The sequence below is a fragment of the Streptomyces canus genome (assembly GCF_030816965.1).
GTDB lineage: Bacteria > Actinomycetota > Actinomycetes > Streptomycetales > Streptomycetaceae > Streptomyces > Streptomyces canus_E.
Genome location: NZ_JAUSYQ010000002.1, coordinates 9,698,088 through 9,754,384, shown reverse-complemented (window position 1 = coordinate 9,754,384; position 56,297 = coordinate 9,698,088). Strand labels below are relative to the sequence as shown.

At 71.1% G+C, this 56,297-nt stretch carries 52 protein-coding genes and 1 pseudogene (2 of these 53 cut by a window edge); 26 read left to right on the top strand and 27 right to left on the bottom strand.

Annotated elements, in window-relative coordinates:
• Together QF027_RS45625 and gap are read right to left on the bottom strand one after the other, a co-directional pair.
• Window positions 1–133: the 5' portion of a haloacid dehalogenase type II gene (locus tag QF027_RS45625; protein ID WP_307081414.1), read on the bottom strand. 560 nt of this gene lie to the left of the window's left edge; only the first 133 of its 693 coding nucleotides appear in the window; its start codon is at window positions 131–133; the stop codon falls past the left edge of the window.
• Between the two features lie 108 nt (window positions 134–241).
• Complete coding sequence (gap, locus tag QF027_RS45620) at window positions 242–1,240, bottom strand: type I glyceraldehyde-3-phosphate dehydrogenase (protein ID WP_307081412.1); 999 nt, start codon at window positions 1,238–1,240, stop codon at window positions 242–244.
• 304 nt (window positions 1,241–1,544) lie between these two features.
• On the opposite strand from gap, the gene rox reads away from it, so the two are divergent.
• On the top strand, window positions 1,545–3,008 hold the full coding sequence (gene rox / locus QF027_RS45615) for a rifampin monooxygenase (protein ID WP_307081410.1): 1,464 nt from the start codon (window positions 1,545–1,547) through the stop codon (window positions 3,006–3,008).
• Between the two features lie 68 nt (window positions 3,009–3,076).
• Here the strand turns inward: rox and QF027_RS45610 are convergent, their stop codons facing one another.
• The 8 genes from QF027_RS45610 to QF027_RS45570 form a co-directional block, all read right to left on the bottom strand.
• Complete coding sequence (locus QF027_RS45610; RefSeq protein WP_306972965.1) at window positions 3,077–4,033, bottom strand: GlxA family transcriptional regulator; 957 nt, start codon at window positions 4,031–4,033, stop codon at window positions 3,077–3,079.
• Between the two features lie 20 nt (window positions 4,034–4,053).
• Window positions 4,054–4,482, bottom strand: a complete 429-nt coding sequence (locus QF027_RS45605; RefSeq protein ID WP_306972966.1) for an OsmC family protein — start codon at window positions 4,480–4,482, stop codon at window positions 4,054–4,056.
• A 244-nt stretch (window positions 4,483–4,726) separates the two neighbouring features.
• On the bottom strand, window positions 4,727–5,698 hold the full coding sequence (locus QF027_RS45595; protein WP_307081408.1) for a phosphotransferase enzyme family protein: 972 nt from the start codon (window positions 5,696–5,698) through the stop codon (window positions 4,727–4,729).
• Window positions 5,699–5,974: 276 nt separating this feature from the next.
• Window positions 5,975–7,327 (bottom strand): cytochrome P450, encoded by a 1,353-nt coding sequence (locus tag QF027_RS45590; protein WP_306972968.1) that lies wholly within the window; start codon window positions 7,325–7,327, stop codon window positions 5,975–5,977.
• A 52-nt stretch (window positions 7,328–7,379) separates the two neighbouring features.
• Window positions 7,380–7,988, bottom strand: a complete 609-nt coding sequence (locus QF027_RS45585) for a GTP-binding protein (protein ID WP_306972969.1) — start codon at window positions 7,986–7,988, stop codon at window positions 7,380–7,382.
• Complete coding sequence (locus QF027_RS45580; RefSeq protein ID WP_007386762.1) at window positions 7,960–8,337, bottom strand: DUF742 domain-containing protein; 378 nt, start codon at window positions 8,335–8,337, stop codon at window positions 7,960–7,962. The genes QF027_RS45585 and QF027_RS45580 overlap by 29 nt, the downstream gene beginning before the upstream one ends.
• Complete coding sequence (locus QF027_RS45575) at window positions 8,334–8,735, bottom strand: roadblock/LC7 domain-containing protein (protein WP_007386761.1); 402 nt, start codon at window positions 8,733–8,735, stop codon at window positions 8,334–8,336. The genes QF027_RS45580 and QF027_RS45575 overlap by 4 nt, the downstream gene beginning before the upstream one ends.
• The gene (locus QF027_RS45570; protein WP_306972970.1) at window positions 8,732–9,919 is read right to left on the bottom strand and encodes an ATP-binding protein; all 1,188 of its coding nucleotides are present in this window, start codon (window positions 9,917–9,919) and stop codon (window positions 8,732–8,734) included. The genes QF027_RS45575 and QF027_RS45570 overlap by 4 nt, the downstream gene beginning before the upstream one ends.
• 462 nt (window positions 9,920–10,381) lie before the next feature.
• Here QF027_RS45570 and QF027_RS45565 point away from each other — a divergent pair, with 462 nt between their 5' ends.
• On the top strand, window positions 10,382–11,308 hold the full coding sequence (locus QF027_RS45565) for a GNAT family N-acetyltransferase (RefSeq protein WP_307081406.1): 927 nt from the start codon (window positions 10,382–10,384) through the stop codon (window positions 11,306–11,308).
• Window positions 11,309–11,331: 23 nt separating this feature from the next.
• Here the strand turns inward: QF027_RS45565 and QF027_RS45560 are convergent, their stop codons facing one another.
• Window positions 11,332–12,522 carry a serine hydrolase domain-containing protein gene (locus QF027_RS45560; protein WP_373432480.1) on the bottom strand — a complete coding sequence of 397 codons (1,191 nt, stop codon included), beginning with the start codon at window positions 12,520–12,522 and terminating at the stop codon, window positions 11,332–11,334.
• Between the two features lie 1,100 nt (window positions 12,523–13,622).
• The gene (locus tag QF027_RS45555) at window positions 13,623–15,617 is read right to left on the bottom strand and encodes a DUF1996 domain-containing protein (RefSeq protein ID WP_307082722.1); all 1,995 of its coding nucleotides are present in this window, start codon (window positions 15,615–15,617) and stop codon (window positions 13,623–13,625) included.
• Window positions 15,618–15,882: 265 nt separating this feature from the next.
• On the opposite strand from QF027_RS45555, the gene QF027_RS45550 reads away from it, so the two are divergent.
• The 5 genes from QF027_RS45550 (at window position 15,883) to QF027_RS45530 (ending at window position 19,548) form a co-directional block, all read left to right on the top strand.
• On the top strand, window positions 15,883–16,452 hold the full coding sequence (locus QF027_RS45550; RefSeq protein WP_306972973.1) for a 3'-5' exonuclease: 570 nt from the start codon (window positions 15,883–15,885) through the stop codon (window positions 16,450–16,452).
• Window positions 16,449–16,871 (top strand): NUDIX hydrolase, encoded by a 423-nt coding sequence (locus QF027_RS45545; RefSeq protein ID WP_307081402.1) that lies wholly within the window; start codon window positions 16,449–16,451, stop codon window positions 16,869–16,871. Before QF027_RS45550 ends, QF027_RS45545 begins: the two co-directional genes overlap by 4 nt.
• A gap of 1,014 nt (window positions 16,872–17,885) precedes the next feature.
• Entirely contained in the window at window positions 17,886–18,557 is a 672-nt protein-coding gene (locus QF027_RS45540) for a nucleotidyltransferase family protein (protein WP_307081400.1), read from the top strand.
• Entirely contained in the window at window positions 18,554–18,826 is a 273-nt protein-coding gene (locus QF027_RS45535) for a BON domain-containing protein (RefSeq protein ID WP_306972976.1), read from the top strand. The genes QF027_RS45540 and QF027_RS45535 overlap by 4 nt, the downstream gene beginning before the upstream one ends.
• Window positions 18,823–19,548 carry a metallophosphoesterase family protein gene (locus QF027_RS45530; protein WP_306972977.1) on the top strand — a complete coding sequence of 242 codons (726 nt, stop codon included), beginning with the start codon at window positions 18,823–18,825 and terminating at the stop codon, window positions 19,546–19,548. The genes QF027_RS45535 and QF027_RS45530 overlap by 4 nt, the downstream gene beginning before the upstream one ends.
• A 33-nt stretch (window positions 19,549–19,581) precedes the next feature.
• Here QF027_RS45530 and QF027_RS45525 read toward each other — a convergent pair whose 3' ends face one another.
• Complete coding sequence (locus QF027_RS45525; protein WP_307081398.1) at window positions 19,582–20,772, bottom strand: amidohydrolase; 1,191 nt, start codon at window positions 20,770–20,772, stop codon at window positions 19,582–19,584.
• A 140-nt stretch (window positions 20,773–20,912) separates the two neighbouring features.
• On the opposite strand from QF027_RS45525, the gene QF027_RS45520 reads away from it, so the two are divergent.
• From QF027_RS45520 to QF027_RS45510, 3 genes are read left to right on the top strand one after another with little or no spacing between them, the layout of a single operon-like run.
• Window positions 20,913–23,378 carry a molybdopterin oxidoreductase family protein gene (locus QF027_RS45520; protein ID WP_307081396.1) on the top strand — a complete coding sequence of 822 codons (2,466 nt, stop codon included), beginning with the start codon at window positions 20,913–20,915 and terminating at the stop codon, window positions 23,376–23,378.
• Window positions 23,375–23,824, top strand: a complete 450-nt coding sequence (locus tag QF027_RS45515; protein WP_307081394.1) for a hypothetical protein — start codon at window positions 23,375–23,377, stop codon at window positions 23,822–23,824. The genes QF027_RS45520 and QF027_RS45515 overlap by 4 nt, the downstream gene beginning before the upstream one ends.
• Window positions 23,825–23,876: 52 nt before the next feature.
• The gene (locus tag QF027_RS45510; RefSeq protein ID WP_307081392.1) at window positions 23,877–24,440 is read left to right on the top strand and encodes a hemerythrin domain-containing protein; all 564 of its coding nucleotides are present in this window, start codon (window positions 23,877–23,879) and stop codon (window positions 24,438–24,440) included.
• A gap of 652 nt (window positions 24,441–25,092) precedes the next feature.
• Here QF027_RS45510 and QF027_RS45505 read toward each other — a convergent pair.
• Entirely contained in the window at window positions 25,093–25,620 is a 528-nt protein-coding gene (locus QF027_RS45505) for a hypothetical protein (RefSeq protein ID WP_306972982.1), read from the bottom strand.
• A gap of 127 nt (window positions 25,621–25,747) precedes the next feature.
• Window positions 25,748–26,560 (bottom strand): maleylpyruvate isomerase family mycothiol-dependent enzyme, encoded by an 813-nt coding sequence (locus tag QF027_RS45500; RefSeq protein WP_307081390.1) that lies wholly within the window; start codon window positions 26,558–26,560, stop codon window positions 25,748–25,750.
• A gap of 58 nt (window positions 26,561–26,618) precedes the next feature.
• Between QF027_RS45500 and QF027_RS45495 the strand changes: the two genes are divergently transcribed.
• Window positions 26,619–27,254 carry a lipoprotein gene (locus QF027_RS45495; protein WP_307081388.1) on the top strand — a complete coding sequence of 212 codons (636 nt, stop codon included), beginning with the start codon at window positions 26,619–26,621 and terminating at the stop codon, window positions 27,252–27,254.
• A 15-nt stretch (window positions 27,255–27,269) separates the two neighbouring features.
• On the opposite strand, the gene QF027_RS45490 is transcribed toward QF027_RS45495, so the two are convergent.
• From QF027_RS45490 to QF027_RS45465, 6 genes are all read right to left on the bottom strand, one after another.
• The gene (locus QF027_RS45490; protein WP_307081386.1) at window positions 27,270–27,908 is read right to left on the bottom strand and encodes an SRPBCC family protein; all 639 of its coding nucleotides are present in this window, start codon (window positions 27,906–27,908) and stop codon (window positions 27,270–27,272) included.
• Window positions 27,901–28,263, bottom strand: coding sequence for an ArsR/SmtB family transcription factor (locus QF027_RS45485; protein WP_306972986.1), 363 nt, complete (start codon window positions 28,261–28,263; stop codon window positions 27,901–27,903). Before QF027_RS45485 ends, QF027_RS45490 begins: the two co-directional genes overlap by 8 nt.
• A gap of 108 nt (window positions 28,264–28,371) precedes the next feature.
• Entirely contained in the window at window positions 28,372–30,174 is a 1,803-nt protein-coding gene (locus tag QF027_RS45480; protein WP_307081384.1) for an acyl-CoA dehydrogenase family protein, read from the bottom strand.
• 391 nt (window positions 30,175–30,565) lie between these two features.
• Entirely contained in the window at window positions 30,566–31,762 is a 1,197-nt protein-coding gene (locus tag QF027_RS45475) for a DSD1 family PLP-dependent enzyme (RefSeq protein WP_307081382.1), read from the bottom strand.
• Between the two features lie 14 nt (window positions 31,763–31,776).
• Window positions 31,777–32,751 carry an ornithine cyclodeaminase family protein gene (locus QF027_RS45470; protein ID WP_307081380.1) on the bottom strand — a complete coding sequence of 325 codons (975 nt, stop codon included), beginning with the start codon at window positions 32,749–32,751 and terminating at the stop codon, window positions 31,777–31,779.
• An 11-nt stretch (window positions 32,752–32,762) separates the two neighbouring features.
• Entirely contained in the window at window positions 32,763–33,428 is a 666-nt protein-coding gene (locus QF027_RS45465) for a helix-turn-helix transcriptional regulator (RefSeq protein ID WP_307081379.1), read from the bottom strand.
• A gap of 165 nt (window positions 33,429–33,593) precedes the next feature.
• On the opposite strand from QF027_RS45465, the gene QF027_RS45460 reads away from it, so the two are divergent.
• The 5 genes and pseudogenes from QF027_RS45460 (at window position 33,594) to QF027_RS45440 (ending at window position 41,279) form a co-directional block, all read left to right on the top strand.
• Window positions 33,594–36,242: a SpoIIE family protein phosphatase gene (locus QF027_RS45460; protein ID WP_307081377.1), complete on the top strand. Its 2,649-nt coding sequence runs from the start codon at window positions 33,594–33,596 to the stop codon at window positions 36,240–36,242.
• A gap of 76 nt (window positions 36,243–36,318) precedes the next feature.
• Entirely contained in the window at window positions 36,319–39,111 is a 2,793-nt protein-coding gene (locus tag QF027_RS45455) for a SpoIIE family protein phosphatase/ATP-binding protein (RefSeq protein WP_307081375.1), read from the top strand.
• Window positions 39,112–39,244: 133 nt separating this feature from the next.
• On the top strand, window positions 39,245–40,609 hold the full coding sequence (locus tag QF027_RS45450) for an FAD-dependent oxidoreductase (protein ID WP_307081373.1): 1,365 nt from the start codon (window positions 39,245–39,247) through the stop codon (window positions 40,607–40,609).
• A 144-nt stretch (window positions 40,610–40,753) separates the two neighbouring features.
• Window positions 40,754–40,858: pseudogene (locus QF027_RS45445) on the top strand (FAD-dependent oxidoreductase); the annotation flags it as partial.
• Window positions 40,851–41,279: a MarR family transcriptional regulator gene (locus tag QF027_RS45440; RefSeq protein WP_307082720.1), complete on the top strand. Its 429-nt coding sequence runs from the start codon at window positions 40,851–40,853 to the stop codon at window positions 41,277–41,279. The pseudogene QF027_RS45445 and the gene QF027_RS45440, both read left to right, overlap by 8 nt.
• A gap of 6 nt (window positions 41,280–41,285) precedes the next feature.
• On the opposite strand, the gene QF027_RS45435 is transcribed toward QF027_RS45440, so the two are convergent.
• Window positions 41,286–42,263, bottom strand: coding sequence for an ABC transporter substrate-binding protein (locus tag QF027_RS45435; RefSeq protein ID WP_306972993.1), 978 nt, complete (start codon window positions 42,261–42,263; stop codon window positions 41,286–41,288).
• A gap of 156 nt (window positions 42,264–42,419) precedes the next feature.
• Here QF027_RS45435 and QF027_RS45430 point away from each other — a divergent pair, with 156 nt between their 5' ends.
• On the top strand, window positions 42,420–43,889 hold the full coding sequence (locus QF027_RS45430; protein ID WP_307082719.1) for an alpha/beta hydrolase family protein: 1,470 nt from the start codon (window positions 42,420–42,422) through the stop codon (window positions 43,887–43,889).
• Here QF027_RS45430 and QF027_RS45425 read toward each other — a convergent pair.
• Window positions 43,820–44,725 (bottom strand): peptidoglycan-binding domain-containing protein, encoded by a 906-nt coding sequence (locus QF027_RS45425; RefSeq protein ID WP_307081371.1) that lies wholly within the window; start codon window positions 44,723–44,725, stop codon window positions 43,820–43,822. The genes QF027_RS45430 and QF027_RS45425 overlap by 70 nt on opposite strands.
• Window positions 44,726–45,010: 285 nt before the next feature.
• Between QF027_RS45425 and QF027_RS45420 the strand changes: the two genes are divergently transcribed.
• Entirely contained in the window at window positions 45,011–46,351 is a 1,341-nt protein-coding gene (locus QF027_RS45420; RefSeq protein ID WP_307081369.1) for a jacalin-like lectin, read from the top strand.
• Window positions 46,352–46,497: 146 nt separating this feature from the next.
• Complete coding sequence (locus tag QF027_RS45415) at window positions 46,498–46,989, top strand: lamin tail domain-containing protein (protein WP_307081367.1); 492 nt, start codon at window positions 46,498–46,500, stop codon at window positions 46,987–46,989.
• On the opposite strand, the gene QF027_RS45410 is transcribed toward QF027_RS45415, so the two are convergent.
• A complete protein-coding gene (locus tag QF027_RS45410; protein WP_306972997.1) occupies window positions 46,973–47,977 on the bottom strand; it encodes a hypothetical protein in 1,005 nt (334 codons plus the stop codon). The genes QF027_RS45415 and QF027_RS45410 overlap by 17 nt on opposite strands.
• On the bottom strand, window positions 47,974–48,354 hold the full coding sequence (locus QF027_RS45405; protein ID WP_307082717.1) for a PadR family transcriptional regulator: 381 nt from the start codon (window positions 48,352–48,354) through the stop codon (window positions 47,974–47,976). Before QF027_RS45405 ends, QF027_RS45410 begins: the two co-directional genes overlap by 4 nt.
• A 339-nt stretch (window positions 48,355–48,693) precedes the next feature.
• Here QF027_RS45405 and QF027_RS45400 point away from each other — a divergent pair, with 339 nt between their 5' ends.
• Entirely contained in the window at window positions 48,694–49,806 is a 1,113-nt protein-coding gene (locus QF027_RS45400) for a hypothetical protein (RefSeq protein WP_307081365.1), read from the top strand.
• 9 nt (window positions 49,807–49,815) lie between these two features.
• On the opposite strand, the gene QF027_RS45395 is transcribed toward QF027_RS45400, so the two are convergent.
• Window positions 49,816–50,475, bottom strand: a complete 660-nt coding sequence (locus tag QF027_RS45395; protein WP_307081363.1) for a maleylpyruvate isomerase N-terminal domain-containing protein — start codon at window positions 50,473–50,475, stop codon at window positions 49,816–49,818.
• A gap of 112 nt (window positions 50,476–50,587) precedes the next feature.
• Between QF027_RS45395 and QF027_RS45390 the strand changes: the two genes are divergently transcribed.
• The 3 genes from QF027_RS45390 to QF027_RS45380 are packed head-to-tail and all read left to right on the top strand — an operon-like array spanning window position 50,588 to window position 54,244.
• Window positions 50,588–51,127 (top strand): (2Fe-2S)-binding protein, encoded by a 540-nt coding sequence (locus QF027_RS45390; protein WP_307081361.1) that lies wholly within the window; start codon window positions 50,588–50,590, stop codon window positions 51,125–51,127.
• The gene (locus QF027_RS45385; protein ID WP_306973001.1) at window positions 51,124–52,116 is read left to right on the top strand and encodes an FAD binding domain-containing protein; all 993 of its coding nucleotides are present in this window, start codon (window positions 51,124–51,126) and stop codon (window positions 52,114–52,116) included. The genes QF027_RS45390 and QF027_RS45385 overlap by 4 nt, the downstream gene beginning before the upstream one ends.
• A gap of 10 nt (window positions 52,117–52,126) precedes the next feature.
• On the top strand, window positions 52,127–54,244 hold the full coding sequence (locus tag QF027_RS45380; RefSeq protein WP_307081359.1) for a xanthine dehydrogenase family protein molybdopterin-binding subunit: 2,118 nt from the start codon (window positions 52,127–52,129) through the stop codon (window positions 54,242–54,244).
• 106 nt (window positions 54,245–54,350) lie between these two features.
• On the opposite strand, the gene QF027_RS45375 is transcribed toward QF027_RS45380, so the two are convergent.
• Complete coding sequence (locus QF027_RS45375) at window positions 54,351–54,956, bottom strand: hypothetical protein (RefSeq protein WP_307081357.1); 606 nt, start codon at window positions 54,954–54,956, stop codon at window positions 54,351–54,353.
• A 253-nt stretch (window positions 54,957–55,209) separates the two neighbouring features.
• On the opposite strand from QF027_RS45375, the gene QF027_RS45370 reads away from it, so the two are divergent.
• The 3 genes from QF027_RS45370 to tgmB all read left to right on the top strand — a co-directional run.
• Entirely contained in the window at window positions 55,210–55,527 is a 318-nt protein-coding gene (locus QF027_RS45370) for a YkvA family protein (protein WP_306973004.1), read from the top strand.
• A gap of 131 nt (window positions 55,528–55,658) precedes the next feature.
• Entirely contained in the window at window positions 55,659–55,850 is a 192-nt protein-coding gene (gene tgmA, locus QF027_RS45365) for a putative ATP-grasp-modified RiPP (protein ID WP_031037338.1), read from the top strand.
• A gap of 17 nt (window positions 55,851–55,867) precedes the next feature.
• Window positions 55,868–56,297 carry the 5' portion of an ATP-grasp ribosomal peptide maturase gene (tgmB, locus tag QF027_RS45360; protein ID WP_307081354.1) on the top strand. The gene runs 545 nt beyond the window's last position, so only the first 430 of its 975 coding nucleotides appear in the window; the start codon lies at window positions 55,868–55,870; its stop codon lies off the right edge, out of view.

Genomic DNA, 56,297 nt, shown 5'->3' with positions numbered 1-56,297 from the left:
GCAGTTCGTCGACCTGCGCCTCGTCGGACGCGGGCACCGCTTCGCGGATCGCCGCTCGCAGCCCGCTCGGTTCGTCGACGAGGGTGCCGAGGACATCGAAGACGACGACCTCGACGTCGCGGATCACGGCCATGCGGACTCCCGTTCGCGCCGATGTCACCTGCTCGACCGGTGATGATTCTGCCACCCGGAATCATCACCGGTCAAGACGGTCACGCGGCTGGACGTGCCCCGGAGCCGGTCAGCCGTTGGCCAGGAGCTCCAGTGTGTCGATCACGCGGTTCGAGAAACCCCACTCGTTGTCGTACCAGGCGACGACCTTCACATGGCGGCCCTCCACGCGGGTCAGGGCCGAATCGAAGATCGACGAGGCGGGGTTGCCCGTGATGTCCGAGGAGACGAGCGGGTCCTCCGAGTACTCGAGGACGCCCGCGAGGGGCCCCTCGGCGGCGGAGCGGTAGGCCGCCAGTACGTCCTCGCGGGTCACGTCACGCGAGACGGTCGTGTTCAGCTCGACGAGGGAGCCGACGGGGACCGGGACGCGGATCGAGTCGCCGGACAACTTGCCGTCCAGGTTGGGCAGCACGAGGCCGATCGCCTTGGCGGCGCCGGTCGTCGTGGGCACGATGTTGACGCCGGCGGCACGGGCGCGACGGGCGTCGCGGTGCGGGCCGTCCTGGAGGTTCTGCTCCTGCGTGTAAGCGTGCACGGTCGTCATGAAGCCGTGCTCGATACCGGCGAGCTCGTCGAGCACCGAGGCGAGCGGTGCGAGCGCGTTGGTCGTGCACGAGGCGTTGGAGACGATCGTGTGCACGTCCGGGTCGTAGGCGTCGGTGTTGACCCCGTACGCCAGGGTGACGTCGGCGCCGTCCGAGGGTGCGCTGACGAGGACCTTCTTCGCGCCCGCGTCGAGGTGGGCGCGGGCGGCCTTGGCCGAGGTGAACCGCCCGGTGGCCTCCAGCACAATGTCGACGCCGAGTTCGGCCCACGGCAGCTGCGCCGGTTCACGCTCGGCGAGAACGGTGATGCGACGGCCGTCGACCACCAGGGTGTTCCCGTCGACGCTCACGGGACGGCCGAGTCGGCCGGCCGTGCTGTCGTAGGCGAGCAGCCTCGCGAGGGTGGCGGGCTCGGTGAGGTCGTTGACGGCGACGACCTCCAGGGCACTGTCGCGTTCGAGGAGCGCGCGCAGCACATTGCGTCCGATGCGGCCGAATCCGTTGATGGCGATGCGAGTCATGAATGGTGTCCCTTCCGTATGCCCACCAGGCTCGCGCGCGGCACCGACCACTGCCAGTGGCGCGATCGCCACGGTTCAAAAGGATCGCGCCACACCGACCGGGGAACGGGCCCCTCTGGGAAAGGATTGGACGGAGCAGTGCGTGGGCTTGTAGCTTGCAGCCGACCGCGACGCCGCCCGAGGAGGTGAGACCCATGAACGCTGTATCGATGTGGGTGCTCCCCCTTGCCGTCACGGTCGGGCGATTGACGTAGGTGTCGCCGGGAGCGCCTCCACAACAAGGCACTCCCGAAAGGCAACCTCTGTGCACTCTTCGCCATTCTCCGACGCCGGTCGCGCGCCCGTGTTCGACGTGATCATTGCCGGGTGCGGGCCGACCGGCGCGATGCTGGCCGCCGAACTTCGGCTGCACGACGTGCGGGTTCTCGTCCTGGAGAAGGAAACCGAGCCTGTGTCGTTCGTCCGCATCGTCGGTCTGCACATTCGCAGCCTTGAGCTGATGGCCATGCGCGGACTGCTGGACCGCATGCTCGAACACGGAAGGAAGCGCCCGGCGGCCGGATTCTTCGCCGCCATCGACAAACCCGCGCCCAAGGGCATGGATTCCGCGCACGCCTATCTGCTGGGCATCCCGCAGCCGGTGATCGAGCGTCTGCTCGAAGAGCATGCGACCCAACTGGGCGCGCAGGTCCGGCGCGGTTGTGCGGTGACCGGTTTCGAGCAGGACGCCGAGGGTGTGACCGTCGAGCTGGCCGACGGCGAACAGCTGCGTGCGCGCTGTCTCGTCGGCTGTGACGGCGGGCGCAGCACGGTGCGCAAACTGCTCGGCGTCGCCTTCCCCGGTGAGCCCTCGCGGACCGAGACGCTCATGGGCGAGATGGAAGTGGGCGTGCCGCAGGAGGAGATCGCCGCCAAGGTGAGCGAAATCGGCAGGACCAACAAGCGATTCTGGCTCCGCCCCTTCGGCGAAGGCGCATACAGCGTCGTAGTCCCCGCCGCGGGAGTCAGCGATCGCGCGGAACCGCCCACCCTCGAGGATTTCAGACAACAGCTGCGCGCTGTCGCCGGAACCGATTTCGGCGTGCACTCCCCGCGCTGGTTGTCCCGCTTCGGGGATGCCACCCGGCTGGCCGAACGCTATCGGGTGGGGCGGGTGCTGCTGGCCGGCGACGCGGCACACATCCATCCGCCCACCGGCGGGCAGGGTCTCAACCTGGGCGTTCAGGACGCCTTCAACCTCGGCTGGAAACTGGCCGCACAGATCCGCGGCTGGGCGCCGGAAACACTGCTGGACACCTACCAGGCCGAACGCCGTCCGGTCGCCGAGGACGTGCTGGACAACACCCGCGCCCAGATGGAACTGCACTCCACCGAACCGGGCCCGCAGGCCGTGCGCAGGCTGCTCACCGAACTGATGGACTTCGACGAGGTGAACCGCCATCTCATCGAGAAGATCACCGCGATCGGTATCCGCTACGACTTCGGCGAAGGCCCCGCCCTGCTCGGCCGCCGCCTGCCCGACACCGACGTGAAAGACGGCCGCCTCTACGGTCTGCTGCATCGCGGCCGCGGACTGCTGCTGGACCGCACCGCACGCCTGACCGTCGGCGGCTGGGCGGACCGGGTCGATCACCTCGCGGACCCCACTGCGGCACTGGATGTTCCCTGCGTCCTGTTGCGCCCCGACGGTCACGTCGCCTGGATCGGCGACGATCAGCAGGACCTGGACGCCCACCTCTCCCGCTGGTTCGGCAAGCCCGCCAAGTGATGTCGTCGGCCGGGTACAGGCGGCCGTGCGTTCGTCCACGGCCGCCTGTCGGACATCGGCGCTCAGGGCTACTCGCCCCGGGTGAAGGTGCGCCGGTACTCGCTCGGCGTCGTCCCCAGGATCCGCTGGAAGTGCATCCGCAGGTTCGCACCGGTGCCGAGCCCGACGTCGGTCGCGATCTGCTCGACACTGCGCTCCGAACGCTCCAGCAGCTCACGGGCCATGTCGATGCGGGCGCGCATGACCCACTGCATCGGCGTGTATCCGGTCTCCTCGACGAAGCGCCGCGAGAAGGTGCGCGGCGAGACCGCGGCCTGGCGCGCCAGGAGGTCGAGGGTGAGGGGTTCGTCGAGTCGGTGCAGGGCCCATTCCCGGGTGGCGGCGAAGCGCTCGCCGAGCGGCTCGGGCACGCTGCGCGGCACGTACTGCGCCTGACCGCCACTGCGGTAGGGGGCCGCCACCAGGCGTCGGGCCGCGTGGTTGGACGCGGCCACGCCGAGGTCGCCGCGCAGGATGTGCAGACACAGGTCGATGCCGGAGGCGGCGCCGGCCGACGTCAGCACCCTGCCCTCGTCGACGAACAGAACGTTCTCGTCGACCCGGACGAGCGGATGCTTCGCCGCGAGCGCCCTCGTGTAGTGCCAGTGCGTCGTGGCGCGTCTGCCGTCGAGCAGGCCGGTCGAGGCCAGCGCGAAGGCGCCGGTCGAGATGGCGGCCAGCCGCGTGCCCCGGCCGTGGGCGGCGACCAGCGCCTCGACGACGGCCGGCGGCGGGTCCTCGCGGTCCGGGAACCGGTAGCCGGGGATGAAGACGAGGTCCGCCCACGCGAGCGCCTCCAGGCCGTGGGCGACGTGGTACGACAGCCCGTCCCCACCGCTCACCAGCCCCGGGGCCGCCCCGCACAGCCGTACCTCGTACGGCATGCTCGCGCGGGTGGTGAACACCTGCGCGGGGATGCCCACGTCGAGTGGCTTGGCCCCTTCGAGGACGAGAACGGCGACACGGCGAAGGCGGGAAGCGGACACGGGGACAGGCTACGCAGAGGTCAGGCGTCCTCGATCGTCGCCGTGACGGGCGTGCCGATCTCGACCGTGCGGCTGACCGTGCACAGGCGGTCGTGGGAGGTCTTCACCGCCCGGGGCAGGATGGTGCGGGCCCGGTCCGCGCCCTCGCCGTCGGGGAAGGTGACGGTGAAGGTGACCGCGAGGTCTGTCAGCCGGTTGCCGAGCTCGTCGTTGATCTTGTTGCCGCTCACCTCTACGGAGAAGGTGGTGGGCTCGGCGTGGCGGCTGGTGGCGAGGTCGACGTCCACCGCCGTGCAGCCGCCGAGCGCCGCGAGGAGCAGTTCGACCGGGGTGAACTCGCTGTCGGAGCCGGTGCCGAAGCTGATCGTGCCGCCGCGGGTGTTGGTGGCGACGAAGTGGCCGGTACTGGTGCGCTCGACGGTGACGGACCGCGCGGTGTTTTCGCTCATGCCGAGGACATTAGTCCGGGCTGCCGAGCGGTGCCTGCGGGCCCGGCACCTTGCCACGTGATCGAGGCAGGCGCGGACCGCCCGTTGCACTTCCTCGGCCGTCCGTGGGCGCACGACCGCGGCGGGGCTGCCATGGGGTGCCCATTCGGCCTCGTCGCGCGCGTACCCGTCGGTGACGGCGGGGTCGGTGAGCACGCGCCCTTCGGGCAGGTCACGGTGCAGACGTGACGCGATCCGGGTGCGGTCACCACTCGGCCTCCAGCGCTTCCACCAGCCGGGAGACGGCGCTCAGGTCGGGCAGGCTGCGCAACTTGGCCACGGCCTCGCGGCTGCCGAACGCACGCTGCTCGGCCGTCATCGCCGGATCGGCCGCGCAATCGGCCTGTACGTACACGTAGTTGAGGTCTGTCGCGAAGAGCATCGAGAACGCGTCCAGGTTCTTGATCACCGCGCGGCCCCCGGCGTCCCGGTAGGCGCGCACCAGGCGCCGTGCCGCTTCGGCGTCGAAGCGGTTGCCGCCCGACCACACGTGGACGGCACGGGCCAGTTCACGCTTCGCCGAGACGGGCCCGGCGTTGTCCCAGTCGAGCAGGACCGGTCCGTCGGGGCCGACGAGGACGTTCTGGGGCCGCATGTCGAGATGGGAGGTCACCACGTCACCGGGGGACGACGGCGAGACATGCCGCGCCAGCTCGACGGCTGTCGTGGCGACGAACCGCCTCAGCTCCCCCGCCCAGGGCAGGCCGGCCCGCTCCACCTTCCCCAGCAGTTCGGCCCAGTCGGACTGCGGGTTGCACCGTTCGTACCAGCCACTCGGTGTCCCGCTCGCGCCCTCTCCCGCCCTGTGCAGGATGGCGAGCGTACGGCCGCACCAGCTCAGGGTCTCCGGGTCCGACGGGTCGGCCGCGGTGCCGTCGACCCAGTCGTACAGCTTCACGTAGGAACCCTCGGGGAGCCGTACGACGTGGGCGCCGGTGCGGTCGGGCATGAGACGTGGCGCGGAGATGCCCAGCGTCTCCGCCGCGTCGCGCAGGGCGGACTCGGCGCCGACGTCCGGCTCGTCCTTCTCGAAGAGCAGTTCCTTCACCGCCCAGGCGGTGCCGTTCCCGGACAGTTTCCAGATCTGTCCCAGGGCGCCGCGGGCGACGGGCGTCATCGTCCAGTCCCCCGTGCCGAGCGCATAGGTGTCCGCGAGGAACTCGCCCGTGTTCCGCATGCAACTCCCCGCTTCGGCCGCGCAGTTGATCACAGCCTATCCGCAACAGCCCGACGTCTCGGCCGAGCCGGTTCCCAGACGGCAGAAGCAGGACGCCTCGACCGGTACGTCGGCGAGCGCGGCGGCGATCCGCAGGGACGGGAGTCGATTCTGCCCGAAGAAGGGTCTTTTGGCGCGTGAGAGCCGATCTGTCGCACGGACGAACGCAGGTGCCGGAGAGGGGACTTGTGAAACCGTCAGTCCTCTCTCCGGCACCGGCCGGGCGGCGCTAAGCCGTCACACACGGAAGATCTCGAGGAAACTGCTCCAGAAGCCCTTCTTGGCAGGCTTCTGCGTCGCGGGCGCGGGGACGCGTGCCGCGGGGGCGGGCTGCTGGACGACGGCCGGGCGGGGCGCGGTGGAGGACCCGTACGCCGAGGCCATCCGGGTGGCCGGGGTGGGGCTGAACTGGACGGGGAGGGTGGCCAGGGCGCGGTGGAACGGGCCGGGACGCCACTCCAGTTTCTGGGCCGGGACGCTCAGGACCAGGTCGGGCAGGGCGTTGAGGATCAGCTCGATGGCAGTGACCGCGATGACCTGGGCCGGGCTCTTGGCCGGGCAGGCATGCGGGCCCGCGCCCCAGGCGAGGTGGGCCCCGCGGCTGTGGGCCTGGCCCGAGGAGGTGAGCACCGGGTCGCTGTTGGCTCCGGCGAAGCTGATGACCAGGGGGGAGTTCGCCTGAACCACCACTCCACCGAGGTCGACGTCCTGCACCGGGAAGTGCGTCGCGTAGTTAGCGATCGGCGGGTTGTTGAGCAGGACGTGGTCGAGGGCGTCCTCGATCTGCATGCTCGGCCCGTTGTCGCCCTCCCGGTCGAGGAGCAACAGGAGGGAGTTGGCGATGAGGTTGCGCTCGGGCTCCACGCCGGCGCCGACCAGCATCACCAGCTGGTCCTTGAGCTCCTCGTCGCTGAGGCCCGCGGGGTGCTGGACCAGCCAGGAGGTGATGTCGTCGCCGGGTTCGCGGCGCTTGAGGGAGACCAGCTCCATGAAGCAGGCGGTGAGTTCGTCGCTGGCGCGCAGCGCGTCCTTGCCGTCGAACATGTCGGCCATCGCGCTCGTGACGCGGTCGCCGATGGCGGCGGGGCAGCCGAAGAGCTTGTTGATCATCAGCAGCGGCAGCAGCTTGGCGTAGTCGTTGATCAGGTCCGCCCGGCCCCGCTCGCTGAACTGGTCGATGAGGTAGGCGGCGATCGGTTCGACGTCGCGGCGGATGCGGGTGACGTTGAGGCGGTCGAGGCTCTCGGTGACCGCCTTGCGCAGCCGGAGGTGCTGGGCGCCGTCGGTGAACAGGCAGTTGGGCCGGTAGGCCATCATCGGCAGCACGGGGCTGTCGAGGGGCACGCGGCCGTCATTGAGGGCGGTCCAGCGGCGGCCGTCGCGCGCGAACAGGGAGGGGTTCTGGAGCACGCGCAGAGCCGTCTCGTGGTCGACGACCAGGGTGGCGTCGACGCCGGGGGCCAGTTCCACCGGGCCCGCGGGTCCGTGCGCCCGGAGGTAGTCGTAGACCTTCTGCGGGTCTGCGGCGAAGGAGCCGTCGTACATGGGGCATCTGGCCGCACCGGTGGCGGCCGTGTCGTGAACGTCCATGTCTGTGTCCTTTGGTGGCCCGGACCGTGCGGTCCGGGCGGGGGGTGGTGGTTCAGGCGGCGCGGTCGAGGAGGTGACGCACGAGGGCGATCAGGGCGCGGGCGGAGGAGCGCTGGTCGCGGGCGTCGCAGTAGATGACGGGGGTGTCCGGAAGCAGGTCGAGGGCTTCGCGGATCTCGTCCTCCTCGAAGTGGCTGGTCTGCGAGAAGGTGTTGACGGCGATCGCGTACTCGAGGCCGTACTCGTCGATCAGGTCGATGACCGGGAAGGTCTCCTCCAGGCGTGAGGGGTCGACCAGGAGCAGGGCGCCGAGCGCACCGCGGGCCATGTCCTCCCACAGCTGCATGAAGCGCTGCTGGCCGGGGGTGCCGAACAGGTACAGCACCAGCTCGTCGCTCAGGGTCAGCCGGCCGAAGTCCAGCGCCACGGTGGTGGTCGCCTTCTCCGGCGCCCCGCGCAGGTCGTCGACGTGCGTGGACGCCTGGGTCATCTTCTCCTCGGTGCGCAGCGGAGTGATCTCCGACAGAGACCCGATGAAGGTCGTCTTGCCCACGGCGAAGTGTCCGACCACCAGGATCTTCGCGGCGGTGGTCACCTCGGCGGACACGTAGATGGAGCCGTTCGCCCCGGGGTCAGCCGATGTTGAGGGTTTCGAGTCCATGCAGAACCTTCTCGAGTATCGCTCGGGGAACGTGCTGGGCGGGGGCCGGTTCAGCGCGACGCAGGAGGTGCCCCTGCTCGAATAAATCGGACAGCAGCAGTCGGGCCACGCCGACCGGCAGTCCCAGATGACCGGCGACTTCGGCGACCGACAGGTAGCCGCCCGAACAGAGCTCCCAGATGGCCCGTACCTCGGGTCCGGCCCCGAGCGGCAGGGTCCGGTCGGGGGCCAGGCACACCAGCGTGTGCAGGGCCAGGTCGTCGTCGGAGGGGAGACGACGGCCGCCCGTGATGACGTAGGAGCGGACGAAGTCGCTGGTTACCGGAGCGTCCTCGCCAGGCCAGGTCATGCGTCTACGCCGGTGTTCTGGCGCGGAGTGGCGCTCATCGCCTTGGTCAGCGCGCCCACCGTCTTCTGCATCCGGATCGACATGGCCTCCATGTCGACGTCCAGAGCGGTCGAGACGGCGAGGTAGGAGCCGCTGCCCCCGGCGATGAGGAAGATCCATCCGCCGTCGAACTCGATCAGTGTCTGCTTCCAGAGGCCCTTGCCGCCGCCGACGAAGGGGGCGACGCTGCGGCACAGGGACTGCAGGGAGCTCATCGCGGCGGCGTTGCGTTCCGCGTCGTCACGGACGATGCCGTCGGACCGCTGCATCAGCAGGCCGTCCGCCGAGACGAGGATGGCGTGGCGGGCTCCGCGCACCTCGAGCACGTCGTTCAGCACCCACGACAGATCGGGATTCACTGGTTCTGAGGTCCTTCCGTGTTGTCTGAGTCCCGCCCGAGCAGGGTTCCGCGAGCGAATGCCTTGAGCCGCGAGGCGGTCTCTTCGCCGGCCGCGTCCAGGTCGGGTACGTCCGCGCCGGGCGAGGCCACCACGGAGACGGAGCCGTTGCGCCGCCGACGGCGCTTGGGCAGGCCTCCGGCGGTCTGTCCGACGACGAGGGAGGCGACGGGGGCCGGCTTGGCCGCCGTGGGCTCGCCCTCGTGGTCGTCGAGTTCGACGGGTGCGGGTGCGGGCACGTCCGCCGTCAGAAGGTTCTCGGGCACCCGGATCACGGCACGCACACCGCCGTAGGGGGAGACCGCGTCGACGGAGACGTGGAACCCGTAGTGGGCGGCGAGCTTCCCGGAGAGGGCGAAGCCGAACTTGGGCGGGTCGCCGAGGCTCGTGATGTCCACGGATCCGCCGGTGGTCAGCAGAGACGCGGCGCGGGCCTTGGTCTCCTGGTCCATACCGAGACCGGCGTCGTCGACGATCAGGCATATCCCGGTGGGGACGGCCTGGATGTTGATCTCGACGGGGGTGCCGGGGGCGCTGTACTTGGTGGCGTTGTCGAGCAGTTCGGCCAGGACCATGGCGACCGGTTCGACCGCGCGGCTGGTGATCGCGACGCTGGCCTGCGAGTGGACCTTGACCCGCTCGAAGTCGCGGATCCGCCCCTGGGCGCTGCGGGCGACGTCGTACACCGAGGCGTCCCGGTCGCGCCGGCCGAGCCACCCGCCGCAGAGCACCGAGATGCCCTTGGTACGGCGGCTGAACTGGCTGCCGGTGTGGTCGACCAGCATCAGATCGCCGAGGACCGCGTGGTCGTCGCCGTACTTCTGCTGGAGGCCGTCGAGCAGGGCCAGCTGCTCCTCGGCCAGGGTCGCCAGGGTGCCGACGGCCGACTTCAGGGTCGCCTTCGTCGCCGACTCTGCGTCCCTGCGCACCTCTTCCAGATCCGCGGCGTGCCGCGCGCTCACCGACGAGTAGGTCGTCTGGAGCTCGGCGAGCTGACCTCGCACACTCGCCACGTCGCCGTGCAGTTTGTTGTTGTTCGCGCGGAGCTGGATGTTGGTTCTCCGTGCGCGCATCACTGCGAAAATCGCAGCGATGAGTACCACGAGCAGGACCCACAGGAGTGGATCTTCGAACAATGACGTCATGAGACTCTCTTCAAGTCGCCTCGCGTCGGGAGACTGACCATGCATGGGCCCCCGGAAATGCCCGCCACTGTGCGGCGCGGACCTTACCGGCGGACCAACCGTCACTCCTTCACGATGGGGCCGTTTTGGCTGTCCCCCGTACGCGCGTATGACGCGTCATCAGCCTACTGAAAAGTGTAATGATCTTATCAGCCGTCACGGTGTCAACAGGCATATCAGAGGCCACACTTGACGACTCTCCACAAAGATCCCGCAAAGGCCTCATCGACCACCGTCAGCGGTCGCCGCCGCCCGCGCTCGGCACCTCGTGCGGGTTCGGAGCCGGCTGTACGTCCTGTCCTCGTCCTGTCACCGTTCCGTTCATGATCAACGCGCGCAGCCTACCAAGGCTGCGCGAACGCTCTCCGACCCCTCGGTGAAAACTCGTTTGCGGCCGCCGGTCCCGCCCCGGACCCTTGCCTCATGCCCTATCTCCTGCGCGCCGCCGCGCCCACCGACGCGCCGGCCGTCACCGAGTTGCTCAACGAGATCGACCGGATCGAAATCGGGCGGCCCGAGACCGATCTGCACACGGTGGAGTCCGATCTGGGACAGCCCGAGACCGACCTCGACCGCGACTCCTGGCTGGCCTTCGACGGAGCCCGCCTGGTGGCGTACGCCCTGGTATGGGACGACTCGAAGGGCGAGCGCATCAGCGCCGACCACTATGTGCTGCCCGACCACCAGCAGGCCGGTGGACTCCTCCTGGAGGCGATCGAAACCAGGGCGCTGGAGAAGGCCCGCGCGAACGGCGCCTCGAAGGCCGTACTCCATCTGCACCTCAACTCGGCGCCCACGACCGACCTCACGCTGATACGGGCGCGAGGCTGGTCTGTCGTACGGCGCTATCACGTACTGGAGCGGGCACTGCGCAGGAGCGAGGACCTGCCGCCCGAGCCGCCCGCGGGGGTGCGGGTGCGGACCTGCGCCGGCGAGGCGGACCGGAAGCAGACCCACGCCCTCTACCAGGCCACGTTCGCCGAGCACTTCGACTTCCAGCCGCGCGCCTACGAGCGGTGGCTCTACGACATCCAGGCCGATCGGCTCGACTGGTCCCTGGTGTGGCTCGTCTCCACCGAGGACCTCGGGGACGTCGGCTTCCTGATCGCCCGCGACGACCGCGAGGCCATCGGGTGGATCCGGAGCCTCGGCGTCGTCCGCGAGGCCCGCGGCCGGGGCCTCGGCGGACTTCTGCTGCGACAGGCGTTCGCGGCGTTCGCGGCCCGGGGGCGGGGCACCGTGGGCCTCGGCGTGGACACCGAAAATGCCACCGGCGCCCCCGAGTTGTACGCCCGCAACGGAATGTCGGTCCATTACGCCGTCGACACCTGGGAAATCGTGGTGAGTTGAATCCCGGTGGCTGCGGGAGACCGCTATTGGTCATTTCCGTGCAGCAATGCGCAGACAAAGTCCTCCTGAAGTACGCGCATTTTCCGCAGCCCTTTCTCGTCGGCGGACCGGGTGATCTGGGCGGTGACCGAGAACGTCAGTGAACGGCGGCCGTCGGGGGTGGCCGCGATCAACTGGGTATAGCCGAGCGTGTTGCCGGTGTGGCCCAGGACGACGCCGCATCGCGTCTCGTAGCGGAAGAGGGCAAGACCCGCGGAGTTGCGGCCCGGCCCGGCGGGCTCGGACGCGCCCTTGACCCACTGCCGCTGCTGCTGGACGACTTTCCTGCCGTAGAGCCGTCCGCCCGCGTAACCCCGGATGAAGCGGGTCATGTCGTTGGGCGTGGAGACGATGCCTCCGGAGGCCCAGACGCCCGACATGCCGATGACCTCGCTGACGTCCTCCGGGGACGCCGACGGGCTCACGTCATAGCCGTGCAGGTAGGGCTTCGGCATCCGGTACCCCTGCGGGAGACTGGTGGAGCGCAGGCTCAGCGGTGCGTAGGCGCGTTGGCGCAGGAGTTCTTCGTACGGTGTGTGGGTCGCCGCCTCCGCCATGAGTGCTACGGCGATGTTGTCCGAGTTCGAGTAGCGGTACCGCGTGCCCGGCTTGAAGAGCAGAGGTTGGTCGGCGATGTAGTCGAGCAGGCGCCGGGAGTCGAAGTGGTGGCGCGGGTCGGCCCGTAGTTCGTCGAGGAACCCTGCGCTCCGGGAGTAGTCCGGCAGACCGCTGGTGTGGCTCAGGAGTTGACGAAGCGTCACTGATCCCCAGGCGTCCGGGAGTTGGGGCAGGCGCTTGCGCAGGGTGTCGTCCAGGCGCAGGGTGCGGTGGTCTACCAGGGTGAGGGCGACCGCTCCGCTGAAGGCCTTGGCCGTGCTCGCGATGCGCATGTGGTCGTCGGGGCGGGGGGAGCGGCGCGTACGGATGTCGGCGACGCCCGCCCGCACGATTCGGGTCCCCTTCTCGGTCCGCAGGACGGCGATGGCTCCGGGCGGGCCGCCGGGGCGGCGCACGAAGTCGTCGAGCTGACGCTGAAGCGTCTGGTTGCCCGAGGCGTCGGCGGCGGTACAGCCCATCGCCGGGGACAGCGCGGCCAGGCAGACCGCGAGGGCGGACGCCGCTCGCAGGCGGGATCGGCGTAGAGGCAACGGAGGCTCCCGGGGGTGGGACGTCATGACCCGTCAAGCCTCACCGGCAGCCACGGTCTCCTGCTTCCCGTGCTGCTGCATACGGACCAGTGGCGGGGGCACCGAGTGGGCCGTGAATTCGCCCCGCCGGGATCAGCGGTCGCCCTTGTTCAGCTTAGTTTGCGGGTACAACGGCATCTCCCGGGCGGCCGCCGGGGGGTACGGTCCGATTCGGTTTCCCGGACCAGGAATGGCTCACGTCAATTTTCGAGGGCGGGACGATCGGCGACCTGTACGGCCGCAAGAAGACCTGGCTCGCCAGGCGCTCACCGGTGTGGGCACGGCCGCGCTGCTCCCGTCGCCCTTCGGCCTCGGACTGACGCTCCCGGGGAGATCCTGACCGCCGTGGCCATCCGGCCTCGTCGACGGCGTCATCGAGGGCGGAAGCGCGGGCTGGGGGTCGGCCGAGGTGGTGACGGCCTTCCTCGTGACGGCCGCCGCGCTGCGCTCCTTCGTGCTGGTCGAACCGCGGTCGCCCTGTCCCATGCCGGACATGTGACTCTTCACGTGATCGCGTTCAACGGGTTCACCGTCGGGCTGGGGCCGCTCGTCGGCCGGCTGATGAAACGGCCCACGCCCGGAGTGCTGCTCGTCACCGGTCTCGCGGTCGGAGGCGCCGGGGCAAACCCCAGCAGTTCCCAACCCCTTCCAGGCCTCCACCGGCCCCGGAGAGGCGGCTGTGGTCCGCCGTGCCGGGCGTCGGTATCGAACCGGCCATGGCTCCCATGACCACCATCGCGATGGACAGCCTGCCGCGTCAGCCGACTGGGCCGGCGGTCTGCGGTCTGCGGTCTGCGGTCTGCGGTCTGCGGTGTGATCCTGACCCACCGCGTGCTCGACACCCTGCCCGGGCACCCAGCGCGGGCGGGGATCGGGACCGCCGACCAGGGCCAGGTTCTCGGAAGGGCGGGATTCACCGACGCGCTGTACACCCGCGCCCCTCGTCGGCGGATCGGCATGCTGGTGGCCGCGATGATCGCCGCCGTGCTCATCGGGGTGCGGCGCCCGGCCGTGAGCAGGGGTGGCTGTCCGCCGGTGGAACTGCGTGGCGGACAGCCACCCCTGCTTCTCGCGTGTGCCGGCCGATGTCACATCGAGCGGCGGCTGGTGCGTCGTAGGAGAACGAAGCCGGAGATCAGGAGGATCGCGCCCAGTGCGGCCGGCCACAGCTGGGTGCCGGTCTCGGCGAGACTGCCCTGGTTGCCCTGAGGCTCGGGCTGCGCGGCGACCGGGGGCTGGGCGACGGCTCCGGTGGTGCCGGTTCCGGGGTCGTCTGTCGCGGTGCCGTCCTGGGGGTCGGGCTGGTTCGCCTGGCTGTTGCCGTTGCCGTTGCCGGTCTCGGGCGAAGGCGCGGTGGTGCTGTGGGCGGTGGGTGAGCTGTAGGTCTTCGGCTGGTCGGCGGCGGGGGCGGTCGTCTGGTCGCCGGCCGGGGCTTCGGTGGTCGGCGTGGGCTGTTGCTGCGGCTCGTCGTTGTTTCCGGGGGTGTCCTCGGAGCCGTTGTCGTTGCCGTTCCCGTTGCCGGGGTCCTGACTGGTACCGGGGTCCGGGGCGGAGCCGTTGCCGTTGTCGCCACCGTTCTCGCCGTTGCCGTCGCCGTTGCCGCCGTTGCCCGGGTCGTCCTCGCCTGTGCCCGCGCCACACTGACGGCCGTCGTTGATGCAGCCGACCATCTCGTTCATCAGGTCCTCGTCGAAGACGTTGATGAAGTCGCCGTGGTCGGTGACGGGCTTGTGCAGCTGCTCCGGGAAGGAGTCGACCGCGAACAGCGGAGTCGTGCGACCGCCGTCGTTCAGGCTCGGCGCGTCGACGTCGTAGACGATCCGCTGGACCAGCTGCGGGATGGCCTCGAAGCCGTCCGGGCAGGTGCCGTCGTTCTGGGCGAACGCCACGTGGGTGCGGTGGTTGGCGCTGTCGATGTTGCGGCCGTCCCAGCAGCTCTGGAACTTGAAGGTGCGCACCACGTCGCTGCCCTGCGGGCACAGCGGGTACTTGTCCTTCAGCTGCCGGTCCTCGAACCCGGTGCAGCTCCAGGACGCGTTGGCGTTGGCGGTGCCGTTGACGAACGCCTTGGCGTCACCGGTGATGATGCGCAGCAGACGCGGCATCGCGGTGACCTTGCTGCGGGGGTTGCCCACGAACGTCAGCGTCACTTCCTTGGGGGTGACGATCTCGCCGGCGTTGCCCTCGACGCCGCCGCCGGGCGAGTTGGCGTCCTGTTCCTGTGTTCCGTTCTGGAGCCGGATCACGGGCCAGTAGTACGTCGACTTGTCGCCCTGGTCGACACAGCTCGTCTCGGCGTTCGCCAGGTCCTGGTCGCTCGCGAAGGCGGTGTTGGACTGGTTGCCGATGTAGTCGTGGAAGTGGTGGGCACCGTTGGAGACACCCGGGGCGACGATGACGTTGTCGGAGTTGAACAGGCCGTTCGCGTTCACACCGCAGCTGGTGACGAAGGTGCCACGGGAGGCGTCGCCCTGAGCCTGCGGCGCCTGACCGGCGGATGGAGCGCTGTTGATGTCGGCGTAGTCCGCGGCGACGGGGCCGTTGCCCGCCTGCCCGCCGTTGCCCTGCTGACCGCCCTGGTCCTGACCGCCCTGCTGGTCGTCGCCCTGCTGACCGTCCTGGTTCTGACCGTCGCCCTGCTGGTCTCCCTGGTCCTGACCGTCGCCCTGTTGCTGGTCCTGACCGTCGCCGTTCTCGTTCTCGGTCTCGGTCTCGCGCAGGGTGCAGCCGGCCATGTCGCCGAGGCCGTCCGGCTGCTCTCCCGCGCGTTCGAGCGCGGCGGTGATGCGCTCGATCGTGGCGGCGCGGTTCTCCTGGAGCGGGTCGACGATACGGCTCTGCGCGGACTCGCGGTCCTGCACCGACGGGTCCTGGAGTTGCTGGTAGGCCTCGGCTATCTGCTGGTCCAGCAGGGCGAGTTCCTTGTCGACGTCCGCCCTCGACCCGTCCGGGACGCTGGTGAGCGTGTCCCCGACGTCCGGGCAGTCGATCGTGACGGCTCCCCACGAGGTCTGTTGCGGCGTGCCGCTCTCCGTGGCGGAGGCGTACACATTCGCTGCGACCAAGCCACCACCCCCGAGCATCAGGGCCACTGCGGCAAAGGTCGCACGTCGTGCGCCGGTCGGTCGTCTGCGATTGCTGCGTCCCACGGAAGTACTCCTGCGCGTGTCGGCTCTCCGGGCATGCAAATCCCTCGCCCCATACGGACCGCGGGCCCCCTGTGTTCAAGCGTCTCGGAAATTCACAGCACTCTCATACGGAGCACCGGATTCCACCACCCCCCTCCCGAACCTCCGTGCAGGGAAAACGAGGTGACTCGCACACAACTGCGCCCCTACGGTTCTCGTCATGAACAGCGCGAGCCCCCAGCGCCTCCTGAACGTCGTGGACGTCGAAGCCACGTGCTGGCCCGGCTCCCCTCCCCCGGGCACGGTCAGCGAGATCATCGAGATCGGGCTGACCGTCGTAGACCTGTCGACAGCCGAGCGGGTCGAGCGGCACCGGATCCTGGTGCGGCCTGCCCGGTCCGAAGTCAGCGGATTCTGCACGGAGTTGACCGGACTGACCCAGGCGGAGGCCGACGGGGGGCTGTCGTTCGGGGAGGCCTGCAGGCTGCTGGCCGCCGAACACGCCTCGGGCGCGCGGGCGTGGGCGAGTTGGGGCGACTACGACCGTCACCAGTTCACCCGGCAGTGCGGGGCCACGAGGACGCCGTATCCCTTCGGCCGCCGCCACACCAACGCCAAGGCGGTCTTCACCGAGGTACACGGCCTGCGCAAGCGCCCCGGGATGGCACAGGCCCTCCGCCTTGCCAGGCTGCCGCTCGAAGGACGCCATCATCGCGGCGAGGACGACGCCTGGAACATCGCCGCGCTGGTGTTGCATCTGGCGGGGCGGGACGGCTGGCCCACGGAATGAGCGAGCATCTCACCGAGTCCGACGACGGCTCCCTCGTCGTGGCCGCCGCCGTGATCATCCGATCCGGACGCCTTCTCGTCGTCAGCAAGACCGCAGCCCACGAGGTCTTCTACCTGCCGGGCGGCAAGCCCGATCCGGGCGAGGACCTGGAGACGGCACTCCTGCGCGAACTGCGGGAGGAGCTCGGTCTCGTCCCCGTGGCCTTCAGCCCCCTCCAGGAGGTCCGGGCACTCGCGGCGCTGGAGCGGATCCCGATGACGATGACGGTCTACGACACCACGATCACCGGCCTGCCCCGGCCCGCCGCCGAGCTGTCAGCGATGCGCTGGATCACCGGCCAGGAACCCGACCTGACATTGGCCCCCGCTGTACGGGACCACGTCCTGCCGCTCCTGAGGTCCCGGGGGCTGCTCGACTGAGGCCCCGCCCGGCCGAAGCCTGCGGTATCGCCTGGCCGGAGTCGACGCATCCACGGCCGAAGCCTGACGTGTCGTCCCTTGGCGGGACGCCGACCAGTCCCTGGCCGGGGGCCAAGGCGTCCACATCCGGAAGCCGAGGCCTGCCCCAGCCAGAAGCCGACCCATCCACCCCCGAAGGCCACCCTGCCCCCGGCCGGAAGGCTGACGCATCCACTGCCGGAGGCTGACCTGTCCCCTGGACGGGAGACCGACCTGTCCTGACCGCCGGCCAACGCTTCCACGGCCGGAGTCCGACGCGTCCAACACTGGAGGCCGACCGGTCCACCAGCCGAAAGCCGACCTGTCGTCTGGCCGGAAGCCGCCACTCCACCGCCGGAGGCCGACCTGCCCCCAGCCGCAAACCGACGCATCCACGGGTCGAAGGCCGACCTCTCCCGCCCGGCCGGAAGGCTGACGCATCCACTTCTGAAGGCTGACCCGTCCTGGGCGGAAGGCCGACCTGTCCCAGGCCGACAGCCAACGCTTCCCACGGCCGGAGGCGACACATCCACCGCTGAGACCGACCGGCCCACCCGCCGAATGCCGACCCGTCCCCCCGGCCAGAAGCCGACGCAACCACCCCCGAACAGCCGACCTGCCCCCGGCCGCAAACCGACGCATCCACGAGTCGAAGGTCGGCGCCTCCCCGACCGGAACGCTGACCCATACGCCGCAGGAGGCCGACCTGCCTCCTGGCCGAAGGCCGGCGCATCCACCGAACGAAGGTCGGCGCCTCACCGGCCGAAAGCCGAACCCCCTGCCCCCGCCCGATGGCCGGCACATCCACGGCCGAAAGCCGAACCTGCCCCCAGCGGGAAGCCCAGCCTTCCCCCGCCGGCAGCCGAGCCTTCCCCGCCGGAAGCCGACGCACCCACCGCCCGCAGGTCGACCTGCCGTGTCGAAGGCGGTGCCCCGGGTACTCGGGGCTCGCCGTCACGGCCCCTCGGGTGCGGGCCGGTCAGGAAGGGGGCACTGATGACGCAGCACGCCGACGACGACGTCGACCGCCACCGGGGCGTCGCCGGACTGCGACTGGCGACGGAGAGCGCCGACGCGCTCGGCTCGACGCTGCCGGTCGACCGCAACCAGGCGATCCTGGAGGCGGCCAAGCAGGTCGGCGCGATCCTGAAACGGGAAGGGCACCCGTTCGCGCTCGCGGGCAGCGTCGCCGTGTACGCCCATGGCGGCGCCCAGAACCTTCAGCACGACGTCGATTTCGCCATCCTCCCCGAGGACGCGGAGTCCGTGGCCGAGACCCTCCGTGGGGCGGGTCTGGAGGTGCGGACGCCTCCGGAGGACTGGCTGCTGAAGGCCGACTGCATGGGCCAACAGGTCGACCTGATCTTCGAGCTCGCGCACCAGCCGGTCACCACGGAACTGCTGGCGCGGGCCGACGAACTCTCCGTGGACTCGGTGCTCATGCCGGTGCTGTCCCCGACCGACCTGCTGCACAGCCTGCTGTCCGCTTTCTCCGAACACCACTGCGACTTCGGGGCGGTCCTGCCGATCGCGCGCGCACTGCGGGAGAAGGTCGACTGGGAGGCCGTACGCAGGGAGTGCGGGGACGCGCCGATGCCGGACGCGTTCTTCTACTTCCTGGAACGCCTGGAGGTCATCGAGCCGGGGACGAGGGAGGGACGGCCATGAGCGAGCCTCTGGCGCAACACTCAGAGGAGAACGTCGAGTACCGCGTCGCCCACCTGCGTGACCGGCTCGCCGCCGAGGAACTCGGCGAGCTGGGGGTCCGCGCCGAGGTGCGGGCCGGGTCGGTCGTGGTCTCCGGCACGGTGCCCTCCGCGCAGTGCCGGGAGACCGTGCTGCGAACCGTCCGCGAGGAGCTCGCCGGCCTCGCCGTGCACACCGATGTGGTGGTGGCGGAGAACGTCACACCCGATCATGCGGAGGAGCTGCCGTGATCCGCGTCGCCGCCGTGGGGGACATCCACATGGGCCCCGAGAGCCAGGGCCTGCTGCGTCCCGCCTTCGAGACCCTGCCCGAGTGCGCCGACCTGCTCCTGCTGGCCGGCGACCTCACCCGGCACGGCACGCCGGAGGAGGCCCGGGTGGTAGCCCAGGAAGTGCGCGGTCTCGCCGTGCCCGTCGTGGCGGTTCTCGGCAATCACGACCACCACGACGAGCAGCCCGAGAAGGTCGCCGCGCTCCTGGAGGACGCCGGCGTGCGGGTTCTGGAGGGCGAAGGGACGGTCGTCGAGTGCGGCGGCACGCGCGTGGGGGTCGCCGGGACCAAGGGGTTCGGCGGCGGGTTCGTGGGCCGCAGCGCCGGGGAGTTCGGCGAGCCGCTGATGAAGGAGTTCGTACGGTACTCACGGCGCTGCGCGGACGGACTGCGCACCTCGCTGGAGGAACTGGACCGGCAGGGCTGCGGGACCCGGGTCGCGCTCACCCACTTCTCCCCCGTCGCCGACACCCTCGCCGGTGAGCCGCCGGAGATCTATCCGTTCCTCGGCAGCTATCTGCTCGCTGAGGCGATCGACACCGCCGGAGCCGATCTGAGCGTGCACGGACACGCCCACGCCGGCACGGAGCACGGGATGACGGCCGGCGGGGTGCGGGTGCGCAATGTGGCCCAGCCGGTGATCCGGCGGGCGTTCAACGTGTACCACCTGAACGTCGACTGACCACGTCGACGGACCACGTCAACTGACGGTGTCTCAACTGCGGACGGACGCCCGGTCGTGGTGCTCCCACGCCTCGTCCCGCAGTTCCGGGCGGAGCAGGACCTCCACCGCGGTGCAGGCCAGTGCCTCGGCGGCGGCGAGCATCACCTGACGGCCCCGTTCGGAGCCGGCGGCGACGGCGAACTCGGGTGTGTGGTCGGAGCCGTCCTTCTCCATGATCGCCACGAACGGATGGATGGCGGGCACCCGACCGCTGACGTTCCCGACATCGGAGGAACCCAGATAGACGCCCGGCTCCGGCGGTGTCACCGAGATGCCCGTCGCCGCCAGGTGCCGGGCGAACCGAGCGGACAGGACCGCGCTGTTCCGGAAGTGCTCGTACCGCGGTGTGGCGCGTTCCACGGTGACCGTGGTCCCCGTCGCTCGCGCCACCCCCTGGGCGCAGGTCAGCAGCTCGCCCGCCAGGTCCTCCAGGGCGGCCGTCGTCACCGCGCGCAGGCCGAACAGGCCTTCCGCGTACTCGGGGACGATGTTGGTCGCCCTGCCGCCGTCCGTGACGATGCCCTGCACATGCGAGCCCTCGGGCAGCCTGCGCCCGATCACGGCCAGGGTGTTGAACAGCTGGATGAGCGCGGCGAGGGCGTCGATGCCCTCGGTGGGGTTCCCGGTCGGGTGGGCGGAGCGCCCGTGGAACCCGACCCGGTACTGGGCCTGCGCGGTCAGTGGCGCCCACTGCCAGCTGTGCACGCCGGGATGGAACATCAGCGCCGCGTCGATGTCGTCGAACACCCCGGCGTCGGTCTCGGCGACCTTACCTCCGCCGCCCTCCTCCGCGGGCGTGCCGATGGCCCACACGGTGCCCGCGTCCCGGTCGAGTACGGCTCGGGCGGCCAGGGCCGCGCCCAGGCCCGCCGCGGCGATCAGGTTGTGGCCGCAGGCGTGGCCGAGACCGGGCAGGGCGTCGTACTCCAGCATGAGGGCCACCGCGGGGCGGGGCCTCGTACCGGACCGTGCGGTGAACGCGGTGGGCAGCCCGGCCACGTCCCGTTGCACCTTGAACCCCGCCCATTCGAGTTCCCCGCACAGCAGCGCCGCGGCCCGGTGCTCCTCGAAGGCGTACTCCGGGTCGGAGTGCAGCATCCGCGCCATGTCCCACAGCCGATCCGCCCGTGCGGCCACCTCTCCGCGCACTCGCGCCAGCACCTCGTCCACGGCGTCGGTCACATCGGCCTCCCTGGAGCGTCGTACGCCTGTGTCCTGGTGCGGGTTCCTTCGAGCGGGCCGCCTTACACCCGGGACACCGTTACCGGCAGCGGGGTACGGGTACTCAGAGGCGATCGGCAGGAGTTGTCAGGGAGGCCTCCATGAAGGCGGACCGGATCGCAGATCCCTGGGGCGCCCGGGCACCTTACCGGCGCCACGATGCCTGGCCGTCCCGGGTGGACGCGTATCTCGCGGAGGGCGTGGAGCCCGGCGCGGTGCAGAAGTGGGTGGGGGCGGCGTCGCTGCTGCACTCCGGCGGGGACGCCATGGACATCGCCGTCGTCGACGGCCGTATGGCGGGCGTACGGGGACGGGCGGTGGACCGCGTCAGCCGGGGCAGGCTCGGGCCGAAGGACCTGTTCGGCTGGCAGGCGAACGCCTCGCCGGACCGGCTGACCAGGCCGCTCGTACGGCGCGACGGGCATCTCGTGGAGACGGACTGGGACACCGCGATGGAGCTGGTGGCCGCCCGCACCCGCGAGCTGCTCGACGAGCGCGGGCCCGGCTCGATCGGCTTCTACACCAGCGGGCAGCTGTTCCTGGAGGAGTACTACACACTCGCGGTGCTGGCCCGGGCGGGTATCGGCACGAACCATCTCGACGGCAACACGCGGCTGTGCACGGCGACCGCGGCCGAGGCGTTGAAGGCGTCGTTCGGCTGCGACGGCCAGCCGGGCAGCTTCGACGACCTCGACCACGCCGACGTGATCGCGTTGTTCGGCCACAACATGGCCGAGACGCAGACCGTGCAGTGGACGCGGGTGCTGGACCGGCTGGCGGGCGGCGACCCGCCCCGGCTGCTGTGCGTGGATCCCCGGCCGACCCAGGTGGCCCGGCACGCGACCCTGCACCTGGCACCGCGGGTCGGCACCAACATGGCGCTGCTGAACGCCCTGCTGCACGAGACGATCCGGCACGACCGGGTCGACCACGACTTCGTCGAGGCGCACACGGTCGGCTTCGAGGAGCTGGCCGAGCGGGTCGCGTCCTGCACGCCCGAATGGGCCGCCGACATCTGCGACGTACCGGCCGCGCGCATCACCGAGGCGGCCGAACTCGTCGGTACGACGGACGCCCTGCTCTCCACGGTCCTCCAGGGCGTCTACCAGGCGCACCAGGCCACCGCCGCGGCCGTGCAGGTCAACAACCTGCATCTGATCCGCGGGATGCTGGGCCGCCCGGGCGCGGGCGTGCTCCAGATGAACGGCCAGCCCAGCGCGCAGAACACCCGCGAGTGCGGCGCCGACGGCGACCTGCCGGGATTCCGCAACTGGCAGAACGACAGCCATGTGGCCGACCTGGCGAAGGTGTGGAACGTGGAGCCGTCCACGATCCCGCACTTCGCGCCGCCCACGCACGCGATGCAGATGTTCCGCTATGCCGAGCAGGGCTCGATCGCGATGCTCTGGATCAGCGGCACCAACCCCGCCGTGTCGCTGCCGGAACTGGCCCGGGTCCGCGCCCTGTTGGCGCAGGAACGGCTCTTCACCGTCGTACAGGACCTGTTCCTGACGGAGACCGCGCGACTCGCCGACGTCGTGTTGCCCGCCGCCACCTGGGGCGAGAAGACCGGCACGATCACCAACGCCGACCGGACCGTCCACCTGTGCGAGAAGGCGGTCGAGCCGCCCGGCGAGGCCAGGGCCGACCTGGACATCTTCCTCGACTTCGCGCGCCGCATGGACTTCCGTGACAAGGACGGCGGGCCGCTCATCGGCTGGCAGGAGCCCGAGGAGGCGTTCGAGGCCTGGAAGCGGTGCAGCGCGGGCCGGCCCTGCGACTACACGGGCCTCTCCTACGACCGGCTGCGCGACGCCGGTGGCATCCAGTGGCCGTGCACCGAAGCGAACCCGCGGGGCACCGAGCGGCTCTACACGGACGGCATCACCTGGGCGCACCCCGACCACTGCGAGAGCTACGGCAAGGACCTGGAGACCGGGGCCGCCGTGGATCCGGTGGAGTACCGCTCGCTCAACCCGGACGGCAAGGCCGTACTCAGGGCGGCCGCTTACGTCGAGCCGCACGAGATGCCCGACGACCGGCATCCGTTTCAGCTCTCGACAGGCCGTACCCTCTACCACTTCCACACCCGGACCAAGACCGGCCGGGTGGCCCAGCTCGACGAGGCCGCACCCGAGGTGTGGGTGGAGGCCTGCGCGGCGGACGCGATGCGTCTGGGCCTGGGCGAGGGCGATCTCGTGCGGGTGGCCACCCCGCGCGGCGCCCTGGAGGCGAGGCTGCGGGTCACGGACATCCGGCCGGGGCTGCTGTTCGTGCCCTTCCACTACGGCTACTGGGACACGAAGGAGGGCGACGGTCCGGACGGGGGCGGCCCGGGGCGCGCCGCGAACGAGACGACGATCACCGACTGGGATCCCGCCTCCAAGCAGCCTCTGTTCAAGACCGCGGCCGCGGCGCTCACCCTCGTCGCCCGCGCGGACGGACGGTACGCGCCGGCACCGACCACCACGGCCTCGGCCCCTTCGGACCCCGATTCCGTGCCGGCCACGGCCGGCGGGCAGCAGGCGTACGCGACACAGAACAGTGAGCCGGGAGGCACGCCATGAAGGACGGCATCGCCCACACGCTGCGCGCCCTGCACCACGGGGAGCGGCAGCTGGCGCGGGACCTGCTGGCCGTGGCCGAGCGGCACGCCGAGGAGCACGAGGTCCACCACGTCGCCACGGACCTCGCCGACTGGTCCCGCGAACATGCCGACCGGCTGGCCGAGCACGCCGCGGGCGAAGGGCTGCGCCTCGACGACGACACACCCGAGCCCCGTTCCGGCGAAGGACCGGAGGGGCTGCTGCTCCTGCACGACCTGCGGGCCCTGCACCTGGCCGCGACGGAGAACTCCCTGCACTGGGAGATGCTCGCGCAGGCCGCCCAGGCGACCCGGGACGCACGGCTGCTGGAGCTGGCGTCGGCGTGTCATCCGCAGACGCTGCGGCAGACGCGCTGGACCGACACGCTGATCAAACAGGTGTCCCCACAGGTCCTGACAAGCCTCTGACCAGGCATAGGGAGTGCGGCCGAGGGCACTCGAGGGACGGAGGTGAACGAACATGGGACACGGAGGAAACGTCATCGACGAGCTGGTGACCGATCACCGCGAGGTCGAGGAGCTGTTCGGGAAGATCGAGGCGCTGGCGCCCGGTGAGAAGAGCCGGAAGGTGTACGCCGATCAGGCCACCATGGAGCTGATCCGGCACTCGGTCGCGGAGGAGGAGTACCTCTACCCGGCGGTGCGGGAGCACTTGGTCAACGGGAACACCATGGCGGACCGGGAGATCGAGGACCACTCCAAGGCCGAGCAGCTCATGAAGGACCTGGAGAGGTGCGAGGCGGACGATCCCGATTTCGACCGGATCGTGGGCGAGTTGATGAGCGAGGTCCGCTCCCACATCGCCGAGGAGGAGCAGACCCTCTTCCCGCAGCTGCGTGTCGCGTGCTCGGACAAGGAGCTGAACGAGCTGGGCGAGAAGGTGCGCCGCGCCAAGAAGATGGCACCGACCCGCCCGCACCCGTCGGCCCCGGACACCCCTCCGGCGAACAAGCTGCTCGCTCCGGGAGCCGGCCTGGTCGACCGGCTGAGGGATGCCATGTCGGGCCGGGGCAAGAGCGACTGAGCTTCGGAACACGGCCGGCAGGGTTTTGCGGGGCCCGGCCGGCCTCGGCCGTCACCGGAGGCCTCCGGCAGGGCGCGACTGACCCTCGGACACCATCAGAGGGCCCCGGCATGACAGCCGGGGCCCTCTGAACGTCACTAGAGGGTTCCGACCAGGACACAGCCGACCTCGGTCTCGTCAGCGGGCACCGCCAGGGCACATCCGGCCTCCGGCGTCACCAGAGGGTCCCGGCAGGACACAACTGGCCCTCGGAGCGTCGTCAGAGGCCTGCGGCAAAGCACAGCTGGGGCCCTCGGAACGTCCGCAGAGGCCCGCGGCAAAGCACAGCCAGGGCCCTCGGAACGTCCACAGAGGCCCGCGGCAAAGCACAGCCAGGGCCCCCGGAACGTCCACAGAGGGTTCCGGCAGGACACAGCCGACCTCGGTCCCGTCAGCCGGCACCGGCAAGGTACGGCTGACCTCGGTCTCCTCAGCGGGCACCGGCAGGACACAGCGGCCTCGGACGTCACCGGAGGGCCTCACCAGGACGCAGCTGAGACCTCGCTCTCGTCAGAGGACCTCGGCACGGAACGGCCCGCACGACCGACGCGGCTGCGTCGGTCGGAGGGGGAGGCGAGGACGTCCGGCGCGTTCCAACCCTGCCGACCGCGCTTCAGGCGGCGAGCGCCTCGTCCGACCCCAGTCGGCCCAGCAGCTCACCCCGGTGCAGCCCGGCCACCGACGCGAGCAGGTCGGGGTGGCGGAGCAGAGCGGCGGCATGCCGGTCCGTCGCGTCCGGGGCGAGCAGGCGGCGGAACGCGGCCGGGGTGCCCGTCGTGTGCTCGCCCTCCGCTATCTCGCCCACCGCCAGCTCGGCCAGGTCCGGGTCGGTGAGCAGACAGGCCGCCCAGCTGGCCACGACCTCGTCCACCCAGCTGCGCCAGGCATGCTCCTCGGCGTCCCGGTCGTCGGCACTGTCCGCGCCGGTGACCCAGTCGAGGCGGGCGGAGCCTCCCGGACCCGCCATGCCGACGAGCGCGGCGTCCATCGCCGTCGGATAGCGCAGCCACGCGGCGACCGTCACCGCCTGCCGCGCCTGCACCTCGCACAGCGCGGCGGCCAGTGCGCCGCCCGACGGCGGAAAGGCGCGGGTCAGCCAGTGGGCCGTCGCCGCGATGACCGGAGAGAGATCTGCTTGCACTGCCGGGCCGCCCGAGGTGCTGGTGGGAGAGGGGACTGCGCGAAACGGTAGCCGCGGTCCGGCCAGGACGACATGGCTCCGGTCTCCTCCGGCACGTGGCTTCGGCCACACCGGTCCCTTCGCGCACCTACGCCTCCAGCCAGAACCGGGTGCGACCGAGCCACAGGTCCAGCAGCTCCGAGTCCCCTCGCGTCTCGACCCCGGGCGCCGGGCGGGCGTAGAGGAACAGGAGGAGGTCCGTCACCGGCCCGCGCACACTCACCGATGCCTCGCCGGTCCCGCGCCGCCATACCGGCCGCTCCTCGGAGAGGTCGAGCAGCCACGCCCCCGCCGACCCCGCGTCGAAGCGCAGGGCACGCCCGGGACCCAGCAGCTCCGGCACGCCCGGCAGGGGTGCGTAGGCCTCGGGGACGGTCGAGAACTCCAGCCACTCCTCCACGGCGTCCACCGCGAGGGACTCCTCGACCTCGAACTCCGCGCCGGTCACGAGTGCCGCGTCGGCGCGGTGCAGCAGGGTCTCGTACGTCATGCGCCGGGCCCAGAACCTCGCGGACTGCTCGACGAGCTGTTCGTCGGCGGGCGTCCACACCGGCACGTCGGGTCCGGCGGCCCGCAGGGTTCCGGCCAGCCGCGTGGCGCCCTCGCCGAGCCAGCCGCCGAGCGCGGAGTCGTCCAGGTGGGCGTAGGCGGCCGGGTCGTTGACCATGCCGTCGTCGATCGGCTCGGTGGTCCGGGTCCGTACGATGTCCTCCGCCCACCGGTGGTCACCGCCCACGTGCCGCAGCAGCCTGCCGAGGTCCCAGCCGGGGCAGGTGGGCACCGGAGCGGTCGGGTCCGCGCCCTTGACGTGGCGGGCGAGCAGGTCGGTCTGGGCGACGATCGCCTCGCAGTAGTCCTCGAAGGTCAACAACGCTTCCCCCCTCGCTGCGCGATTCGTCATTCCTGCCACCTAACCTGACTCCTTCCAGTACCACCACTGAATAGAGGGAGACACGGCCATGCTGGTCGGGGCGGGGAACACATGGCTTCGGATGGCCCATGTGGCGTTGCTGGCGGGTGTACTGACGGGCTGCTCGGAGGCCGCTGAGGGGGACGACTCGAAGGCGTCCGCGCGCCCGTCGGCGACGGCGGAGACGTCCGGTCCGAACGACACGGCCGCCGTGACCAGTGGCGGCACGATCGGCGCCGCCGGCTCGGCGTGCGAGCTGCCCGTCACCTTCGACATCGCCAAAGGCTGGAAGGCGGAGGCCGTGGAGGCGCCTCTGAGCCAGGGGCCCGTGTCCTTGGCCTGCGAGATCGACGCGAAGCCCGCGGGCAACATCGGCTTCCTCCGCGTATGGGCCGGGAAATCCGGTGACGCCGGCACACGGGCCGTGCTGGAAGCCTTCGTCGCGGCCGAGGACGGGGTGACCAAGGAGAAGTACCGCACCTTCACGTCCGGCGGTGTCTCCGGTGTGGAGGTCGAGTACCTGTACTCCAGCGAGCTCCTCGAGGAGACGAAGAAGGAGAGGGCCTTCGCCGTCACCACCGCGGACGGGCCGGTGGTGGTGCACCTCGGCGGGCTCGACACCGAGGAGCACGAGGAGATGCTCCCGGCGTACGAGCTCGCGCGCCGCACCCTGCGCACCGCCTGAGCACGGGCCGCGGCGTCAGGTGCCCGTTCCCGTGTAGAACGCGATCGTGGCGGCCGTCGTCCTCGTCGCCGTCTCCTGGTCGGCGCCGGAGGCGGCGTACGCCTCGCCCCACCCTTCGCCCGAGGCGGTGATGAACGCGCTGCCCTCGGGCGTGGTGTGCCAGGTCGCGGCCTCCTCCTTGCTGAGACCGCCGCCCGCGAGGTGCAGGGCGAGTCCGTGGAGCCCCAGGTCCCATCCGACTCCGACGGCACCGGGTCCGAACTGGTCCCAGAAGTCGTCCGGTACGACGGCCACGTGCTCGAGTTCGAGGACCGTGCGCTCCTCGTTCTCGGGCGTGAGGCGCACTTCGACCTCGCTGAAGCCGGGGTCGGGGCCGTACAGCCAGCTCACCCGCAGCCGCTCGGGTTCCACGCACTCGAGGATCTCGCCGCCGGCGTTGCCCTCCAGCTGGTAGCGGCCGCCGACCTTGAGCTCGCCGCTGACCGGCATGAACCAGCGCGCGATCCGTTCGGGAGAGGTCACCGCGTCCCATACGTCGGCGATCTCGGCGTCGTATGTGCGGCGCAGCAGGACCGTCCGGGCCTCGCCGCTCTCGACCTGCCGGGTACCGACCCGCCGGTGCATACGGTTGATCTCGTCGACGATCTCACTCATCCCCGCTCACCTCTCCTTGTGTCCTGCGCTCGCGCTTTCCCCGCGCGAGCTCCGTTCCGAGCGCGTCGAGCCGCTGGTCCCAGAAACCCCGGAAGCGCTCCAGCCAGGCGTCCACCTCCCTGAGCGGCGCGGTCTCGACGGCGTACAGCCGCCGAGTGCCGTCGGCGCGGACGGAGGCGAAGCCGCTCTCCCGCAGCACCTTCAGATGCTGCGAGACGGCCGGCTGGGAGATCCCGAACTCGTCCCGGATCACGGCACTGACCTCGCCCGACGCCTGCTCCCCGGAGGCGAGCAGCTCCAATATCCGGCGCCTGACCGGATCCCCGAGTACGTCGAACGCGTGCACGCGATCCACTATGCCACCTACCGCTTATATAAGCCAAGCCTTAAACATGAGACCGGGGCCGCGGAGTGTTCCGCGACCCCGGATGTCTGCCGACGGGTCAGGACATGCCGGAGAGGGTCACGCCGGTACCACCTCGGATCGCAGCATGGGATGGTGCGCCGTGACCTCCTCCGGCACGGCGAAGGCATCGGTGAGCGTCAGGGCGTGCGGCGCCAGCGCCGCGATGGTGGCCTCCAGCACCTCCGGCAGGTAGCGGACCTGCTCGGCGGTCATCCGCTCGTGAGCGAGCAGTTCACCGCTGTGCGCGGCCACGTAACGCAGGGCGAACAGCCGGTGGAGGTGGTCGAGCAGAAGGCCCACCTGCGGGTCGGCAGCCTGCGCGGCCGCGGCGAGGAGTTCCTCGGCGGCCAGCCGGTGGACGTGGGCGTCGACCAGGGACAGCGCTGCGCCGGAGGCGCCGTTCCAGCGGTCGAGGGGCGAGCCGACCCGTTTCGCGCGCAGTCGCACACGGGCCCTCTCGTGACGTATGCGCTCCAGGTCCCCCATCAGGTCGTGCAGGTGGGCCGGATCGTGCAGGGACCGGGTGGCCGGGGGTACCTCGCTGAGGGGTCGCGGGGTGAAACCGCCCAGCAGCATCTCCCCCGCCGCCTTGACCCAGATGACGGTGTTGTCGCCCTCCGCGGTGATCGTGCCCTCGTTGGCCGCGAGCTGACCCGCGATGCCGTTGGAGAGCAACAGGCCCTGTGCGCCGCAGCGTTCCCGGCACTCGGTCATCACGGACCGGGCCTGCCAGGTGATCCAGCCCTTGGCGATGGCCACGAGCCGCTCGGCCTCCTCCCGCTCACCTTCCGCCGCCTGCGCCCACCGCCGAACGACTCCGCGCTGCAGCAAGGTGGCGGCGTAGGTCGTGGCGAGCGCCTCCACGAGCGGAGCATGGTGGGTGCGATGGGTGAACAGCGGCACACGCTGTCCGCTGGTCATGCCCGAGGTGACGCGCTGGTGGGCGTGGCGTATCGCCACGGCCAAGGCGTGCCGCGTGACCCCGAGGCTGTAGGCGCTCATGCACAGTTTGCCCATGGTGACGCGGCCGATGGAGCGCAGGAAACGCTTGCGTGGACTCCCCAGGGAGGAGACGAGTTCACCCTCGGCCGTCAGCCGGCCGTGTTCGCCCTGAAGCATGGCCGTAGGCGGCAGCCGCACCCCGTGGAAGGAGGTGGCGCAGTGGTCGACCGGGCTGCTGGCCGTCTGGGGCAGCAACTCCACCTCCACGCCCGGCAGATGACGGCCGTTGGCGTCGGTCAGCGAGGTCAGGAAGAGAAAGACGCCCTGGTCCTTGCCGTCGATCACCAGACGGGCGGCCACCAGGGCGTCCTTCGGGCCGCCGGCCACGGACGTGTTGGGCATCCACTTGCGGGCCCCCCGCGTCGGTGTGGTGAGCACGAATCCGCCCGTGGCCCGGTCCAGGGTCGCGGTGGTCTCCAACTGGGGGGCGTCGTTGCCGTGTGCCTGCTCGGTGCACAGGAAGGTGCCGATGCGTTCCATCCGCAGGTATGGCCCCAAGTCCCGTCCCTCGTGGTCGTGTTCGAGCAGACTGCCGAGGAACAGGTTGTAGTGGATGCTGGCCATCGTCGTCATGCCGGCGTCCACCACGCCGGCCCATTCGTGCAGGGCGCTCAGGGCGACCGGGTCACGGGCCAGGGCCTGTGCGTCGGGGACCGCCGCGTTCACCACGCGTAGGCGTTGATAGGACAGTTCCGTGCGCTCCTGATGCGTCAGCCCCTCGTGGTAGGCGAAGACGTCGGAGCTGAACAGGCGGCGCCACGGCTCATGGATCTCGGCCTGCGTACCGAAGAGCAGATGCCGAAGTGCGATGGTCTCGGTCAGCGAGGGTGACGCTACGGGGAGTTGAGAGGTGATCACAGCGGCAACGTAGCCCGAGGCGCCCTCTGATCACATCATGATCATCACCACGATTGAACACCCGCGCGTGGTGGTAGTTACCCCTTAAACGGCCTCTCTAATACCAGAAGCCTCAATCTGCACAAGGGTGATTCCCCTCCCACGCGGCACTTTACGCCTGCGCGTCGGAGGAACACCGGTTACCCCCTCGGCGTGTCGTCATGGCGGGCACGCTCGACGAAAGGCCGGAGAGGCCGCCGGCCGGGCGCACCACCCCGCCGACTCCAACCGCCGCCCTCACAAGCAGCCATGACTCGTGGCGCCCCCACATGTGTGCGAAATCCCCGCAATTGACGGAGACGGCGGGGACGACGGCGCGAGGCGCGCTCCGGCATCGCGGCGTGCCGGCTGATCACCACCCGCTGACGCGGCTCCAGAAGGCCGGGACGACCGGCGCCCCCGCCGTCGGCCGCGCACCGTCGACGACGTGGTAGCCGTGGTGTTGGGCCGCGGTGGCGCAGGCGTGGTTGGGCAGGATGCGCAGGCGGGTGCCGATGGGCAGATCGGGCAGGTGGGCGCCGTCGCGGGCAGTGAGGGTGCCGTGTTCCTGGCTGGCGGCCGTCATGACCAGGTCCGGGACGAGGTTTCCGTCGAGGTCGGCGACCAGACCGTAACCCTGGTCCTGCGCCTGGGCGGCGGTGCCGCGGTCGCGGGACATGGCCATCCAGCCGCCGTCGGTGAGGATCCACCCGAACTCGGGGCGGTGACCGATGACGGTGACGACGACCGACAGGGCGAGGTCCTCGATGCGGCAGACACCGAGGCCGGCCATCACCAGGTCGAAGAACACGTAGTTGCCCGCCCGCAGTTCGGTGACCCCGGTGAGATCCTCGGCGGCATGGGCGGTGGGGGTCGAACCGACGCTGACGGTGGACACCGGCAGGCCCGCCGCGCGCAACCGCTCGGCCGCGGCGACGGCACTGTCGCGTTCGTTCCTCGCGGCCAGGCGCTGCTCCTCGACCGTGCAGGCGAAGTAGGACTCGCCGGCATGGGTCAACACCCCGTCCAGGCAGCCCGCTTCGTGCAGGATGCGGCCGATGTCGATGAGCCCCGGAGCATCGGACCTGAGGCCGCCGCGATGACCGTCGCAGTCGATCTCGATCTGGGCGGGAACGACAAGTCCGGCCCGGCGCGAGGCCTCGGCGACGAACTCCGCCTGCTCCGCGCTGTCCAGCAGGACCCGCAGGGTGACACCACGTCGCAACAGGGCGACGACACGCGGGAGTTTGTGGGGGTCGATACCCACGGCGTACGTGATGTCGGTGTAACCACCGTCGGCGAACGCCTCCGCCTCCGCCAGGGTGGACACGGTGACCGGGCAGGGCCTGTCGCCTTCGTGGAGGAGGGCGGCGACGTCGAGGCTCTTGGCCGTCTTCACGTGGGGCCGCAGGGTGACACCGAGCCGCTCGGTCCTGGCCGCCAGCCGTTCGACGTTGCGCCTGGCCTTGTGGACGTCGACGACGGCGAACGGAGTGTCGGGGTCGGCCAGGGTGCGCCCGGTGGCGTTCGCAGGGGTCGGCACGAGGCCCCCAGGACTCATAGGGCTCATAGGGCTCATAGGGCTCATAGGGAGATGTCCATCTTCTCTAGCAGGGCCAGGCCCAGATACAGGTCCTGCACTCCGATCCCGGAACTGTCGAAGACCGTGATGTCGCTGTCGGCGGTACGTCCTTCGGCCCGGCCGGTGAGGACCTCTCCGAGCGGGATGAGAACCGTGCCCGAGGGGGCGTGCCGGCACTCGCCCAGGCGGCGGGCCTGTTCGGGCAGGTCGCAGAACACGCGGGCGCGGGCGAACAGTTCGGGCGGGAGTTCCCTCTTGCCCGGGGCGTCCGCGCCCATGCAGGACAGGTGCGTACCGGGACGGACCCACGAGGCTTCGAACAGCGGCGGGGTGTCGGCCCCGGCGGTGGTGGCGGTGATGATCACATCTGCCCGCGCGCAGGCTTCTTCGGCGTCCACTGCACGGGCTTCGTGGCCTTGTGCGGTCAGTGCCTCGACCGTCCGCTCGGCATGCGCGGCCGTACGTCCCACCGCCAGCACCTCATTGACGGCCCGGACCCGGCTGACGGCCCGCACCTCGTAGGCCGCCTGGTGCCCGGTGCCGAAGAGCGCCAGGATGGTGGTGTCCCGGCGGGCCAGCAGGTCGACCGCGAGGGCGTCGGCCGCGGCGGTCCGGTAGGCGTTCGCGGTGCCGACCTCCAGGACGGCCGCGAGCCTGCCGATCGTCTGGTCGAACAGCAGCAGGGTGGAGTGGTGGCGCGGCAGCCCGTAGTCGGTGTTGCCCGGCCAGTAGGTGCCGATCTTCACGCCGGCGTGCGTCGCGGACGCGGACGGCTTGAGGGAGAACCGGTTGCGCGGATCGGACCCATGCACGGCCAGAGCGGGAAAGACCGGGCCGCCCACGGTCGCGGCGAAGGCTGCGCGTGCCGCTTCCAGGGCCAGGTCCTCGTCGACGAGTGCGGCGGTCCGCTCCTCGGTGATGTGCAGCAGCGGGTGCGCGACCGGTGGCGGGCCGGTGTTCGGTTCGGCAGCGGTCATGAGGGCGTCCTTCACTTGCTGTAGTTGTAGACGGTCGCCCGGGACACGCCGAGCAGGTCCGCGATGGTCTGGGCGGCGTCCCGCGAGTCGAAGTACCCGTCCTGGTGCAGCTGCCGTACGAGTGCCTTCTTGTCGTGTCTGCTCAGCGACCGGGGCGTGGCGGCGCGCTCCGCGGCCCACTCCTCCACCGTGTGCCGCAGTTCGCGCGTGTTGCGGTCCCGCAGGGTCTCCAGGGGCTGCTCGCGGTGCTCGGTGTCCGTGGCGACCAGGTTGGACAGGGTGAGCGTGACCGGTGACAGCACGGAGACGTCCAGGTTCAGGCACAGGGCCGCGATGTACTCACCCGCGGCGTTCTTGAGACCGATGGACGTGCTCTTCACGGGGCGGCCGTCGGGGAACCGGTTCGGATAGTTCTGAAGGACGCTCGGGTATTCCGGATCGGCGATGCGCGCCAGCCCCAGCTCGGTCACGGAGTCCCCGACCTGACGGCCGGAGAGGTTGTTCTCGATCGCCCGGATCGCGTGCCGCGGATGCCGCAGATCGTGCAGCACCACCTCGCACAGCCCGGGGAACATCCGCCCGAGGGCGACAGCGATCTTCTCCGCCTCACCGATGAGGTGCTCGTCCGCACCGTCAACGACGCCTTCCACAATCGGCGCTCCGTTCCGGGACTCCATTGTACTGATTTTCCATATCTAGATATTTAAGCTAAGTGTCTGCCCGGCGGTTGTCCAGCAGGGCGACCGAGATATACCTATGGGCCGCCCGGGTGCGGGCCGGTGTCCTTGTGGCGCATTCTTGCTGTGTCGCCCACGGGACGGCGTACGGACGAGGTAGGGCCGATGACTGGGAGCGTCGAGGACGCACACCCGACGGCCGGGCGGCTGACGGCGCTGCTGATCGACGCTTCGACGGAGGCGATCAGTGCGGCCCACGGCCACGCCGGAGGGGTCTATCTGCGCTCCCGCACGCCCGGACTACTGCGGCTCGCCGTCCTGTCGGGGCTGCCCGGACCGCTGTTCCGCCCCTGGTGGCGGCTGCATGCCGACCGCCCCTTCCCCGTCGCCGACGCCTACCGGCTCGGTGTCCAGGTGGTCCTGCCGAACGCCACCGAGACCATGCGCCGCTACCCGCAGTTCGCCGCCGGACTGCCGTTCCAGTTCGGCTCGCTCTATGTGCCCGTCGTCGGCGGTTCCACGACCTACGGTGTGCTGACCGTGCTGCGCCCGGCCGTCACCGACGCCGCCGAGGTACTGTCCGAGCACGACCGCGTGGTGCGCCTCGCCCAGGAACTGGGCGAGGCGCTGCGGGGCCTGGAGGACGCGTACCCGGACCAGGTCGCCTGGGACGGCGAGCCCGTCTGTCTGCGGCCGCCGACCGCCTCCACGTCCTTGGGACGCGCAGGACGTTTCGCCTGGGACCCCGAGACGGCCGACATCACACTGGACGAGGACCTGCACACCCTCCTGGGCATGCCGCCCAGTGAGTTCCCCGGCACCGTCGAGGCGTTCGCCGAGGCCGTGGCCCCCACCGACGCGCACCGCATCCTGGCCGGCCTGCGGGACACCGCCGCCGGCCGCCCTCCCGCTCTGCCCCTCTATCTGCGGGCCGAGGACGGCGCGCTGCGCCTGCTCGACCTGTGGAACGCCTACGAGCCGCCCGCCGCACCCGCGGTCCGGGGCGTCGTCGTGGCCCCGGGCCCCGGCCCCACGGCGGACTCGGCGGCCGACCTGCTGCCCGACGGCGTGTTCTGCGTGGACCGGCTGGGCCTGGTCGTCTACGCGAATCCGCCCGCCGCCCGGCTCCTCGGCCGTCCCCGCGCCGAGCTGGTCGGCCGCGACCTGTGGGAGGCCGTGCCCTGGCTGCGCCGCCCCGACTTCGAGGACCACCTGCGGGCGGCGCTGCTCACACCGGACCCGGTCCACTTCCATCTCGTACGCCCGTCCGCGCAGGAGTCCGAGACACGGCCGACTGCTCAGAGCACCGGGCCACCGCTGTCCGCTCGGGACGCCGGCTCACCGCTGTCCGCTCACGACGCCGGGCCACCGCTGCCCGCCCAGGACACCAGGCCACCGCCGTCGGCCCACGACGCCGAGTCCGCCCAGCAGCCGTACGAAGGCGACTGGCTCGCGCTGTCCGTGCACCCCGGTCCGGACCGGCTGACGTGCACGGTCCGGCCCGCGAGCCGGGTGAAGGACAGTCCCGAGGGGCAGGAGACCGCCGAGCTGTCCGAGACGGGCATGAGCGCGCTCGCGCCCCTGTACCGTCCGATCGCGCTGGCCATCGCCCTGACCGAGGCGGTCACCGCCCGGCAGGTGTCAGCCGTCGTGATGCGGGAGCTGCTGCCCGCGTTCGGCGGCCGTCGGCTCGCGATCTACCTCCTCCAGGAACGGCACCTCTACCTGGAATGGGAGACCGGTTTCCCCAAGGGTTTCCTCTCGCCCTTCGACGGAGTGGACCTGGGCACCCACCTGCCCGGTGTGGAGACCCTCACCACCGGCCGCCCGCTGTTCTTCGACTCGATGGAGCAGCTGACGGCCACCTACCCCGGCATCCCCCTGGACGCGACCGAGGGTGCCCGGGCCTTCCTGCCGCTGATCGCCTCCGGGCGCGCGGTCGGCTCGTGCATCCTCGGCTTCGACCGTCCGCGCAGCTTCAGCACCGAGGAGCGCACGGTGCTCACCGCGCTGGCCGGGCTCATCGCCCACGCCATGGAGAAGGCACAGCGCTACGAGTCGGAGGCCGCGCTCGCCCGGGGCCTGCAGCAGGCGCTCCTCCCCCGCCGCCTCGCGGCACACCCGCAGCTGGAGACCACCGGGCGCTATCTGCCGGGCACCGCGGGGATGGAGGTCGGCGGGGACTGGTACGACGTCGTCGAGTCCGGTGACGGCCTGGCCCTCGTCATCGGGGACGTCCAGGGGCACGGCGTGCAGGCGGCGGCCACCATGGGCCAGCTGCGCAGCGCGGTCAGGGCGTTCGCGCTCGGCGACCGGCCGCCGGACGAGGTCATGAGCAGCACCAACCATCTCCTCATCGACCTCGATCCCGGCCTGTTCGCCAGCTGTTGCTACATCCGGCTCGACCCCGCCACCGGGGTGGCCAGGGCCGCCCGCGCCGGCCATCCGCCGCCCCTGCTGCGCAGCCCGGACGGCCGCACCCGGGTCCTGGACCTGCCCGGCGGCGTCGTCCTCGGCGTGGCCCCGAAGGCCCCCTATCCGGTGACCGAGCTCCAGATGGAACCCGGCGCGATCCTGGCGCTCTACACGGACGGGTTGGTGGAACGGCCCGGCAGCGACATCGACGAGGGGATCACCGCCCTGCGGGTGGCCCTCGCGAGGGCCGGCGCCCCGGCGGCCCGGCCGGGCGGGCGGTTCCTGGCCGGCGTGGCGGACCGGCTCACGGCGACCGCCCGGCACGCCCTGGACCGCCCGGACGACATCGCGTTGCTGCTCGCCACCCGGCGCCCGGCGCCCCCGCCCGGGCCGCACTGAGGAGGGTCCGTGGCTGTTCTGTCACACCGCGTGACGCCCCTCGCCTCCTGGGGCGCGGCAGTGTAGACATGGGCACATGGTCCGACTCCCGGGCCGTTCCGGGGGCGGGCCGACCCGTCGCCCCGGCGGCCCCCGCCCGCCCCAGACATCCGCCCCCGCTCGCGACCAGCACGAGGGCCCGCTCAGGGGCAGTTCGCCCACGCGGGTCGAGCGTGACGGGGCCCGGACTCGACGGCGGCCGGGAGCCCTGCGAGCGGCGGTCGGCGGACGCAGTGTGGCCGGAGAGGTGTTCGTCCTCCAGGTCGTGATCGTCCTGCTGCTGGTCGTGGCCGCGGTCGTGGCGCTGGTGCTCCAGGTGCGGCACGACAGCACGGTGGAGGCCCGCAACCGTTCCGTGGCCGTGGCCGAGGCCTTCGCCAACGCTCCGGGCACCGTGGAGGCCCTCAGCTCCCCCGACCCGTCGGCGGTGCTCCAGCCGCGCGCCGAGGCGGCCCGCCTGGCGACCGACGTGGACTTCATCGTCGTCATGAACACCGACGGCATCCGGTACACACACCCCAAGCCGGACCGCATCGGCAAGAAGTTCGTCGGGAACTTCGCCCCCGCCCTGGCCGGGCGCGTCGTGACCGAGGACATCACGGGAACCATCGGACCGCTCGTGCAGGCCGTCGTCCCCGTCAAGGCGGACGACGGGAAGGTCGTCGGCCTGGTGTCGGCCGGCATCACCACGGCGAAGGTGGGCGGCACCGCGAACCAGCAGCTGCCGCTGCTCCTGATGGCCGCCGCCGTGGGACTCGCCCTCGCCACCGGCGGCACCGCGCTGGTCAGCAGACGGCTGCTGCGCCAGACGCACGGTCTGGGTCCGCACGAGATGACCCGCATGTACGAGCATCACGACGCGGTCCTGCACGCCGTACGGGAGGGCGTGCTCATCGTCGGCGGCGAGGGGCTGCTGCTGCTCGCCAACGACGAGGCCCACCGGCTGCTCGACCTGCCCGCCGACGCAGAAGGCCGGCACGTCCTGGACCTCTCCCTGCCCGCCGACACCGCCGGGCTGCTGGCCTCCGGGCGGGTCGCCACCGACGAGGTGCACCGGGTCAAGGACCGGCTGCTGGCGGTCAACCAGCGGCCCACCGACATCCAGGGCGGCCCACCGGGCAGCGTCGCCACCCTGCGCGACTCGACCGAGTTGCGCGCCCTGTCCGGGCGCGCCGAGGCGGCCCGCGAGCGCCTCGACATGCTGTACGACGCCACGGTGGGCATCGGGACGAGCCTGGACGTCACCCGCACGGCCGAGGAACTGGCCGAGCTGTCCGTGCCGCGGTTCGCGGACTTCGCCACCGTCGACCTGTTCGACGCGGTGCTCAGCGGCGGCCAGCCGGAGGCGGCGACCACCCTGCGCCGCACCGCGCTCAGCGGGATCCGTGAGGACGCCCCGCTGTTCAAGGTCGGCGAGCGGATCCCCCTGACGGACTCCGCTCCCCAGGCCCGCGGCATCAGCAGCGGCCGGGCCGTCCTGGAGCCGCGTCTCGCCGAGGCCACCGGGTGGCACGCGCAGGACCGGGGGCGCTCCGCCCAGGTCATCGAGTACGGCATCCACTCGCTGATCGCCGTTCCCTTGCGGGTCGGCGATCTCGTCCTGGGCACCGTCAGCTTCTGGCGCTCCGACAAGCCCCAGCCCTTCGACACCGACGAGGTCGCCCTCGCCGAGGAGCTCGTCACCCGGGCCGCGGTCTCCATCGACAACGCCCGCCGCTACACCCGCGAGCACACCATGGCGGTGACGCTCCAGCGCAGTCTGCTGCCGCGCCGGCTGCCCGAGCAGGACGCCCTGGACATCGCCTACAAGTACCTGCCCGCGCAGGCCGGGGTGGGCGGCGACTGGTTCGACGTACTGCCGTTGTCCGGCGCGCGGGTCGCGCTCGTGGTCGGCGACGTCGTGGGCCACGGGCTGCACGCCGCGGCCACGATGGGACGGCTGCGCACGGCGGTGCACAACTTCTCCGCACTCGACCTGCCGCCCGACGAACTGCTCGCGCTGCTCGACGAGTTGGTCGCCCGGATCGACCAGGACGAGGCGGAGGAGAGCGGCGACTCCCCCGTCACCGGCGCGACCTGTCTGTACGCCGTCTACGACCCGGTCTCCCGGCTGTGCACGATCGCCCGGGCCGGCCATCCGCCGCCCGCCCTCATCCACCCCGACGGCAGCGTCGAGTACCCCGACGTGCCCGCCGGTCCTCCGCTCGGTCTCGGCGGCCTGCCGTTCGAGACGGCCGACCTGGAACTCGCCGAGGGCAGCCGCCTGGTGCTCTACACGGACGGGCTCGTGGAGGACCGCGAGCGCGACATCGACGTGGGCCTCGAGCTGCTCCGCACGGCCTTGGAGCAGGCGGGACCCTCGCCCGAGGACACCTGCCGGGCCGTACTGGACGCGCGGCCGCCGGCCCGCGCCACCGACGACATCGCGCTGATCGTGGCCCGCACCCAGGCGCTCGCCGCCGACCGGATCGCCGAGTGGCAGGTCCCGGCCGACCCGGCGGCCGTCTCGGACGTCCGGGCGGCGGTGTCCCGGCAGCTCGCCCGCTGGGACCTGGACGAGCTCGCGTTCACCACGGAGCTCATCCTGAGCGAGCTCGTCACCAACGCCATCCGCTACGGCGGCGACCCCATCCACGTGCGCATGCTGTACGACCGCACCCTGATCTGCGAGGTCTTCGACAGCAGCAGCACCTCACCGCATCTGCGGTACGCGGCGATGACCGACGAGGGCGGCCGCGGTCTGTTCCTCGTCGCCCAGCTCAGCGACCGCTGGGGCACCCGGTACACCCCGGCGGGCAAGGTCATCTGGGCCGAACAGCCACTGCCGTGACCCGGTTCGAGGGCCTTCGCCACCCATAAGGTGATCTTATGAGCCCATAGACCGGACCCGCGTACCGACTTAGGCTTGCCTTAGCTTAGGCTTCCCTCGAGTTGATCTGCCACCGCTCGAAGGGAACCTGATCATGCCCCGCCCCCTGCGGGTAGCCATCGTCGGAGCCGGCCCCGCCGGGATCTACGCCGCCGACGCGCTGCTCAAGTCCGATGTGGCCACGGCACCGGGTGTCTCCATCGACCTCTTCGAGCGGATGCCGGCCCCGTTCGGACTGATCCGTTACGGCGTGGCTCCGGACCACCCCCGGATCAAGGGCATCATCACGGCCCTGCACCAGGTGCTCGACAAGCCGCAGATCCGCCTCTTCGGCAATGTCGACTACCCGACCGACATCAGCCTGGACGACCTGCGCGCGTTCTACGACGCCGTGATCTTCTCCACGGGCGCGACCGCCGACCGCGAGCTGCGCATACCGGGCATCGAGCTCGACGGCTCGTACGGCGCCGCCGACTTCGTCTCCTGGTACGACGGCCACCCTGACGTGCCGCGCACCTGGCCCCTGGAGGCCGAGAAGGTCGCCGTCCTCGGCGTCGGCAACGTCGCCCTCGACGTGGCGCGCATCCTGGCCAAGACGGCCGACGAACTCCTGCCGACGGAGATCCCGCCGAACGTCCACGAGGGCCTCAAGGCCAACAAGGCGCTGGAGGTCCACGTCTTCGGCCGCCGTGGCCCGGCGCAGGCGAAGTTCTCTCCGATGGAACTGCGCGAGCTGGACCACTCCCCCAACATCGAGGTCATCGTCGACCCCGAGGACATCGACTACGACGCGGGCTCGATCGAGACCCGGCGCGGCAACAAGCAGGCCGACATGGTCGCCAAGACCCTGGAGAACTGGGCGATCCGCGATGTCGGCGACCGTCCGCACAAGCTGTTCCTGCACTTCTTCGAGTCGCCCATCGAGATCCTCGGTGAGGACGGCAAGGTCGTCGGTCTGCGCACCGAGCGCACCGCCCTCGACGGCACCGGAAACGTCAAGGGGACCGGCGAGTTCAAGGACTGGGACGTCACCGCGGTCTACCGAGCGGTCGGCTACCTCTCGGACAAGCTGCCCAAGCTGCCCTGGGACATCGACTCAGGCACGGTCCCGGACGAGGGCGGCAGGGTCATGCAGGAGAGCGGCGAGCACCTGCAGTCGACGTACGTCACCGGCTGGATCCGGCGCGGTCCGGTGGGCCTGATCGGCCACACCAAGGGCGATGCCAACGAGACGGTCTCGAACCTCCTGGACGACTTCGCGAACGAGCGTCTCCAGACCCCGGGTTCGCCCGAGCCGGAGGCCGTGGACGCGTTCCTCGCCGAGCGGAACGTCCGCTTCACCACCTGGGAGGGCTGGTACAAGCTGGACGCCGCCGAGAAGGCGCTGGGCGAGCCGCAGGGCCGCGCGCGCGTGAAGCTCGTCGAGCGCGAGGACATGCTGCGCGAGAGCGGCGCCTGATCCGCACGCGACGCCGGTCGTGCCGCAGCCTCTCAGGTGCGGCACAACCGGCGTCGCGCTGCTCACGGAACCCTCGCCGCCATCCGGTCGTTCCCTCCGTGTCCGTACGACCGTGCGGGCGGAGCCGGGACGAACGGGGCGGGTGTGGCACGCGTACTGGTCGTCGGCGGCGGCATCGCCGGTACGGCGGCGGCTCTGGCGCTGCACAAGGCCGGCTTCGAGGCCACCGTGCACGAGGCCCATCCGGACTGGACACACACCCCTGCACGGGCAGCCCCTCTTGGCGGCCGTAGGGAACATCTACCGGGTCGCGTCCGCGGTGCGCCGGCACCTGGAGAACTCCGTGCTGCGCGGCTCCGACCTGACCGTCTCGTGGACCCTGCAGTCGCGCGGGCTGCTGAGCCGGGCCGGGCACCCCACCGACGGGCGGCTCGTCCTGCTCAGGCTCGCCGATGAGGGCGAGGAGCTGATGCGGCGGGTGTTCCAGGCGTTCAATGGGGAGGAGGCCTTTGTGATGGCCGGCCTCAGTGACACCGAGTGCCATGGCCCCGCGGAGGGGCCGCGGCAGGTCGTGCTCCAAGTGGAGGAGCACGGCGAGCGGCGCCGCCGCGAACCGCTGGGCGGCTCCGAACCCGCCCCGCGGTGCAGCGGGCGGCGCCCCGAGGCCTGATCCCCCTCAGGAGAACAGCGCCTGGATGTCCGGCTTCTTGCCGCCGAAGATGCCGTCCTCCTCACCGAGGGCGGCGAGCTTCTCCAGCGAGGCCGTGTCGACCTGGGGCGGCCAGCTCGGGAGGATGAGCTTGGTCAGCACGTCGCCGCTGATCTTGGTGTAGACGGTGAGGATCTGCCGGGCCTCCTCCGGGTGGCCGGTGGCGTACCTCAGTGACTCCGTCATGGCCTCGGTGAACTTCTTCACCAGGCCGGGGTTCTGCTGCGCGATCTTCGTCGTGGTGAACCAGGTCGCAACCGTGAGCTTCGGGTCGGTCTCGGCGAAGGGCGAGGCGATGACCCGGGCGCCCTGCGCCTTGGCGACCGTCTGGGCCGGCTCGCCCATCCACGCGGCGTCCACACGACCGCCGTCCAGCGCGGCCGGCATCTGGTCGAAGGGGATCTCGACGAACTTCACCTTCGCCGGGTCGCCGCCGTCCTCGCGCACCGACTCGCGGACCGTGGTGTCCCCGATGTTCTGGAGGGTGTTCACGGCGACCGAGCGTCCGGCCAGGTCCTTCGCGGACTTCACCGGGCTGTCCTTCTTCACCAGGACGCCGGTGACGTCGGCCCCCACCTTGCCGTTGGAAGCAGCCCCGTTGACCACGGACTTCACGGGGACGCCCTTGGTCTGCGCGAGCATCAGGGACGTGGTGTTGCTGAAGCCGAACTGGAACTGGCCGCTCACCACTCCGGGAATGATCGCCGCGCCGCCCTGCGCGGTCACCATCTTCAGCTCGATCCCGCGACTGGCGAAGAACCCCTTCTTCTGCCCGAGATACAGCGGCGCCACGTCGACGATGGGGATGACACCGACCGTGACCTGGGTCTTCTTGGCTCCGCCCGCGGACGACGTGCCGCCGCTCCCGGAGTCCGACGATCCGCATCCGGCGGCACCCGCGAGGGTCACCACCGCAACGGCAAGTCCGAGCACACGCCTTTGCATGGGGCCCTCCTGACGAGGCGCCAGAACGCCTCACGACCCGTCGACTGATGTTGTGCACATCATTGACGCCCGCAATGTACACGCCTACTTTCGCCGGTGTCAGTCCCCCCGACCGCAGGAAAATACGGACTGCCCCCGAGGAGCCCACATCTCGTGATGCACCGCATCCGCACCCGTACGCTCGTCGCCGTCGCGGCACTGCTGCTCGCCGCTCCCCTCACCCCGACCGCCTACGCCGCCGAGGACGTCCATGCCGAGGGCCGCCTGCCGTCCGGCGCGACCTACGTCATGGATGTGCCGGCCGGCTGGAACGGCACGGTCCTTCTCTACAGCCACGGCTACACGCCGTCCGGCGCCCCCAACGCGGCGCGCAACGCGCCCGACGACACCACGAAGTCGCTGCTGCTGAACCAGGGTTACGCCCTCATCGGGTCCTCGTACGCCACCACCGGATGGGCCGTGACCGAGGCCGTGCCCGACCAGCTCGCCACCCTCGACACCTTCACCGCCCGCTTCGGACGTGCCGGGCGCACCATCGCCTGGGGCACGTCGTACGGCGGCCTCGTCACGACCGCCCTCGCGGAGCACCACGCGCACCGTCTCACCGGTTCGCTGTCGATGTGTGGGCTGGTCCAGGGCGGCGTCGCCAACTGGAACAGCACGCTGGACCCGGTCTTCGCACTGAAGACGCTCCTCGCACCCGACTCCGGGATCCGGCTGACCGCACTGCCGAGCGCGGCCGCCGCGACCCAGGCGTCCGACGCCATGGCCGCCGTCCTCACCGAGGCGCAGCAGACCGCCGACGGCCGGGCCCGTATCGCGCTCGCCGCGGCCCTGCACAACATCCCCGGCTGGAACGACCCTTCACAGTCCCGGCCCGCGCCCACCGACTGGGAAGCCCAGCAGTCGGGCCAGTACCAGGCCGTCGTCGGGCTGGTGAAGTTCCCCGCCTTCGTCTGGCGCCAGGAGGCCGAGTCCCGGGCGGGCGGCACCATGTCGTGGAACACCGGGGTCGACTACCACGCGATGCTCCGCAACTCCCCCTACCTCAAAGAGGTCAAGGAGTTGTACGAGAAGGCCGGCCTCTCCCTGAAGTCCGACCTCAACACTCTCGACAAGGCCCCGCGCATCCGCGCCGACGCGAAGGCCGTCGACTGGATGAGCCGTACCAGCTCCTTCACCGGCCGCCTCACCAAGCCCCAGCTCACCATCCACACCACTGGCGACGCGCTGATCCCGGTGCAGTCCGAGAGCGCCTACCGCCGGGCCGCCACGGCCGCGGGCTCGGCACCCCTCCTGCGACAGCGCTATGTCGACAACGCCGGCCACTGCACCTTCAGCCCCGGCGAGCAACTCGCCGCCCTGCACACACTGGAGGACCGGATCGTGACCGGCCACTGGGCAGGCAGCGATCCCGCCGCCCTCAACTCACGTGCCGACGAAGCCGATCCGGGATCACCGGCCCGCTATCTCCCCTACTCCCCCGCCGGTTACCCCCGCCCCTACGACCGCGCACACCTCTCCGACGGCCACCGCACCCAGCGCCTGCCCGGCGGTCACGGCTCCGAGGTCTCGGACTCGAGTGAAGCGCGTGTCGCCTTGCCGTACACGCCGGCCCCGTCCTGAAGGACGAAGCGGGTGACCTGGTAGGTGCGCACCGCCCTCTGGACCTGCTGGTCGAAGTCGCCGTCGGCTTCCCCGTCGTAGATGCCGACCTGCCGGAGGCGGAGCTGGAGTTCGACGACCTCGGGCCCCTGGTCGCCGAGACTGAGGACAGGCGGCCGGCCGCTCGACACAGTCGGGCCCGGGGCCACCGTGGCGGTGGCGGCCGCGCTCGACGGGATCCCGGTCGGGGTGGCGGTGCCCGTCGGGGACGCGCTGTCGCCGGCCTCCGCGCTCGGCGAGGAGGAGGGCGGCCGGGACGACTGTTTCGAGGTGGCCGTAGGAGAGGAAGCGGTGACGGACGGGCTGCTCGACGACGGTTGCGACTCCGGTACACCCGCGCGCACCCCGCCGACCACGGAATCGTTCCGTGAAGGGCCGTCGTAGGTGAAGAACCCGCCGACGAAGCCTCCCGTGACCAGGACGGCGGCGGCCGCTCCCGCCCCGGCGACGATGACCGTCCGCCGCTTCCGACCGTCGGGGGCGCCGTCGGTCGGGGGCTCCATGGGCGGCTGCCGAACAGGCTCCTGTTCCGCGTCCGTCGCGGCCTCGGTGACTTCACCCAAGTCCCCTGTCAGGCCCGCCGGTTCCGGCTCGCCGACCGGGTCCGCCGGTTCCTCGCCGACCTCCACGAAGGGTCGTATGCGCACCGGGTCGAAGTCCTCCGCGGCTGCCGCCTCGGCCGTACGGGACTCGATGTGGGCCTCGGAGGCGCGGTGCGCGCAGGTGCAGGAGGGAGTGCCGTCCGCCGCCCTGGGCGCCGCGCACTCCGGGCAGACGAGGACTGGTGGTTCACTCACGCGCGTTCCCTCTCCGTACGATCTTCATATCGTAGACAGATATGCCGCGCGGAAATTCCACAACTCCTGTCGATCTGGAACCCCGGCATCCGCAGGGCCGGGATTCAGCCATCGCGCGTGAAGGAGAGATGAACGGTGGCGGGCGCGGGGCCCCAACGGCCGGTCAGGAGCGGGGGACTTGGCGGCAAAGGAGCGCGCGACACCGCGACAACATGGGGTAACCGGCGGTAACTTCTGTCCCGCTCGCTCCATTCACCCGCGCCACTCCGTCAGGAGACACTCCCCATGCGCAGACTCCTCGCCGCTCTGGCGGCGACCACCGCCGTCCTCGGAGGCCTCACCGCGGCCGCCCCCTCCGCCACGGCCGCCGACTCGGGCAGCTTCAGCGTCCTCAGCTACAACGTCGCCGGCCTGCCCGAAGCCATCTCCAGCGCGCCCACACCCCGCGAATCGAGCACCACGGCGATCGGCCGGCGCGTAGCGCCCTACGACATCGTCCACGTGGAAGAGGACTTCAACTATCACGCCTACCTCTACGCGGGCGACACGAGCCACGCCTACCGCACCCCCACCAGCGGCGGCGCCGGCATCGGCAGCGGCCTCAACACCCTTTCGAAGATCCCCTACGACGAGGACGACTTCGAGCGGGTGCGCTGGAACTCCTGCCAGGTGGACTCGGGCGACTGCCTCACGCCCAAGGGCTTCACCTTCATGCGCGAGCGCCTCGCCGAGGGCGTCTACGTCGACTTCTACAACCTGCACACCAACGCGGGCACCAACGACGGCGACCTCGCCTCCCGCGCCGACAACCTCAACCAGCTGACCGCCTTCATCCAGACCCACTCGGCAGGCAACGCGGTCGTGGTCATGGGCGACACCAACACCCGCTACACCCGCTCCGGCGACACCATCGCCGAGTTCGCCGCCGCCAACGGCCTCACCGACCCCTGGGTCCAGCTCATCCGCGGCGGCACCCCGCCCGCCAAGGGCAGCGACGCCCTGGTCTGCGACCAGAGCGGCGCCACCGTCCCCAACACCTGCGAGGTCGTCGACAAAGTCCTCTACCGCAGCAGCAGACTCGTCTCACTGAACGCCACCTCGTACAACAACGAGCACGCCAAGTTCCTCACCGACGCCGGGCTCATGCTCTCCGACCACGACCCGATCAGCGTCGGCTTCACCTGGTCACGCAACGCCGCCTACCAGCTCAGCGAGCAGTACGGCGGCCCGCACGGCGACTACTACAACGACATCAACAGCGTCCCCGCCAGCGCCCGCGCCACCACCCTCGCCCTGCGGGCCGGCTCCCGCATCGACCAACTGAGCCTGACTCTCGCCAGCGGCACGACCCTCACCCACGGCGGCACCGGCGGCACCGCATCCGCACTGACCCTCGGCAGTGGCGAGTACGTGACCACGGCGAACCTGTGCCAGGCCGAGAAGGACGGCCGCACACGGATCTTCTACGCCAAGTTCACCACCAACCTCGGCCGCACCCTGACCGGCGGCACCACCACCTCCGACTGCGTGACCCGCACCGCACCGACCGGCTGGCAGATCGCCGGGTTCCACGGCCGTGGCGGCGACGAGGTCGACAAGGTCGGCTTCATCTACACCCAGCGCTGACCCACCGACGCGAGCTGGGCCTCCTTCCGAGAAGCAGGACGCCGTATTCCGAACAGGTTGCCAATCGAACCGAAAAGCCCCCTTGGCGCTCCGCGTTGTATACGCTCCAGGCCTCCTTCACGAGACCTTCACAGGGGGGCTTTTCCATGCGTAGAGGACACATAGCCGTGGTCGCGGCCGCAGGCGCGCTGACCGTGCTGGCCGCGGTCCCGGCCCACGCCGCCGAGTACTCGTCGGCACTGAAGATCAAGGGCGTCCAGTACGACGCCCCGGGCCGGGACTCCAACAACTGCGCCACCGGCAACACCGACGAGGAGTACCTCACGATCAAGAACTACTCGAGGACCGCGACGGTGAACCTCAAGGGGTACGTCGTGAAGGACGCGGCGGGCAACAAGTTCACCTTCACCGCGAGCCACTCCCTCCAGCCCGGCGACTACGTCAAGCTGCGCGGCGGGCGCGGTGACGACTCGGACGCGAAGAACGTCGTGTACCGCGACAACTGCAACTTCATGTGGAACAACGACAAGGACACGATCTACCTGTACAAGCCGTCGGGCAGCCACGCCGACACCCACGCGTACACGAAGAGCGCCAACGACCGGGACGGCAACGGGTACATCACGTACCACGGCTGAGCAGGTCGCGTCCGCTCAGGACGGCCAGCGCGGCGGTCAGTGCGACCAGGGCCGCCGCCTGGGTCAGGACACCCACGCGCAGCGCGCCGGGCAGGACGTCGAGCCACGGGTAGACCGCGGTGATCCGGACCGTCAGGAGAAGCAGACCCAGCGCCGCAAGGGCGCCGGCCTCTTCGGCGGGGACGCGGTTCTCGCCCCGCGCGCGGTACAGCAGCCAGGCGAGGGACGTCACGAGGTAGCACGTGACGAGCGCCCAGACGGTGTCGACCCCGCCGGGCAGTGCCACCACGGAGCCGCCCATCAGCACACAGCAGGCGGCGAAGACCAGGCCGGGCGCGCCCACGGGAAGAGCCGCCGGGGGCGCGTCGCGGTGATGGGCCGCGCCGAGTGCCAGCGCCGACGACCAGGCCAGCACGGCGGCCGCGACGACATAGGCGGAGTCCGAGGGGGCGAAGTCGCGAGCCCAGAGATCGACCAGCGGCAGGAGCGTCGGCAGGGCCGCCACGAGTGCGGAGGCCTGGGCGAGACGGCGGCGGTCGCGCAGGAGGGCGAAGTAGGCGACCGTCCACAGCAGCGGCAGGAACCACTGGGCGGCCGCGACGGCGCCGGCCCACACGCCGTGACCGGTGAAGCCGTCCGTGAACATGTCCCATTGGCTCCCGCCACGGGTCGACGCCCAGGTCAGTCCCAGAACCCGGTCGACCACGGCGGACGCCGCCTGCAGCAGGACGGCGAAGAGCGCGAAGAGGCGGACGGCCGAGCCGAGCACGGCGTACCGGCGGGGCACGCCGCTCGCGCCGAGCCTGCTGCGCACGGCCAGCGCGACGATGCTCGCCACCTCGCCGAGGGTGGGCCGGCTCTGGTCCTGGGTCTCCTGGTCGACGTCCCAGAGGTAGGTCTCGACCATCTCCTCCTCGCGCTCGCGCCGGTAGTAGGCGGGCAGCAGGCGCAGGACGGCGCGGTAACGGGCTTCGAGCAGCGTCGTCATGCCAGACCTCCGGCGAGTCCGTGGCCCGTGGCGGGCGTGCCGGTCGTTCCAGGAGCACTTCCGGGGCTACGCCGTCCTTCGGCGATGCGCCTCTTCGCGGCGCTCGCTCCGGCGGCCAGCCGCTCCGCCTCGGCGTCCAGTGCCACGGTGCCCTCGTCGGTGAGGCGGTAGTAGCGCCGTAGCCGGCCCTGCTGCACCTCCTCGCGGTCCAGCACGATCAGTTCGTCGGCGGTGAGCCGGTCCAGTACGCCGTAGAGGGTGCCGACGCGCATCTGTACGGCCCCTTCGGACAGTTCCTCGACCTCGCGCAGGATGCCGTAGCCGTGCCGCGGCTGGTCGGCGAGGGCGGTCAGAACGAAGAACGCCGCCTGTGTCATGTTCCTCGGTGCCATGAAACAAGAATATATCGGCTTCCGATATATTCAGCGAGCCGAAACGTACGATCGGGTGGAAACGGCGAACAGGGCCCGCCCCAATGCGGATGGTGGGCGGGCCCTGTTCGGGAGGTCATTTTGGCGTGCGGGGTCCGAACAGGGCACGAGTGAAGCGCGGTTGCTCTGTGCGGAGCGTGTGCGCCCCGTGTGCGCGGGGCAGATCACGTGTCGGCGGGCAGCGCACACCGGACGTGTCCGCCTGCCGGACCCGCCTGGTCCGTACGGGCCTGCGGCGACGATACTTGGCCCTCGCACGCACCACTCCTTCTCACAGATGGACCCATGTCAAGCACTCCCACGGCAGACCCCACGGCACCTTCCACCGTCTGGCTGGCCCGCGGCCGCCATCTCGGATCCGACGCGGCCGACGTCCTGCGCCACAACCTGGAGCGACTGAAGGAGAGCGCGACCCTCGACGGCTTCCAGGAGCCCTCCGGAGCCGGGGACGACCCGGACCGCGTCTTCGAGGCCCGCTGGCGGGTCGCCGACGAGGTGACCGTCAGGGCCCGGCTCTCGCTCGCCCCTGTGTCGAGCGGCGGACAGGAGTGGGTGCTGGCCGCCGAGGCGGAGCAGCCCTGGGATCTGCGGTGGCCGTCGCCCGCGACCATGTTCTGGCCCGACAGCGCGGACGTCTTCTGGGACCGTGACGCCGCCACGGGGCTGCGTCTGAGAGACCTGAGTGTGCTGCCCGAGGAGGACAAGGACGTACGGCGACTGCTCCGGCAGGCCGTGCGGGGCAGCTGGGCCGTGCATGTCGTCGTCCACGAGGCCATGACCACCGACCAGCGCGGCCGACGCCCGCTGGCGGACATGGTGCCGCCCGGTCTGCGCCACCGCGTGGTCGAGCACCGGGCGCAGCCGCACCAGCTGCGGGTCCTCAACTGGGCCGTGAAGGACTTCGGCGTGGAGGTGCCGCGCGGCGGGGCCGTGGTGCTGCCCGGGACGCCGGTGCCGCCCGGCTACGACGGCCAGGACTTCTCCGTACGCAGTGTGTTCCTCGACGGCTCGGAGCCCACCGAGCTCATCGCGACCGTGACGCGCTACGCCATGATGCCCAAGCCGCTGCCGGACGACGCCTGGGCGGCGGTGACCGCTCTGCGGGAACAGTGGCAGCTGCTGACGCTGGAGGAGGAACTCGCACGCGAGCGCGCGCTCGTGACGATGTACGCCGACGCCCTGGAGGCCATGACGAAGTCCCGGGACCTGTACCGGGAGGCCGCCGAGCGGGCGAACGAGGCGCTGGCCATCTACCGCGAGAACGCCCCGGCGCCGGAGCCCCGTGCGGATCCGGGGGCCACCTCGCCGTTGCAGCAGCTGTCCCGGACGTTCGGGCGCTGGAAGGGCACCTTGAAGCCCGCGGCCCGCGACGAGGACTCGGACCAGCAGATCAGCTGAAGAGGCAGATCAGCTGAACAGCGGGAAGCGGTCCGCGTCGGGTCCGAGGGCGCGGCGTTCGGGGTCCGTGAGCGGCGTGCGTCCGGTGGCTGCGCGGGCGTAGTGCTCGTCACTCCAGTCGAGCGGAACGGGCCGGCCGAGGAGACCGTCGAGGGTGGCGCGCACCGCGGCCAGGCCCGCCGGGGACGGTCCGACGGCCTCCGGCAGGTCGGTGACGAGGTCGAGGTGGTGGATGGTGGCCTCGACGGCGAGGGTGAGCATGAGGTCCCCGGCCGTCAGCACATGGCCCTGAGTGGCGACCCGCAGATCCGGCCGGGCGTCCGCGGCGGCGTTCACGGCGGCCGCGGTCGTCTCCAGATACAGGTCGCGCAGCTGGCGGAAGTCGAGGAACATGCTGGCGCTCACCCGGTTCCAGCGCCGTCCGTTCGCCGCGCCGGCAAGGTCCGGCGCCCAGTCCCGCCAGTAGGTCACGGCGTCCCGGTCGGGCGGTCCGCCCGCGGGCGTGTGCAGGGCGACCAGGGCCCGCTGGGCGTCCCCGGCACAGTGGAAGACCAGGTCGCGCACCGCCCAGCCCGCGCAGCCGGTGGGCCGCCAGGACTCCTCGTCCCCGAGGGGGCGTACGACGACCGCGAAGGCCTCATAGGCGGCGCGCAAGACGTCTGCGTTCATGGCGCCACCCTAGGCGGGGCTCTTTTCCCGGGGTGACGGGAGGTGTCGGAGAGCCCGCTGTGGATACGCGGTGGGGACAGCTCCTCGGCCCGTCCGGAAGGTCACCGTCAACATGAGCGGCGAGAACAGCGACAACGCCACCTGCTCGGAGACGACGCTCACGGTCAACGGCAAAGCCCACACCCTCCTCGTGGACCACCGGCGCGTCCTGCTCGACGTCCTGCGCGAGGATCTGGACCTGTGGGGTGCCAGGAAGGGCTGTGACCACGGGCAGTGCGGGGCCTGCACAGTCCTGGTGGACGGGCTCCGGGTCAACAGCTGTCTGCTGCTCGCGGTCGCCCTGGACGGCAGCGAGATCCGGACCGTCGAGGGCCTCGGCGGCGACGGGGAGGAACTGCATCCCCTGCAACAGGCCTTCCTCGACCGCGACGCCTTCCAGTGCGGCTACTGCACCCCCGGCCAGCTCTGCTCGGCGCTCGGCATGCTCGACGAGGCCGCGGCGGGCCACCCCTCGCGCGTCACCGGCGAGACGCCGCCCGGCCGTCCCGTACCGCTGGACCGGGACGAGATCCGCGAGCGGCTCAGCGGCAACCTGTGCCGCTGCGGCGCCTATCCACGCATCGTCGACGCGGTCGAGGACGTGATCCGGTGAAGACCTTCGACTACGTACGGGCCACCAGCCCCGAAGAGGCGGCCGAGCTCTTCGCCGCCCGTCCCGGCGCCCGCTACCTCGGCGGCGGCACCAACCTGGTCGACCTGATGAAGCTCGGCGTCGAACGGCCCGACCTGCTCGTCGACGTCAGCCGCCTCCCCCTGGACGAGGTTCAGGAGCTCCCGGACGGTTCGCTGCGCGTCGGCGCCACGGTCCGCAACAGCGACCTGGCGGCCCATCCGGCCGTCCGCGCCCGTTATCCCGTCCTCTCCCAGGCCCTGCTCGCGGGCGCCTCGGGGCAGCTGCGCAACGCTGCCACCACGGGCGGCAACCTGCTCCAGCGAACCCGTTGCCCTTACTTCCAGGACGTCTCCAAACCCTGCAACAAGCGCTCGCCGGGCAGTGGTTGCGGCGCACGGGAGGGCCTGCACCGGGACCACGCGGTGCTCGGGCACTCCCCGCACTGCATCGCCACCCATCCCTCGGACATGGCCGTCGCGCTCGCCGCGCTGGACGCCCGCGTCGAGTTGTACGGCACCGAGGGCGCCCGGAGCGTGCCCGTGGCCGAATTCCACCGCCTGCCGGGGGAACATCCCGAACGGGACACCGAGATCCTCCCCGGCGAACTCGTCACCGGCGTGCTGTTGCCGACGGCCTCAGCCGGACTGCCGTCCGCCTATCGCAAAGCCAGGGACCGGGCGTCGTACGCCTTCGCCCTCGCCTCGGTGGCCGCCGTGCTGCGGGTGACGGACGGGGTGGTCGACCATGCCGGGATCGCCTTCGGCGCGCTGGCGCACCGGCCGTGGCGGGCGCGGGAGGCCGAACAGGCGCTGGTGGGCGCCGCGCCCACGGCGGCCGCGTTCGAGCACGCGGTCGACCTGGAGCTCTCCGCCGCCGAGCCGTTGCGGGACAACGCCTACAAGCTGCCCCTGGCGCGCTCGCTCGCCCTGGACGTCCTGACCCGGCTCACCGCCGCCGCCCGGACCTGAGGAGAACGCCGTGGACGCCACGACCGCCACCGCCCTGGGCGCTCCCGTCGAGCGCCGTGAAGGCCGGGAGAAGGTGACCGGCACCGCCCGCTACGCCGCCGAACAGCCCTGTCCCGGCCGGGCCCACGCCTGGCCCGTGCCGGCCTCGATCGCCCGGGGCCGGGTCACCGGCATCGACACCGCGGCCGCTCTGGCCGTGCCCGGGGTCCTGGCGGTGCTCACCCACCAGAACGCGCCGAGGCTGTCCGAGCCGGAGGACCCCACGCTCGGCGTCCTGCGCGACTCGCGTGTCCCGCACCGCGGTTGGTTCGTCGCCCTGGTGGTGGGCGAGACCCTGGAGGCCGCACGCGCCGGTGCCGCCGCCGTGCGCGTCGACTACGCCGTGGAGGACCACGACGTCACCCTCACCGCCACGCACCCCGGCGCGTACGCGCCCGAGCAGGCCAACGGCGGATACCCGGGAAGCCGTGAACACGGCGATCCGGAGGGTGTGTTCACGTCCGCCGAGGTCCGGGTCGACGTCGACTACCGGGTGCCTCCGCTGCACAACCACCCGATGGAGCCGCACGCCACGACGGCCGAGTGGCACGACGGGCGGCTCACGGTGCACACCTCCACGCAGGGCTCCACGGTCGTACGCGCCGTCCTGGCCGACCTGTTCGGCCTCCCGGAGGAACACGTCACCGTTCTCGCCGAGCACGTGGGCGGCGGTTTCGGGTCCAAGGGCACCCCCCGTCCGGACGTGGTGCTCGCCGCGATGGCGGCCCGGCACACCGGACGGCCGGTCACCCTGGCGCTCCCCCGCCGCTTCCTGCCCGCCGTCGTCGGCCACCGGGCCCCCACCCTGCACCGACTGCGCCTCGGGGCCCGCTCCGACGGACGGCTCACCTCCCTGATCCACGAGGTCACCACCCACACCTCGCGGATCAAGGAGTTCGTGGAGCAGGCTGCCGTGCCCGCACGCGTGATGTACGCCGCCCCCGACTCCCGTACGACACACCGCGTGGCGCCGCTCGACGTGCCCACCCCGTCCTGGATGCGGGCCCCCGGCGAGGCTCCCGGCATGTACGCCCTGGAGTCGGCCATGGACGAACTGGCGGCCGAACTCGGCATGGATCCGGTGGAGTTGAGGATCGTCAACGAGCCGGGCACCGAGCCGGACAGCGGCAAACCCTTCAGCAGCAGGCACCTGGTCGAGTGTCTGCGCGAGGGCGCCCGGCGCTTCGACTGGGCCGGGCGGGACCCACGGCCGCGCTCCCGCGCCGAGGGCCCGCTGCTGGTGGGATCGGGGGTCGCGGCCGCCATGTATCCCGTTCTGGTGCAGCCGTCCACGGCGGCGGTACGGGCGCTGCCCGACGGGACCTTCCTGGTACGGATCAACGCCACCGACATCGGCACGGGCGCCCGGACCGTGCTCGCGCAGATCGCCGCGGACGCGCTCGCCGTGCCGGTGGCGCGCGTGCGGACCGAGGTGGGCAGCAGCGACCTGCCCGCCGCGTCACTGGCCGGCGGCTCGTCGGGCACCGCCTCCTGGGGCTGGGCGGTGCACGAGGCGTGCACCCGGCTCGCGGAGCGCCTGGCCGAAGGGCCGCTGCCTGCCGAGGGGATCGAGGTCCGCGCCGACACGGCCGGCCGGGCGGACGCCGACAGCCCGTTCGCCCGGCACGCCTTCGGCGCCCACTTCGCGGAGGTCGCCGTCGACACGGTCACCGGCGAGACCCGGGTCCGAAGGCTGATGGGGGTGTATGCCGCCGGGCACATTCTCAACTCCCGTACCGCCCGCTCCCAGTTCGTCGGCGGCATGACCATGGGGCTCGGCATGGCACTGACCGAGGGCAGCACACTGGACGCAGCGTTCGGTGACTTCGCCGAGGCCGATCTGGCCGCGTACCACGTGCCCACGCACGCCGACGTGCCCGACATCGAGGCGCACTGGATCGACGAGGACGACACCCGCCTCAACCCCATGGGCAGCAAGGGCATCGGCGAGATCGGCATCGTGGGGACGGCGGCCGCGATCGGCAACGCCGTCTTCCACGCCACCGGCGTGCGCCTGCGCGAGCTGCCCCTCACACCGGACCGCGTGCTGAGCGGCATCCGGGAGAGGGGCGGCTCTTCAGCGAACTAGGGAGCCGGCGGAGCGTCGGCCGCCTCATGGGCCGGCTCCGCCGTCCGCCGCTGCGTCGGGACACCCTTCGGCAGTGCCGGCGACGCGAGGTGCACCACCAACGCGGTCAGCGCGGCCGGCGACGCACACGCGGCCACCGCCCCCGCGAGCCGGGCCGGCGCGAGCGGCAACTCCAGGGCCCGGCGAGCCCCTGGGAGCGGAACCGTCCGTCGAGCAACTGGCCCGCGGCCACCCCGGTCGGCACGACGACCGCGAGGACCAGGACCGGAAGGGTGGGCCAGATCATCAGCACGGCGGCGGTCCTGACCGGCCAGGCCGGAGCCCTTCGGGGCCGTCCTCCACGGGCCGGCCGGTCGCCGCCGCGCGCACCGCCTCCTGACCGCAGTGGCTGCAGTGTCTGCGGTTCGGACCGGTTCAGCAAGGCCACCAGGCGGGTCACCTCCTCCACGGGACGGGACTCGGCGGCCCTGATCGCCTCGCCGGCGCTGTCCGCGTCCCGTGGCGGCCGGGTCGGCAGGGCGACGAGCCGGGTGACGTCCTCCACGGACCGGTCCACGCCGACCGCGCGCAGGGCCGCACCCATGGCCGGCGCGTAGTGGGGCGACTCTTCCAGCAGGGCGATGAGGTGGACGACGTCCTCCAGGGGACGGTCGGCCACGGCGGCACGCACCAGGTCGCCGACGGGATCGCCGTAGGACCCGTCCATCGGCAATGGCGGCATCGTTCGAATCAGCTGCTGACGGCCCGGTGGTCGTGCTCTGCTGCGGACAAAGGGTGCGGTCGCTCCTACGCGCCCCCGTCTTGCGACCGCGACGTTGAGATGACCCGTTCGTCAGCGGGTACACGACGGCGTGCCACTCGGATGAGCCATGGGTGTGAGCGCCGTTCAGCGAGTCTTAGCGGGACCGGATGCGGGAATCCGTCAGACAGCGCGCCGCACGGCGCCCGGAGGAGGAGGTCGGCCCGTGGATTCGACCACAGCACTGATCGTCGTCGTCGCTGTGCTCGCGGCGCTGGCGCTGGCGGTGGCCGTGGGGCTGCTGGTGCGACTCGTGAGAACCCGGCGCGGTCTGCGGCGGGCGGGACTTCCCACCGGGCCCCGCTGGGTCTTCTGGGGGGCCCTGTTGTACTTCGTCCTGCCCACCGATCTGGTGCCGGACCCGGTGTACCTCGACGACATCGGCGTCCTGCTGCTCGCCCTGCGCACCCTGCGCGGCTCCCCCGCCGACCGGGCGGCGCTGCGGCTCGACGGACGGGACCGGGAGACCACCCGCCGACCGTGATTACGCAGTGTGAGGAAACCAATCACTCGTTCGATTCGTATAAGTCTCTGGAAGCCGAAGGAAGTCGGCTGACCTGACGGCGTCGTGGGGAGAGGCCGTCTGCGAGAGGCAGTACCGGCGAGGGAGAGACGATGCAACCGTTCGCGCTCAACTACGCACGTCCGGCAGCGACGTTGGAGGCGACCACTCCGTATGTCTACGACTCCGGGCTGCAGTTGAACGTGCTCATGGACGGCCGGGTCGCGGCCCGCGACCACGCGCTGATGAGGGAACTGGGGACCACCACCTCCACGGCGGGCTCCAAGACTCACTTCGACGACTGAACACAGGTCACCGACCGATGACCGTGTTGATTCTTACCTGCGAAGAGGACGTGACGGCCGACATGGTCGTCGTGCACCTCAACGCCACGGGGGTACCGGTGGTCCGGCTCGACCCGGCCGACCTGACCGACGGTGTCGCACTGTCCGGGGAGTACGTGCACGGCACCTTCCGCGGCCACCTGTCGGCCGGCGGCCGTCTGGTGGGCATCTCCGGGCTGCGCTCGATCTGGGTGCGCCGCCCGGGCACCCCCGCGGCGCGGGCGGCCTCGCCCTCGGAGTGGCTGACCGAGGAGTCCGCCCAGGCGCTGTACGGCATGCTCCGGGGCAGCGACGCCCGCTGGATGAACCACCCCGACGCGGCCCGCCGGGCCCGTCACAAGCCCTGGCAGCTACGGCTCGCCCAGCGCTGCGGGCTGCCCGTCCCGGCCACGATCGTGACGACGTTCC

Bases quoted from the DNA above. Each gene is read 5' to 3' on its own strand.
- QF027_RS45545 (WP_307081402.1), top strand. From the start codon at position 16,449: ATGAGCGAGCATCTCACCGAGTCCGACGACGGCTCCCTCGTCGTGGCC.
- QF027_RS45435 (WP_306972993.1), bottom strand. From the start codon at position 42,263: ATGCAAAGGCGTGTGCTCGGACTTGCCGTTGCGGTGGTGACCCTCGCG.
- QF027_RS45520 (WP_307081396.1), top strand. From the start codon at position 20,913: ATGAAGGCGGACCGGATCGCAGATCCCTGGGGCGCCCGGGCACCTTAC.
- QF027_RS45510 (WP_307081392.1), top strand. From the start codon at position 23,877: ATGGGACACGGAGGAAACGTCATCGACGAGCTGGTGACCGATCACCGC.
- QF027_RS45565 (WP_307081406.1), top strand. From the start codon at position 10,382: ATGCCCTATCTCCTGCGCGCCGCCGCGCCCACCGACGCGCCGGCCGTC.
- QF027_RS45595 (WP_307081408.1), bottom strand. From the start codon at position 5,698: ATGCGGAACACGGGCGAGTTCCTCGCGGACACCTATGCGCTCGGCACG.
- QF027_RS45475 (WP_307081382.1), bottom strand. From the start codon at position 31,762: ATGAGCCCTATGAGTCCTGGGGGCCTCGTGCCGACCCCTGCGAACGCC.
- QF027_RS45550 (WP_306972973.1), top strand. From the start codon at position 15,883: ATGAACAGCGCGAGCCCCCAGCGCCTCCTGAACGTCGTGGACGTCGAA.
- QF027_RS45500 (WP_307081390.1), bottom strand. From the start codon at position 26,560: ATGACGAATCGCGCAGCGAGGGGGGAAGCGTTGTTGACCTTCGAGGAC.
- QF027_RS45495 (WP_307081388.1), top strand. From the start codon at position 26,619: ATGCTGGTCGGGGCGGGGAACACATGGCTTCGGATGGCCCATGTGGCG.
- QF027_RS45390 (WP_307081361.1), top strand. From the start codon at position 50,588: ATGAGCGGCGAGAACAGCGACAACGCCACCTGCTCGGAGACGACGCTC.
- QF027_RS45580 (WP_007386762.1), bottom strand. From the start codon at position 8,337: ATGACCTGGCCTGGCGAGGACGCTCCGGTAACCAGCGACTTCGTCCGC.
- QF027_RS45400 (WP_307081365.1), top strand. From the start codon at position 48,694: ATGTCAAGCACTCCCACGGCAGACCCCACGGCACCTTCCACCGTCTGG.
- QF027_RS45605 (WP_306972966.1), bottom strand. From the start codon at position 4,482: ATGAGCGAAAACACCGCGCGGTCCGTCACCGTCGAGCGCACCAGTACC.
- QF027_RS45555 (WP_307082722.1), bottom strand. From the start codon at position 15,617: ATGCTCGGGGGTGGTGGCTTGGTCGCAGCGAATGTGTACGCCTCCGCC.
- QF027_RS45430 (WP_307082719.1), top strand. From the start codon at position 42,420: ATGCACCGCATCCGCACCCGTACGCTCGTCGCCGTCGCGGCACTGCTG.
- QF027_RS45465 (WP_307081379.1), bottom strand. From the start codon at position 33,428: ATGGAGTCCCGGAACGGAGCGCCGATTGTGGAAGGCGTCGTTGACGGT.
- QF027_RS45490 (WP_307081386.1), bottom strand. From the start codon at position 27,908: ATGAGTGAGATCGTCGACGAGATCAACCGTATGCACCGGCGGGTCGGT.
- QF027_RS45415 (WP_307081367.1), top strand. From the start codon at position 46,498: ATGCGTAGAGGACACATAGCCGTGGTCGCGGCCGCAGGCGCGCTGACC.
- QF027_RS45560 (WP_373432480.1), bottom strand. From the start codon at position 12,522: ATGACGTCCCACCCCCGGGAGCCTCCGTTGCCTCTACGCCGATCCCGC.
- QF027_RS45540 (WP_307081400.1), top strand. From the start codon at position 17,886: ATGACGCAGCACGCCGACGACGACGTCGACCGCCACCGGGGCGTCGCC.
- QF027_RS45455 (WP_307081375.1), top strand. From the start codon at position 36,319: ATGGTCCGACTCCCGGGCCGTTCCGGGGGCGGGCCGACCCGTCGCCCC.
- QF027_RS45420 (WP_307081369.1), top strand. From the start codon at position 45,011: ATGCGCAGACTCCTCGCCGCTCTGGCGGCGACCACCGCCGTCCTCGGA.
- tgmA (WP_031037338.1), top strand. From the start codon at position 55,659: ATGCAACCGTTCGCGCTCAACTACGCACGTCCGGCAGCGACGTTGGAG.
- QF027_RS45395 (WP_307081363.1), bottom strand. From the start codon at position 50,475: ATGAACGCAGACGTCTTGCGCGCCGCCTATGAGGCCTTCGCGGTCGTC.
- QF027_RS45515 (WP_307081394.1), top strand. From the start codon at position 23,375: ATGAAGGACGGCATCGCCCACACGCTGCGCGCCCTGCACCACGGGGAG.
- QF027_RS45590 (WP_306972968.1), bottom strand. From the start codon at position 7,327: ATGGACGTTCACGACACGGCCGCCACCGGTGCGGCCAGATGCCCCATG.
- QF027_RS45470 (WP_307081380.1), bottom strand. From the start codon at position 32,751: ATGACCGCTGCCGAACCGAACACCGGCCCGCCACCGGTCGCGCACCCG.
- QF027_RS45405 (WP_307082717.1), bottom strand. From the start codon at position 48,354: ATGACACAGGCGGCGTTCTTCGTTCTGACCGCCCTCGCCGACCAGCCG.
- QF027_RS45585 (WP_306972969.1), bottom strand. From the start codon at position 7,988: ATGGACTCGAAACCCTCAACATCGGCTGACCCCGGGGCGAACGGCTCC.
- gap (WP_307081412.1), bottom strand. From the start codon at position 1,240: ATGACTCGCATCGCCATCAACGGATTCGGCCGCATCGGACGCAATGTG.
- QF027_RS45410 (WP_306972997.1), bottom strand. From the start codon at position 47,977: ATGACGACGCTGCTCGAAGCCCGTTACCGCGCCGTCCTGCGCCTGCTG.
- QF027_RS45535 (WP_306972976.1), top strand. From the start codon at position 18,554: ATGAGCGAGCCTCTGGCGCAACACTCAGAGGAGAACGTCGAGTACCGC.
- QF027_RS45570 (WP_306972970.1), bottom strand. From the start codon at position 9,919: ATGACGTCATTGTTCGAAGATCCACTCCTGTGGGTCCTGCTCGTGGTA.
- QF027_RS45460 (WP_307081377.1), top strand. From the start codon at position 33,594: ATGACTGGGAGCGTCGAGGACGCACACCCGACGGCCGGGCGGCTGACG.
- QF027_RS45450 (WP_307081373.1), top strand. From the start codon at position 39,245: ATGCCCCGCCCCCTGCGGGTAGCCATCGTCGGAGCCGGCCCCGCCGGG.